Origin of the sequence: Microbacterium ginsengisoli, assembly GCF_000956535.1 — a bacterium.
GTDB classification, from domain to species: Bacteria; Actinomycetota; Actinomycetes; order Actinomycetales; family Microbacteriaceae; genus Microbacterium; species Microbacterium ginsengisoli.
Map to the genome: position 1 here is coordinate 114390 of NZ_JYIY01000077.1, position 55062 is coordinate 169451.

The following is a 55062-nucleotide window of genomic DNA, read 5'->3' on the forward strand; positions in this document are numbered from 1 at the left end:
AACGCGTTCGATCTCATGCCCACGGACTCGGTCGAGGACTGGACCGTGGTCGCCGAGCGGCTGCGCGCACTGCCCGCGGCCCTGAACGGCTACGTGTCGACGCTGCGCGAAGGCATCCGCACCGGCGTGGTGCCCGCCCGTCGCCAGGTCGACGAGGTCGTCGGTCAGATCGCCCGCTACACGGCGGAGGACGGCTTCTTCGCCGACTTCGTCGGCGGCGCGACCCTTTCCGACGGCGCCCTGCCGGCCTCGCTCGCGCGGGAGCTCACGGATGCCGCGGGTGCGGCCCGCGTCGCCTACGACGACCTGGCGCAGGTGCTGCGCACCGAGCTCACCCCCGTCGCGCTCGAGCACGACGGGGTGGGCCGCGAGCTCTACGCCCTGCACTCCCGGCGGTTCCTCGGGGCGACGATCGATCTCGATGAGACCTACGAGTGGGGCGTGGAGGAGCTCGCGCGCATGGTCGCCGAGCAGGAGTCGATCGCGAACGAGATCCTGCCCGGGGCATCCGTGGCCGAGGCGGTCGCGCATCTCGAAGCCGACGCCTCGCGCAAGCTCCACGGCACCGCCGAGCTGCAGCGCTGGATGCAGGAGACGAGCGATCGCGCGGTCGCCGAGCTCGGCCGCAGTCACTTCGACATCCCCGAGCCGGTGCGTCGCCTCGAGTGCATGATCGCCCCCACCCAGGAGGGCGGGATCTACTACACCGGCCCGACCGACGACTTCTCGCGTCCGGGACGCATGTGGTGGTCGGTGCCGGAAGGCGTCACCGAGTTCGACACGTGGCGCGAGCTGACGACGGTCTATCACGAGGGCGTTCCGGGGCATCACCTGCAGATCGCGCAGTCGGTCTACAACCGCGCCCAGTTGAACTCCTGGCGTCGCCTCATCGCGGGGTCGTCGGGTCACGCCGAGGGCTGGGCACTCTACGCCGAGCGCCTCATGGAGCAGCTCGGCTACCTCGAGGATCCGGCGGACCGCCTCGGGATGCTCGACGGGCAGCGGATGCGCGCGGTGCGCGTGGTGCTCGACATCGGGGTGCACCTGGGCAAGCCGCGCCTCGACGGCTCGGGCACGTGGGATGCCGACTATGCGCTGGAGATCATGCGTCAGAACGTCAACATGTCCGACGCCTTCATCCGGTTCGAGGTGAACCGCTACCTCGGGTGGCCGGGCCAGGCGCCGTCGTACAAGGTGGGTCAGCGCATCTGGGAGCAGATCCGCGACGCGTACCGTGCCGCCCAGGGCGACGCGTTCGACATCAAGGCGTTCCACAAGAAGGCGCTCGACATCGGCGGCGTCGGTCTCGACACGCTGCGCAGCGCCCTCGTTCCTTGAACGGGAATGCCGGGCCGCGGCATCCTGTTCCATTCCCCTGAATGAAAGGGTGACCCATGACGGATGACGCATCCCGAGCCGCTGCGGTGGAGTTCGGACTCGACACCTTCGGCGACGTGACGGCCGATGAGACGGGGGCGACGCTCACTGACGCCCAGACGATCCGCGACGTCGTCGAGCAGGCCGTCGTGGCGGATGAGACCGGGCTGGCGTTCTTCGGCGTGGGGGAGCACCACCGCCACGAGTTCGCCGTCTCGAGCCCCGAGATCGTGCTCGCCGCCGCCGCGGCGCGCACGTCGCAGATCCACCTCGGCACCGCGGTGACGGTGCTCTCTTCCGATGACCCGGTGCGGCTGTACGAGCGGTTCGCCACCCTGCAGGCGGTGTCGTCGGGCCGGGCCGAGATCATCCTCGGTCGCGGCTCGTTCACCGAGTCGTTCCCGCTCTTCGGCTACGACCTTCACGACTACGAGGAGCTCTTCGAGGAGAAGCTCGACCTGTTCCACCAGCTTCGCGCCGAGCAGCCCGTCGCGTGGTCGGGTCGCACCCGCGCCGCCCTCACCGACGCCGACGTCTTCCCCAAGACGGAGACCCCCATCCCGACGTGGATCGGCGTCGGGGGCAGTCCGGAGTCGGTGGTGCGCACGGCACGCTACGGATTCGGCCTGCTGCTCGCGATCATCGGCGGGTCGCCCGCCCGCTTCCGGCCCTACGTCGATTTGTTCCATCGCTCGACCGCGTCGTTCGGGCACGGCGCGCTGCCCGTCGGCGTGCACTCGCCGGGCCACATCGCCGACACGGACGAGGAGGCCTGGGAGCAGCTGTATCCGGCGATGGAGTACAACCGCAACGCGATCGGCCGCGAACGCGGGTGGCCCCCGTACAGCCGTGCGCAGTTCGCTCACGACGTCTCGCCAGAGGGTGCGATCTACGCGGGATCACCGGAGCGCGTTGCTCAGAAGATCGCCGACGCCGTACGCACGCTCGACCTCGACCGATTCGATCTCAAGTTCTCGAACGGCACGCTGTCCCACGCACGGATGCTGCGTTCGATCGAGCTCTACGGCACGGTCGTCGTGCCGCGGGTGCGGGAGTTGCTCGCGGGGGAGTGAGCGTCAGCGGCGCGGTGTGCGGGGCGACTCGAGACCGAGGTGCACGCGGGTGCGCCGCCGCTCGATCACGATGAAGGTGGCACCCAGGGCCCACAGGGGCACCTGTACGAGGAACGCGGCACGGAACGCGTTCAACGAGTAGGTGCCGGGAGTTCCCGCCCCCTGCAGGTCGAGCGCGAGACCGATGAGGAACACCGCCACCAGCGCGGCGAGGAATCCGCCGACATTCGTGATTCCGGTCGCCGTGCTGAGCCGGTGCTGGGGGTTGTGCGTGCGGGCGTGGTCGAACGCGATCATCGACGCGGGTCCGCCGGTCGCGAGCGCGATGGCGAGCACGACGAGAAGCCAGACCGGGGCCGTGCCCGGCCACAGGATGACCGCCATCCATGCCACGAACTGAAAGGCCACGCTCGGCAGCACGAGCAGGTGGGACCGGCGCATCGGCAGACGGGCCGAGAGTGTCCCCATGATCGGCCCGAGCGCCATGCCGATCACGACATATACCGTCGTGATGCCACTGGCTCCCGCTGTGCTGAGGCCCTCGCCTGAGGTCAGGAACGGGATTCCCCACAGCATGACGAACGCGGTTCCTGCGAACGGGGTCGTGAAGTGGGACCAGAACGCGAGACGTGTGCCGGGGTGCGACCACGCTGCCCGGACGCCGACACGGTTGTCGATCGTCGAGGTGATCGCCGCGATCGTGCCCGTTCGGGTGTCGACTGAGACGTCAGCGGTACGCCCCGGCGGTCGATTGCGGATGATCACCCAGGTGAGGATTGCGAAGAGCACGCAGAGGGAGGCGAGGCTCGAGAACGCGATCGTCCAGGAGGTCGCGTGCAGCAGCGCCGCGAGGGGGAGGATCGCCAGCAGCTGACCGGCCTGTCCGACGATGCCGGTGAGCTGCATCATCACGGGCGCTCGTTGTGCCGGGAACCATACGGCGACCACGCGCAGGATGCTCGGGAAGATGGCCGCGTCGCCGGCGCCGATGAGCATGCGGGCGGCGATTGCGATGCCGACGTTGGGGGAGAACGCCATCACCAGCTGCCCGGCGGCCATGAGGAGCATCCCGATCGCGATGATGGGGCGCGCGCCGAAGCGGTCGAGCAGCACGCCGATCGGCACCTGCATGCCGCCGTAGACGCCCAATTGCAGCACCGCGAACATCGCGAGGGTCGACGCGTCGGCGTGGAACCGCGCCGCCGTGTCGACGCCGACCGCGGCGAGCGAGGTGCGGTTGGTGACCGACAGCAGATAGGCTGCGACGCCGACTCCCCAGATGAGCCACGCCCGCCAGCTCGGGGCGACAGGGGCGAGGGGGTTCACTCGTCCCAGCGTAGTCCGCGCGCCTTCCGCGGCGGCGTAGGGTGAGCGCGTGGCATCCGTGCGATATGTGGCGATCGGGGACTCGTTCACCGAAGGCGTGGGCGATGAGCTCGACGACGGGTCGGTGCGGGGCTGGGCGGACCTCACGGCCGCCGGCTGGGCGCGTGCGGCGGGGGAGCCGATCGAATATGCCAACCTCGCCATACGCGGGAAGCTCGTCTGGCCGATCGTCGAGCAGCAGCTCGAGCCCGCGCTCGCTCTGCGCCCCACGCACCTGTCGTTCAACGGCGGCGGCAACGACATGCTGAGACCGCGCACCGGCATCCCCTCGATCGTCGACGCGTTCCGCCACGTCATCCGGCGGTGCGACGAGGAGGGCGTGCAGCTGATCCTGCTGTCGGGGGCGAACCCGTCGGCGAGGCTGCCGATGTCGAGTCTCATCCAACGGCGCGGCGACGAGCTGTCGCGCGCGGTCGAGGAGATCGTCGCGGACCGCCCGGACATCATCCGGGCCTACAACTGGCCGGACCGGGAACTCGCCGGGCCCGACTACTGGTCCGACGACCGCCTGCACATGAACGCGCGGGGTCATCACCGTGTCGCCGCGCGGGTCATCGAGAGCGTCGGGCTCGAGGCGCCGGGGGAGTGGTGGTCGCTTCCGGATGCCGCGGCCCCCTCCGGCCCCGGCGGCTGGGCGTACTACCGCGCCCACGTCGTGCCATGGGTGAAGCGCCGCCTCACCGGCACGTCGTCGGGCGACGGCCGCGTCGCGAAGGCCGGCACCTGGGTGCTGGTCTCACCGTCGTCGTGAGCGCGACCCTGGCTCGACGGCCACACGCGCCCTGCGCCAGACTCTCGTCATGAGGGCCCTCAGTCCCGACGATCTCATCGCCGCGATCCCCGTCGCGACACGCCGAGCCGATGCGCGCCTCCTCCTGGAGCGGTTCGCCCGCGCGACGGGGGAGTCCGCCACGGTCTGGGGGAGCAGCATCATCGCGTTCGGCAGTTACCACTACCGCTACGCGAGCGGACGCGAAGGGGATGCACCGGCCGCAGGCTTCGCCGCCCGCGCGTCGACGCTGGTCGTCTACGTGCCCGACCGTCTCGACGCGCACGCGGATGCGCTCGCGCGCCTCGGCGCGTACCGGGCCGGGAAGGGATGCCTCTACCTCAAGAGCCTTGCCGACATCGATCTCGACGTGCTCATCGACATCGTCACGACGGCGTCGGATCGGGTGAAGGCGGGGTCGGCGATCCACGGCGCCGGCGGGGCATCCGCCTGACGAGGCGCTTTCTCACGGCCCGCCCGGCGGCGGACGCGGGGGAGCGGGCGTAGCGTCGCCCCCACGCGGCGACGACGCCGACGCTGACCCTCCGGAGGACCGCCATGTCGCTGCTCGACGCCCCCGCCTCCGGCTCGGCACCGAGTTATCGGCTGGATGCGGGTGGGTGGCGTCAGGTCGCACTGATGGGCGCGGTCATCCTCACACTGTTCGCGGTGGGGATCGCGCTGGTCGCCGCCGCGACGGGAATGCACGTCGCCATCACGGGGGAGGGCGCGGGCGGGAGCGGCTCGGTCTTCGGCTGGGCCACCGGCATCCTCGCGTTGACCCTCGGCATGAGGCATGCGTTCGACGCCGACCACATCGCGGCGATCGACAACACCACGCGCAAGCTCGCCGCCGACGGCAAGCGACCACTCGCTGTCGGATTCTTCTTCTCGCTCGGGCACTCATCGGTCGTGTTCGCCCTCGCGGTGCTGCTCGCCGCGGGAATGGGCTGGGTCGCCGGGCAGGTCACCGACGACGCGTCACTGCTGCACACGATCACGGGGATCATCGGGCCCACCGTGTCCGGCTCGTTCCTCGTGATCATCGCCGTCATCAACATCCTCGTGACAGTCGGGATGGTGCGCGTGTTCCGCAGGATGCGCACGGGGGAGTTCGACGAAGCCGCGTTCGAGGAGGAGCTCGCGAAGCGCGGCCTCCTCAACCGTGTGTTCGGCCGCATGGCCGACCGCATCGACGCGTCGTGGAAGATCTACCCGCTCGGGGTGCTGTTCGGCCTCGGATTCGACACGGCGACCGAGGTGGCGCTGCTGGTGATCTCCGGCACCGCGGCGGCCGCAGGACTGCCGTGGTGGGCGATCCTGTCGCTGCCGATCCTGTTCGCCGCGGGGATGTGCCTGTTCGACACCGTCGACGGCGTGCTGATGAACTTCGCCTACGGCTGGGCGTTCCTCGGCGCGGCGCGCAAGGTGTATTACAACGTCGTCATCACCGCGATGAGCGTGTTCATCGCGCTCGTGATCGGCGGGTTCGAGCTCGCCTCGGTGCTGGCCACCAATCTCGGCTGGGACATCCCGGCGATCGACTGGTTCACCAACCTGGACGTCCTCGGGTTCGCGATCGTGGGAACGTTGCTCGCGACCTGGCTGATCGCGGTCATCGTGTGGCGGCTCGGCAAGTTCGAAGACCGCCTCGCGATCCCGACGAAGTGAGCGGATGCCGCGGCTTCATCGCATAGCCGGGGGCCGCAGCGCTCCTCAGGCATGGAGTGGGGACAGGGCTCAATCCTTCATCCTGACATAATGTGCATTATCGGATAACGCGCATGCAGAGACTCAGCCACCGAATTCAGCGGTGAGCTGCACGGGAGTCTGATTCGCTGCGCATGCGTCGCGCAGTCCGGTGGACGCCGGGAACAGGTGGTTGGTGAAGAACGCCTGGCGCAGAGCATCGGGGGTGCGCTGCGGTGCAGAGACGGCCGCGGCATAGCCGTTGAGCTCCGCGGCGTCGTTCGCGGGCGCGGTCGCTGCGAGCTGCGTGAACTGAGCGGCCGCGGCATCGAGACGGCTCTTCCACTGCTCGAGCCCGAAGGCATGGGCGGTGCTGTACCCCTCGATGGCGTTCATGACGGCGCTCTGCGCGGCGCCGAATCCCGCGCACACCGCCGACAGCGACGAGTCGCTCGTGAACACCGCGCTCGAATAGGTCGGCGTCGCCGTCCACGTGGCGCCGTCCGGAACGACCACGGACACGCTCGGCGATGACGTCGGACGAACCGTCCACGTCCACGTCGCCGTCGACCCGCAGGCGCCGACGAGCCCGGCCTGGCGATCGGGCGTCGCGTCGGGAATGTCGACGGTGTAGGTGCCGGTTCCGACGCACGAGAACGACAACGTGACGGTGTGTGCGCCCTCCGGCACCGCGAGACGTGCATCGTCGGTCGGCGTCGGCGGGTTCGTGCCGACACCGCTCAACGGCGCCCCGACAGAGGTGACCACCGGGGTATCCCTCGCCGACGGAGACGCCGTCGCCCCGGACGATCTGGATGCCCCGAGCGTGCCGCCGTTCGCCGCGCACCCGGTCAGTGCGCCGATGACCACTGCCGCGATGACTCCACCGACGGCCCGACCGTGCGACATCCCACGCATGTGCCGCTCCCCCATGACGTTCCCCCGTCGATCTCGGGCATCGCCGTCGTGTGCCCGCCTGCCCAGGCTACCCATCGCGCGTGCACGTGCCGCTGATCGAAATCCCGCCGGTGTAAAGTTCCCGACGGCGTCCTACCCCCGCCGCCTCGCACATGTCGCATCTCAGCATCCCCAGCCCGCCTCCCGCGTGGGCGCAGTTCTCGATCGGCCCCGTGACGATCCACACGTACGCGCTCTGCATCATCGCGGGCATCGTGGTGGCCGTCCTCCTCACCGAGTGGCGCCTGCGGCGCCGCGGCGTCGCACCGTGGACGGTGATCGACATCGCCCTGTGGGCCGTGCCGCTCGGGATCATCGCGGCGCGGTTCTATCACGTGTTCACGCACGTGGGTGACTACTTCTACCCGGGTGCGAACCTCTGGAACGTGTTCGCGATCTGGGACGGCGGCAACGCGATCTACGGCTCCCTGCTCGGCGGCGCGCTCGGTGTGTGGATCGGCTGCCGCCGCGCCGGTATCCGTTTCCTCTCGTTCGCCGATGCCATGGCTCCGGGGCTCCTCGCCGCGCAAGCGATCGGCCGTCTCGGCAACTGGTTCAACCATGAACTGTTCGGCCTTCCGACGACCCTCCCCTGGGGGCTTCAGATCGAGTCGACCAACCCGAAGTTCCCGGCGAACCTGCCACCCGGAACCCTCTTCCAGCCCCTCTTCCTGTACGAACTGGTGTGGAACCTCATCGGGGTTGCCGTGATCCTGCTGCTCGAGCGTCGCGTGCGCCTGCAATGGGGGCGCGTCCTCGCGATCTACCTCATGTGGTACGGGTTCGCGCGCACGTTCCTCGAGCTCATCCGCATCGATCCGACCAGCGACGGCCTGTTCGGCATCCCGGCGAACTCGTGGACCTCGATGCTCGCTGTCGTTGCAGGTCTCGTTCTGTTCGTCGTGCAGACCAGGCGGCATCCGGAACCGGAGCCCTCGATCTTCACCCGCGAGGATGCCCCGGCCTCCCGGCGAGGCGGAGTGTCTCCTCGTGAGCACGACGCGGTCGATACTCCATCGGGGTCGAGCACCGAGTCTCACAGCGCTCCCGAGGCCGGACGCGCCTCATGACGGATCACGCACAGCAGACCGTCGTCCTGCACGTCAGCGATTCGCCCGACGACGTCGCTCGCGCCGCGACGACTGCCGAAGCGATTCGAGCGTCATTCCCTTCGGTGCAGGTGCGCATCATCGTCAACGGCGAGGCGCTGAGCGCGCTCACGCAGGCGGATGCCCCACCCGGCGTCGAGGCATGCGAGATCGGGATGGCACGACGTGGCATCGAGACGGCGCACCTCGCGCCAGGCGTAGTAACGGTTGCGTCCGCCGCGGTCGAACTCGCCGGCGCGCAGTTCGCTGGGGCGGCGTACATCCGAATCTGACCCCGGTTCCTCGAGGCGGCTGTCACCTCACGCGCGTAGCGTGGGGGCATCCGGCCCCGACAAAGGAGGACGCATGTCCACGACCCTCACGCCCACCAAGAACAACCGACGCGCGGCGCGCGGCGTCGAGCTGACCGACGAGCAGAACGCGGAGTCCGGGTTCACCGCGTCCGCCCAGCTTGCCGACAACCTCCAGCGCGTGCTCGTCGACCTGATCGAGCTCTCGCTGCAGGGCAAGCAGGCGCACTGGAACGTCGTGGGAACGAACTTCCGCGATACGCACCTGCAGCTCGACGAGATCATTGACGCCGCCCGGGAGTTCTCCGACACCGTGGCGGAGCGGCTGCGCGCACTCCACGCCCTTCCCGACGGCCGCAGCGACACCGTCGCCGAGACCACGACTCTCCCCGAGTTCCCGCAGGGCGAGGTGTCCACCTCGGAGGTCGTCGACCTCATCACCGAGCGCATCGATGCGGTCACCGCCACAGTGCGCGGCGTGCACGACGACGTCGACGGTGAAGATCCGACGAGCGCCGACATCTTGCACGCGATCCTCGAGCGTCTCGAACAGCTCGCGTGGCTCGTCAGCTCGGAGAACCGCGTCCCGCGTCGCTGACCGTCGCACCGTGTAGGGCGGATGCCGCGGCGTCACGTCGCGACATCCGCTCTTCACGTTCTCCCCCGCGTTCGGTGCGAGCGATACAGTGAGCCCACGGGTCCCCAGGTTTCTCACAGAAAGCACGCATCATGACTACTGCTCCCGCTCCGGCCGACACCGCCGTCAACGGCATTCGCACCGCCCTCGGCATCGGCGGCGTCGTCGCCCTGATCGTCGGCATCCTGATCCTCGTCTGGCCGTTGAAGACCGCCTCGGTGGGCACCGTCATCATCGCGATCTACGCGATCGTCTCCGGTCTCGTCTACCTCGGACTCGGCATCTTCTCGAAGGTGCGCGGGCTCTGGTCGCGCATCGGCCACATCCTGCTCGGCATCGTGTTCATCGCCGCCGGCATCGTCGCGTTCTCGAACCTCACGAGCGCGACCATCTTCCTCGCGGTGTTCGTCGGCGTGTTCGTCGGCATCACCTGGATCGTCGAGGGCGTCGTCGCGCTCACCACGCTCGACGGCTCGTCGGGCCGCGGCTGGACGATCTTCTACGCGATCGTCAGCCTGCTGGCCGGCATCACGCTGCTCTTCTCCCCCGCGATCGGGGCGGCGTTCCTCTGGATCTTCGTCGGCGCGTCGCTGCTCGTGCTCGGCATCGTGCAGATCATCCGCGCCTTCACCTTCGGCAAGTCCGCGTGATCTGAGGCGCCGGGTGCGGCGACCGCTCAGTCGGTCGGCAGCACCCGGCGCCACCAGTCGAGCACCGCGTCGAAGCGCTCCACGCGATGACGCGGCTGACCCGCGCGCGTGAGCTCGTGGTTCTCTCCGGGGAAGATGAGCATCTCGGCGTCGACGCCGGCCGTGCGCAGCGACAGGTAGTAACGCGTCGCCTGCTCGAGCGGGCAGCGGAAGTCCAGCTCGGAGTGCAGCACGAGCGTCGGCGTACGCACCTGATGCGCCACGGCGGCAGGGCTCTGCGAGGCGACGAGCGCCGGATCCGTGCCAACGTACTCCTGCCCGAAGAACGATCCGATGTCGCTCGTGCCGACGAACGCCTCCGGGTCGAGGAAGCCGCGCTCGACGATCGCGCCGGCGAACCGGTGGTCGTGCGCGATGACCCACGCCGTGAGGTAGCCGCCGTACGAGCCGCCCTGCACGCCGAGGCGGGTGCCGTCGAGGCGTGCGTCGGCCGCCAGTGCCGCCTCGAGGAAGTCGATCACGTCGGTGAAGTCGACGGTGCCCATCGCCTGACGGATGCTGCGCCCGTGCGCCCGTCCGTAGCCGGCCGACCCGCGCGGGTTGCAGTAGACGACGGCGTAGCCCGCGTCCACCAGCACCTGGGTCTCGTCGAACACGTGCACGCCGTACTGGGCGAACGGTCCACCGTGGATCTGCAGGATCACCGGGAAGGGTCCGTCGCCCTCGGGAACCGCCACCCACCCGTGCACCGGGTAGCCGTCGCGGGCGGCGATCTGCGTCTCGACCGGGGTCACGACACCGCTCGCCCGCAGCTCGTCGCCGAGGTCGACGATGCGCCGGGAGTCGCCGTCGCCGTCGATCTCGACCAGAGCGCCGAAGGTGTCGGGTGCGGCGATCGCGGCGATCACGCGGGCGCCCGCGGCATCCGCCCCGACGCCCGTGACCTCGGCGTCCGCCAGCAGCACGCTCGTCACGCCCGCGCGGGTGACGCGCACCAGCTCGACGCGCCCGCGGGTGCGGTTCTGCACCAGCACGTCGTCGCCGGCGAGGGTGATCGCACTGCCCGGCTCTCCGAGGTCGAGCGCGTTGGGGTCGGTGAGCAGCCGCACCGATCCCTCGTCGACGAGTCCGAGCGCGACGCCCGGCGCGATGAAGTCGACGTGGGAGTCGCCGAGCGTGTGGCCGAGCACGAACAGCGCGCCGTCGGGTGACGCGACGACCTCGTCGATGGCGTAGCCGGCGTCGAGGCCGAGCACCTCGCGCTCCCCTCCCCCGTCGACCCGCACAGCGACGAGCCGCGAGCGCAGGTCGATGCGCTCGTCGACGATCGGCGACGGCGAGGTGATCACCTCGGTGCCGTCCGGGGTGAACGCGAGCAGGTCGTGCCACACCGCCCCCGAGGTCAGCGCCGTGGCCTCCGCGGGCACGACCCGCGGTGTCGGCGGCTCCTCCCCCTCCGCCGCGACGCGCGGAGCCGGGGCGTAGAACGGCTCGCCCGCGGCATCCGGCACCGGCACGACGAAGACGTGCGACGGGCGGTCGAGCGTGTACCCGAGTCCGTTGGCGTGCCAGCGCAGGCCGGTCACGCGCCGGGGCGACTCGGATGCCGCACCCAGCCCGTCGACCGTGCCGTACCGCCCCTTCTCGGGCACGAGCGCAAGGTAGGCGAACGTGCCGCCGTCGGGTGAGAAGACGAACGAGCTGACGCCGAGCGGTGCGTCGGTGACCTGCACGGGCTCGCCGCCGAGTGCGGGCACGACGTGGATCTGCGCCGAGCCCTTCACGTCCCCGCGCAGGAACGCGACCACGGTGCCGTCGGGCGACAGCCGCGGCGCACGGTCGGCGATGCCCCGGGTGAGACGTCGCGGCGCGCCACCGGGCAGGTCGATACGCCACAGCTGCCCGACGGCACGGTTGGCCGCGACGTCGGGTCGCGAGGTCGCGTAGACCGCGAACGAACCGTCGGGAGCGACGGCGGGCCGGGAGACGGAGACGAGCTTCTCGATGTCTGCGGCACGCATGGTCACTCCCCCAGGAACGAGCTCGTGTCTCCGACGAGTCGGGTGTTGTCGGCCGGAACCGGGTCGACGGCGGCGAGGGCGACCTCGGCGGCGAACTCGGCGACGTTGTAGAGCTTGCCGGCGTCGTCACGCCGTGCGGCGATCGCGCCGGGGTTCGCGCGCTCGAGCAGGGTCGCGGTGATCGTGCCCTCGATCATGTCGCCGGAGACGACGGTGAAGCCGATCCCCTTCTCGTCGAGTGTCGGGATGAGGGCGCGCAGCGCATCCTCGCCCGCGCGCTTCGAGAGCGCCACCGGCTCGTACTCGGCCATGGTGGGCGTCGTACGGATGAAGTGCGCCTGGTGGCTCGTGACGAACACGATCCGCGCCTCGGCGTTCAGGTGCGGGAGCGCCGTGGTGAGCACGCTGACCTGGGCGTCGCGGTTCAGCTGCAGCGCGTAGTCGGGCGCCATGCCCGACTCCATGCCGCCGGAGGCGTTGAGCACGAGGATGTCGAGCCCGCCGAACTCCGCCGCGGCTGCCTCGAACATGGCCGCGACGGACGCCGGGTCGGTGAGGTCGGCGCCGACGACGAGCGCGCCGACGCCCAGCTCGCGCAGCTCGGCGGCGAGCTTCTCGGCCCGCGGGGCCTTGTTGCGGAAGTTGATGACGACGTTGGCGCCCGCCTGGGCGAAGTAGCGCACGGTGTCGGCGCCGATCCCCCGCGACGACCCGGTGACGAGGGCGGTCTTTCCGGCGAGGCTGCCGGGGGCAAGGGGAACGAGGTGCTCGGTCACGGAGGACTCCTGGGATGACGTGTCGAATGCCGCGGATGAGGATGCCGCGGGCCGCCTTCGACCCTACCAACCACCCGTCATCCGGCCTGGTGATAACCGCTCGCGCACGCCCTCCCGCTGTTAGGCTCGAGACAGCGAGGAGGCCCGTATGGACATCGTCACCGCGATCACGCAGTTCGCCTGGATCGTCTGGATCGCGCTCGCCGCAGTCTTCCTCGTCGTCGAGATGCTCACCCTCGACTTCCTCTTCCTGATGTTCGGCATCGCCTCGCTCGCGGGCCTCGTCTCAGCCCTCACCGGCGCGCCGCTCTGGCTCCAGGTCGTGATCGTCGCGGTTGTCGCCGTGCTCCTGCTGCTGCTGATCCGGCCGCCGCTGCTGCGACGCCTGCGGCGCGGCGAGGACCCCACGCCGACCAACGTCGCCGCCCTCATCGGGATGTCCGGACGCGTCGTCGCCACGATCGACGCCACCGGCGGCCAGGTGCGTCTCGCGAACGGCGAGACCTGGAGCGCACGGGCCGACGCGGCATCCGTTCTCGAACCCGGCACCGAGGTCAGCGTCGACCGCGTCGCCGGGGCGCACGTCCATGTCATCCGCCGCACCGAAGGGCTCCCGGTATGAACCCCGACTCCATCATCCCCGTCGCGATCGGCTGGGGACTCGCGATCGCGATCGTCATCTTCGTGCTCGTGGTGCTCTCCCGCGCCGTGCGCATCATCCCGCAGGCGACCGCAGGCGTCGTCGAGAGGCTCGGGCGCTACCACAAGACCCTCGCCCCGGGTCTGAACCTGCTGGTGCCGTTCATCGACCGGCTGCGCCCCCTCATCGACATGCGCGAGCAGGTCGTGTCGTTCCCGCCGCAGCCGGTGATCACCGAGGACAACCTGGTCGTCTCGATCGACACCGTCGTGTACTTCCAGGTGACCGACGCCCGGGCCGCGACCTACGAGATCGCGAACTACCTCGGCGCCGTCGAGCAGCTCACGACTACCACCCTGCGCAACGTCGTCGGCGGGCTCAACCTCGAGGAGGCGCTCACCAGCCGAGACGAGATCAACGGCCAGCTGCGCGTCGTGCTCGACGAAGCCACGGGCAAGTGGGGCATCCGCGTCTCGCGCGTCGAGTTGAAGGCCATCGACCCGCCCGTGTCCATCCAGGACTCGATGGAGAAGCAGATGCGCGCGGAGCGCGACCGCCGCGCCGCGATCCTCACGGCGGAGGGGTCGAAGCAGTCGCAGATCCTCGAGGCCGAGGGGCGCCGGCAGGCCGAGATCCTCAAGGCCGAGGGTGACAAGCAGGCGCAGATCCTGCGCGCCGAGGGCGAAGCGCAGGCCATCCAGGCCGTGTTCGACGCGATCCACGCCGGCAACCCCGACGAGAAGCTGCTGGCCTACCAGTACCTGCAGACGCTCCCGAAGATCAGCGAGAGCCCGTCGAGCAAGCTCTGGATCATCCCGAGCGAGCTGACCGACGCCCTCTCCCAGATCGCGGGCGGGTTCTCGGGCGCCGCCGGGCGCGCCGCGGCATCCGCGCCGAAGCCCGGAGAGCCGACCGCGTGACGCACCCCTTCCTCGCGGGGCCGGTCCCCCGCGTGTTGGCCCACCGCGGCCTGGTGACGGCAGTGGCGGCCGCATCCGGCATCGCCGAGAACAGCCTCGCCGCGATTGCCGCGGCCCACGCTGTCGGTGCCGACATCGTCGAGTCCGATTGTCACCTCACCGCCGACGGCACCGTCGTGCTCTTCCACGACAGCGACCTCTCCCGGGTCACGGGCGACCCGCGGCGCCTCTCCGAGGTGACCACCGTCGAGCTCGAGGCGCTCATGCGGGAGCGCGGCGGTCTCGCGGTGCTCGCCGACACGCTCGACGCGTTCCCCACCGTGCGGTTCAACCTCGATGTGAAGGCGGATGCCGCGGCCGAGCCTGTGGGCCGCCTCGTCGCTCCGCACGCGGCGCGAGTGCTGGTGACCAGCTTCGACGATGCCCGTCGGCGACGGGCGCTCGCCGCGGCGGAGGCGGCGGGCGGAGAGCCCGCGACCTCCGCGGGGAGCTCGGTCGTCGCGCGTGCCGTCGGGGCGAGCGCCGTGCGGCTCCGCCGGGCGTTCGGGCGTGCGGTCGCGGGGGTCGACGCGCTGCAGGTTCCCGTGCGTCAGGGACCGGTCCCCGTCGTCACCCGTCGGCTGATCGACGATGCCCACGCGCACGGCGTCGAGGTGCACGTATGGACGATCAACGACCCGGGCGAGATGACGCGCCTCGTCACGCTCGGCGTCGACGGGATCGTGACCGATCGGGCCGACGCCGCACTGCACCTGCTGCGACGCGCCCGGTCGTGACCGGGCCTGGAGAACCACTGGGAGTTCAGGCCGCGCTGGGGCGCCGTGGATGATCCGTCCAGGTCATGGCGTTATACCAGTCAAGCGACAGCGACGAGAGGACCACACAATGGCAGATCGCAGCCTCCGCGGAATCCGACTCGGCGCCCAGAGCCTACAGAGCGAAGAGGGCGTCATTCTCCATGAGCGCATGCAGCGTACCTACGTCTGCAGCGTCTGCGGCAAGGACACCACCCTGACGTTCGCGGCCGATGCCGAAGCTCCCGAGACCTGGGAGTGCCGCTCATGCGGCGGTGAGGCCGTGCTTCGCGTGGGCGAGGGCACCGTGACGATCGATCACAGCGACGACAAGGCGCCCCGCACCCACTGGGACATGCTCCTGGAACGCCGCACCATCCCCGAGCTCGAGGAGATCCTCGAGGAGCGCCTCGCGTACCTGCGCGAGCGCCGCGGCTCGGAGAGCACCGCGAAGAAGAGCGCCTAACCGCGCTCCACGTCGACGCCGGTTCCCCCCGCGGGAGCCGGCGTCTTGGCGTACCTCCGTCGGCGCCACAGCAGCACGCCACCGGCCCCCGCGAGGGCGACGAGCGACCCGGCGACGAGCGCGACCTGTACGCCGTCGCCGATGACGACGGCGGGTGTCAGCCCCGTGCGCAGCGGGACATCCGTCACCGCCGCCCCGGGCTCGTCGGCCGCGAGGCCCGCGATCACCGAGCCGTCCGGGGCGATGACCTGGCTCGTGCCGACGGTCGACAGGTTGACGACGGCGCGCCCGGTCTCGATGGCGCGCATGCGGGCGAAGGCCAGCTGCTGCAGGTTTTCGTCGGTGCCGCGGAAGTCTGCGTTGTTCGTCTGCAGCAGGTAGACGGATGCCCCGTCCCGCGCCGCATCGTGGACGACGTCGTCGTAGATCACGTCGAAGCAGATCGCGAGCCCGACGGTGGTGCCCGCCACCGACATGACCGGCGCGGCGGTTCCCGGCGTGTAGCCGCGCTGGATGAGTCCGACGAGATCGGGTGCGAGCGCGTAGAAGAAGTCGCGATCGGGCACGTACTCGCCGAACGGCACGGGATGCCGCTTGTCGTACGTCTGTGTGGCCCCCGCCCCGTCCAGCCACATCATGGAGCTGTTGAAGACGTCGGCGCCCCGCTCGGTCGCTGCGTTCATGAGCAGCGGCGCCTGTACCTGGGCGGACACCGCATCGAGCACGGCGGCCGTGGCGGTGTGGTGGGTGGGGTCGGAGTCGACGCCGCCTTCGGGCCAGAGGAGGACATCCATGCGCTCGTTGGCGATAGGAGCCGTCGCCTTCAGCTGCGCGTCGAGAACGGCGTCGGCGGTGCGGGAGTCGAAGTACCCGGCGGGACCGTTGCCCTGCACCCAGCCCACCCGCAGCGTGCCGTTCGCCGTCGTCGGGAAGGCGGGCAGCGCGAACAGCACGACCGCGACGACGGCCGCCGGGATCGCTGCCCACACGGCGCGCCGTCGCAGCCGGATCACCTCGAGCGCGGCCGCGCACACGAACACCATCAGAAAGGTCAGCCCGCTGATCCCCGTCCACGAGGAGACGCGCGCCAGGGGGCTGTCGGCCTGGGTCATGCCGAGGCGGGCCCACGGGAACCCGCCGTAGGGGAAGGTGCCGACGAGCACCTCGCGAGCGGTCCAGAGACCGGCGACGACCAGGGCGAGCACGAGGGTACGGCCCCACGGGCCGGGAAGGAGCCGCGGCATCCACCGATACGCGAGCGAGATCGGGATCGACGCGATCGCGACGAGCGCCGCCTCCAGCACCGACAGGGCGATCCACGGGATCGGTCCGAGGTATCGACCCGTGAACGACACGTTCACGAGGAAGAACGAGAGCCCGAAGAGGAGCCCGCACAGCACGCTCCCCCACACGCCGCGACCGACGAGCGTCGCGAGAGCCAGCACGACGGCGGGAAATGCCATCGGCCACCACGCGAGCGACGGGAACGCCGTCGTAAGTGCGAGGCCGGCGACCACCGAGAGCAGCGTTGCGAGCCACAGCGGGAACAGGCGAGGCGGGGACGCGGGCACTCGATCACTGTAGGCGGCGATCCCCGCGCGCACGCTGAGCCCCATCGTCAGACCGAGGCGTAGGCGACGATTCCGCGACGCACCGCATCCAGCGCCGCGCGGGCGGTGCGAGCGAGCTCGCCGTCGGCGACGAGGGAGAGCTGGTCGAGCAGATCGATCGTCTGCTTGGCCCACCGCACGAAGTCGCCTGCCGCCATGTCGGCCTCGGTGAGCACGCGATCGAGCAGGGCGCCCCGGGCCCACGAGTGCATCGCCTGACTGAGGCCGAGGGCGGGCGGCTCCGAGCCCGGCAGATGGTGATCCTGCTCCAGATCGTCGAGACGCTGCCACAGCGTCTCCGTGGCACTGAGCGCCTCCCGGAAGCGTCCGCGGGGCAGGCCCGCCTCCCCCGCGCCGCGCTCGTCACGCCGCGGCTCGTACACCAAGGCGCACACGAGCGCCGCGAGGGCCGCGGCATCCAGACCTTCCCAGATGCGGGTGCGCAGCGCTTCCGCGACCAGGAGGTCGCGCTCACCGTAGATCCGCCTCATCGTGCGACCTGCGTCGGTCAGCGTCGCGGTGCCGTCCTCGCCCGCCCGCACGTAGTCGAGGGCCTCGAGCACATCGACGACCCGGTCGAACACCCGCGCGACGGTGCCCGTGCGCGACTCGATCTGGCGACGCTGGCGGTCCGTGTCGCGGCGCAGCTTCCAGTAGCGCTCCGCCCAGCGGGCGTGATCCTCGCGCTCGGGGCACGAATGGCACGGATGCCGCTGCATCGACGTGCGCAGCCGCTGGATCTGCTTCTGACGCTGATCGCGCAGGGAGCGGGGAGCCGTGGCATCCCGTCGGTTGATCTTCTCGAGGTCGCTGAGCTCCCGACGGATCGACGAGTACGCGACGTAGTCGCCGCGGTCGCAGGTCATCGCCTCGCGGTAGCCCTCCAGCGACGCCTCGGCCTCCTTGACCTGCCGGGCGACGCCGACGACGGATCGGTCGGCCTGGAACTGCGCGAACGACGACTCGAGGATCTCCCTCGCACGCGGACGACCGAACTGATCGATGAGATTGACCGCCATGTTGTACGTCGGGCGGAAGCTGGAGTTCAACGGGTAGGTGCGACGGGAGGCCAGGGCCGCGACGGCCTGCGGGTCCATCCCTTCCGTCCACTGCACGACGGCGTGCCCCTCGACGTCGATGCCCCGGCGTCCGGCGCGCCCGGTGAGCTGTGTGTACTCCCCCGACGTGATCGCCACCCGCGCCTCGCCGTTGAACTTCTCGAGCTTCTCGAGCACGACGGTGCGCGCCGGCATGTTGATGCCGAGCGCGAGGGTCTCGGTCGCGAACACCACCTTCACGAGCTTGCGCTGGAAGAGCTCCTCGACGACCTCTTTGAACGCCGGCAGGAGACCGGCGTGGTGCGCGGCGATGCCGCGTTCCAGGTTCTCGCGCCATTCCCACACTCCGAGCACGGCGAGATCCTCGTCGGCGAGCAGGCGGGTGCGCTCGTCGACGACCCGGCGGATCTCCGCACGCTCCTCGGCGGTCGTCAACCGCAGCCCCGAGCGACGCACCTGCTGCACGGCGGCGTCGCAGCCCACCCGGCTGAAGATGAAGAAGATCGCCGGCAGCAGCGTCGCCCTCTCGAGCAGGTCCACGACGTGCGGGCGATCGATGCGCTCGGCGCGGCGCGGGTTGCCGTGGTGCACGAAGCGCGCGCCCCGGCCGCCGTTCCCACCCTGTCGGTGCGCCTGCAGGCGGCGATTGTTCTCCTGCGCGACGCCAGAGCCCGACCGCATCCGCAGCAGTTCGCGATTCACCTGCGCGGCGGCGACGCCCGCACGATCGTCGAACAGCGGCAGCAGATCGCCGCGCACGAGCACGTGCTGCTCGAGCGGCACGGGCCGGTTCTCCGACACGATGATGTCCGTCTCACCGCGCACAGTGTCGAGCCAATCGCCGAACTCCTCCGCGTTGGAGACCGTCGCCGACAGTGACACGAGCCGCACTCGGCGCGGCAGGTGGATGATGACCTCCTCCCACACCGCGCCGCGGAAGCGGTCGGCGAGGAAGTGCACCTCGTCCATCACGACGTAGCGCAGGTCGCGCAGCGCCGGCGAGTCGGCGTAGAGCATGTTGCGCAGCACCTCGGTCGTCATCACCACGACGCGGGCGTTCCCGTTGATGTTCGTGTCACCGGTGAGCAGGCCGACGTTCTCGGGGCCGTAGACGTCCTGCAGCTCTCGGAACTTCTGGTTCGACAGCGCCTTCATCGGGGTCGTGTAGAACGCCTTGTCCGACGGCTCCCGCATCGCGAGGTGCACCGCGAACTCGCCGACGATCGTCTTGCCAGCACCGGTCGGCGCGGCGACCAGCACGCTGCGACCCTCTTCGAGGGCGCGGCATCCCTCGAGCTGGAACGGATCGAGCCGGAACCGCTGCATCGCCGCGAACTCGTCGGTGACCGGATGCCCCGACTCGCCGTCCCGGCGCGACGCGTGCCCCGCGTCGGGGGCGCTCACGCCTCCGGCCCGGCGAGATCGAGCCGGACGCGCCGGGCCTTGCGCCAGTCGAACAGCACCGACACCGACGCGGCGGCGATGTACAGCACGATGAGGATGCCCGCGAGCAGCAGCATCGAGGTGATGTCGGCGGCGGGGGTCGCGACCGCCGCGAACACGGCGGCCACGAGCACGGCGATGCGCCAGCCCTTGAAGATCGCGCGACCGCTGACGATGCCCGACAGGTTCAGCGCCACGAGGAACACCGGCAGCACGAACGCGATGCCCACGACCAGCAGCAGCTTGAACACGAAGTCGTAGTAGTAGTCGTACTGCAGGAACAGCGCCCCCTGCTCGGGCACGAGCCCCGACATCAGTTCGATGATGTGCGGCATGATCAGCCACCCGACCGCGCATCCGCCGAAGAAGAGCGGGATCGCCGCCAGCATGAAGCCGATCGTGTACTGCGTCTCCTTGCGGGTGAGGCCGGGCATGATGAACGCCCATACCTGCCAGATCCAGACCGGCGCCGACAGGATGATGCCGACGGCGAAGGCGATGCGCAGTCGCAGATCGAAGCCCGCCGTGATCGAGTTGAAGTTGAGTGCCGCGAGGTCATTGCCGCGGGACTCGGCCACGACGGCGATCGGGTGGGTCAGCAGCGCGATGATCGGATCGGTGAGGAACGCCGCGATCACCATGCCGGCCACGAGCCCGATCAGCGCGAAGACGATGCGCTTGCGCAGCTCGCGCAAGTGCTGACCCAGCGACATGCGCTTGTCGCGCTTCGGGCCGCCGGGCTCGCCGATGCGCGGCAGGTCGGCCGCGGTCACCGGTTCAGGAGGTCGTCGAGGACGAGTTCGTGCTCGACGGCGAGGCCGGGGTCGAACCGGGCGCCTCGGTGGACTCCGAGGTCGCGGATGCCGCGGCATCCTTCTTCTCGTCGTCCTTGAGTGCCTTCATCTCGCCGCGGAAGACGCGGGCCGACTGGCCGAGGCTCTTCGCGAGAGCGGGAAGCTTGGCGGCGCCGAACAGCAGGACGATGATCAGCACCAGGATCAGCAGGTGGGGCCACCCGAATGCGTTACCGAAGATGCCCATGATTCTCCTCACCGCAGGCGTGTTTCCCCGAGTCTAGCCTCGCGTGCACCCGGCGACGCCGTGACGCCCCGGATTCGTCTCTGCGAATCCTGTGAACGATCGACTCAGGCGGGATCGTATTGCGCGAGCGCTGCCGCCGCCCAGTCGCGGGCCGCGCGACGCGCGCTCTCGGGCGCAAGGATCTCGACGTCGCCGCCGCGGCGGGTGACCAGGCGACGCAGGCTGCGCGGATCGCCGATGCGCATCGTCGCGGTGCAGACACCGTCGACGCACACGACGTCGGCGTACGAGAGGTATTCGCCGAGCAGCGGCGTGAGTCGCTCCGCGAAGCGGATCGTCGCGGTCGCATCATCGCCGCCGGGCTCGAACAGCGGGGGGACCGGCTCGCCCGAGTGGGTGATCGGGATGTCGGTGAGCGCGACATCGCTCACCCGGTCGAGATTGAACGTGCGCATCGCCCGGCGCAGGTGACACCAGCCCTGCAGATACCACTCGCCCCCCGTGATGTGCACCTTGACGGGGTCGACCGTGCGCACCGTCGGTGCACCCTCGGGGGTCTTGTACGTGAAGGATGCCGCGACTCCCCGCGTCAGCGCGTCATCGATCGAGCGCCGCACCGCGTCGACGGGTGCCGGGGTGAGCACGAGCTCGGCGGGGGCGGTCGCCGCCCCGCGCGCGAGCTTGGCGAGCAGTCCCCGCATGAGGTCGCCCTCCCCCACTCCCGGGACGGCGGCGACGACCTGGAGCCCGGCAAGGAGCGCCGCCGCTTCCCGCGCGGTCAGCTTCGGGGCGCGTTCGAGTCCCACGGTGTGGGTGATCGCGATGCGGTCCTGCTCGTCGAGCAGATCCCAGTCGATGTCGAACAGATCGTGGGGCAGCTGCCAGTAGCCGCCGTCACCCGGGCGGCCGATGACGGTGAGCTTCTCCACGATCTGACGCATCTGCGTCTCGGACACGTCGAAGTCGGCGGCGGCCTCGGCGACGCTCACCTCGCCGTGCTCGATCAAGTAGGGCACGAGCTGCAGAATGAGCGCGGCGCGGTCGGTGGCGACGAGCGGCGGACGGGCGTCGGTCATGCGGAACCTCCGCTGCGGGCGAGCGCCGCGCGAAGTCGCGAGACCACGAGGCGGCGCAGTTCGGCGGGCTCGACGACGCGCACCTCGGGACCGTAGGAGGCGAGTTCGTCCGCGAGCACGTGCGCATCGACGAACGGGATGCGCAGCCCTTGGGCCGCCGGCGAGGCGCGCCGGGCGAGCCGCAACGCGGCCTCGGTGCCCGGGTGCACCTCGACGAGGGCGCTCTGCGACGCGGCGAGCTCGTCCAGCAGAGTGCGCGCCCGCTCCCCCGCACCGGCGCGCAGACCGGGATCGAACGAGACCCGCGTCACCGCGACCTCGCCGACGATGCGCGAGAGCAGAAAGGTGCGAGGCGCATCCGCGTCGAGGTCATGGGCGTGGAGATGCCAGCGCGCCTCGTACTCCAGCAGCACCAGGGGGCGCGCGCGACGGGCCCGGGGGGCATGCTCACCGGGCTTGAGGTAGTCGAAGGCCACGACGCGCGCGGTCTCGATCGCGCGCTGCAACGGCGCGAACGCGGCATCCCGAACGCTGATCCGGGGGGCGTAGGCCCCCAACGGCTCCGTCGTGGGGATGCCGAGGGCGCGGATCTTGCGCAAGCCTGCGCGGGCGTCGACCGAGAGGGATGTCTCGTGCCACACCGTGCCCGCGAGGTCGAGGAGGGCCGCCTCCGCCGCCGTCAGCGATACCTCGTCGGGCAGCGCGTAGTCGTCGGTGGCGATGCGGTACCGGGCCTCGCGGAGATCATCGGGATCGGCGTAGTCGCCGAGCGTCTCGATCGGCACGCCGAGCGAGCGCAGGCTCTCTTTGTCACGCTCGAACATCTTCTCGAGCGCATCCTTCGACGCTCCCGCCTCGGACTGCTCGCGATACCCCGAGACCGAGCCCAGGATCGTGTCCTTCGTGAGTCCCTGGTCGGTCGCGAGCAGCGCCACCACCAGGTTCACGAGCCGCTCCTCGGGCGCGACTTTCGATCCTGTGTTCGGCACGAGGACATCCTATGGTCGCAGGATGTCCCCGTGGCCGCGGCTCACTGCGTGGCGTCGATCCCGAGGATGTCGACCACGAACACGAGCGTCGAGTTCGCCGGGATCTGGCCCGTCGCGGTCGACCCGTACCCGTCGGACGGCGGAATCACCGCGAGGATCTGCGAGCCGACGGTCGCACCCTTCAGCGCCGTCGCCAGGCCCGGGACGATTCCGGTCATGGAGAGCGAGGCCGGGGTCGATCCCCACGAGGAGTCGAAGACCTTTCCGTCGGCCCAGGTGAGTCCGGTGTAGGCGACCCGCACCGTGTCCTTGTCGCCGACGGTCGCTCCGGTGCCCTTCTGGAGCGTCTGCACGACCAGCGAGGTCGGCGGGTCGGTCTTGGGGATCGTCACGCCGGGCTGCCCGGAGGGGGCGAGCACGACGACGGGGAGGTTGTGGCCGTCGTTGAAGACGGGCGTGCCGTCGGCACGCGAGAGATACACCTTCTGCACGTCGATGACCGCGATCGCCGACTCGTCGGCGGCGAGGCCGAGCGAGGCCGTCGACGAACCGAGCTCGGTCGGGGTCAGACCCACGATCATGCGCGTTCCCTCGCCTGCGCACTTCAGCGCCGCCTCGAACCCGGGAACGGTCTGGACCCATGTGGACACCGGGGTGATCGTGGGACCTGTCGACCCGTAGCCCGCGGTCACGATCTCTTTGCCGGTCTTCGCGCTGAACAGGTCGACGGCGAGACCGACGAGCTGGTCGTCGCTCACGATCTCGGTTCCCGTGCCCGTCGTGAGGTCGACGAACTGGCCGTCCCCGGGGCTGAGCGGCGACGAGATGTCGACGGTCGGCTTCTTCGCGAAGTCACCGGAGACCTGCACCAGGGACGCGAGGTTGCCCGGGTTCGTCGTGCGGGCGCACATCGGCGCGGACGCGGTCGCACATCCGGTCAGGGCGAGGGCGGCGAGGCCGAAAGCGGCGGCCGCGGCGAGGGTTCTGCGCACCGGATCAGTCTATGCGGGCGACTGGTCGCTCTCCGACCCGCCCGCCTCGCGCAGCTTGGCGTCGGCGGCGCGCTGCGCCTCCCGCACGCGCTTGCGCAGATTCTTGTCCGTGATCTCCCGGTCGCCGACCGCACCCGGGGTCCAGACCTCGACGTCCTCGTCCGCATAGGAGGGCTTCTTGAGGGCGCGCCGCCGCACGTCCGGCGGCACGGCACCCGGAGCGAGGCGCCGCGCGGAGATCAGGAATCCGGTGTGCGCCACCATCCGGTGGTCGGGGCGTACCGCGAGACCCTCGACGTGCCAGCCGCGCACCATCGTCTCGCTCGACTCCGGGTCGGTGAACGCACCCGTCGCGCGCAGGTACTCCGCCACACGGCTGAGCTGCGTCGCCGTGGCGACGTAGCAGACGAGCACGCCCCCGGGAACGAGCGCGTCGGCCGCGACGTCGATGCACTCCCACGGAGCGAGCATGTCGAGCACGACACGGTCGACAGATGCCTGCTCCACCGCGCGCGGGAGCTCCTCGGCGAGGTCGCCTTCGACGATCTGCCATGAAGCCGGCGACTCCCCGAGGAAGGTCTCGACGTTCGCCCGTGCGACGTCGGCGAACTCCCCACGCCTCTCGAAAGAGACGAGACGCCCGGTCGGACCGATCGCCCGCAGCAGCCACAGCGAGAGCGCGCCGGAGCCGACGCCCGCCTCGACCACGACGCATCCGGGGAACACGTCGGCCTGAGCGAGGATCTGCGCGGCGTCCTTCGGGTAGACGATCGCGGCACCGCGCGGCATCGACATCACGAAGTCCCGCAGCAAGGGTCGCAGCGCCAGGTATTCGGAGCCGTGGCTGTTGACGAGCACCGAACCGTCGGGCTGGCCGACGATGTCGGCGTGGCGCAGCACGCCGTGATGGGAATGGAGTTCGCCCCCCTCGCGGAGGGTCACCGTCGACAGGCGCCCCTTCGGGCCGGTGAGCTGCACGCGATCTCCGTACGCGAACGGACCGCGACCGAGGCTCACGCGCGCACCTCGCGGGCGCGGCGTGCGGCGTGGACCTCGGCCAGGTCGGCGAGGCCCCGCCCCTCGAGGGAGGGCCAGAGGACGTGAGCGCCGACGCCCGCGAGCGAGACCATCAGCGGGACGCCGACCGACGTCGTGCGGGCGGCGATCGCGGAACGCAGCCCGTTCGGCGAGTCCTCGATCGCCACCACGTCCTCGGGGGCGACATCGAGCAGCTCGCACGCCTGCAGATAGGGGTCGGGATGCGGCTTCGGGCGGGTCGCATCGTCGCCGGCGACGATGACGTCGAATGCGTCGAAGTCGATCAACTCGACGACGTGAGTCGCCATCCGCCGCAGCGACATCGTCACGAGGCCCGTCTTCACCCCGGCCGCGCGCAGCTCCGACAGGAGCTCACGGGCACCGGGACGGAACGGCACACCGGTCGTGCGCAGGTCGCCCATCACGGTTTCGGTCAGGTGGTCGATGATCGCGCCCTCGTTCATGCGCACCCCGGCGTCCTGGAGGATCCGAGCCGACTGGTCGAGCCCGAGGCCGACCAGCTGCAGCGCCTGCTCGTGCGACCAGCTGCCGCCGTAGCTCTCGACCAGCGGGGTCTCGGCGGCCATCCAGTACGGCTCGGTGTCGACGAGGGTGCCGTCCATGTCCCAGAGCACGGCGGCGGGTGCGGGGTGATTCACCCGGCCATGCTACCGGCGCGGCGCGCGCGGCCACGGCCCGTCACGGGCCCGAGACGCCTATCCTGGTGTGACCGCGAGCGCCGTCCCGGCGCCGTGGAGGCAACGAGAGGAGCCCGGTGGACGGACTCGGTCGACGCGTGCTGGTCGTCGCCTTCGACGGATGGAACGACGCCGGCGAGGCGGCATCGGCGGCCGTCAGCCGTCTGCGCGAGACCGGCGGCTACGAACCGGTCTACTCGGTCGACCCGGAGCTGTACTTCGACTACCAGTACACCCGGCCGAGCATCGCCGCCGACGAAGACGGTGTGCGCCGCATCTCCTGGCCCGAGACGACGCTGCTGCGCCCCGCGCAGACCACGCGCGGCACGCAGCTCTGGCTGCTCACGGGCGTCGAGCCGGCGCGGGCCTGGCAGGCGTTCGCCGGTGAGCTGATCGACGTCGCGCTGCGTGAGGACATCACCGGCATGGTCGCGCTCGGCTCGATGATGGCGGATGTCCCCCACTCCCGTCCGATCTCGATCTTCGCGGGCAGCGAGAACGAGCAGCTGCGTCATACTCTCGATCTCGACCGCACGACCTATGAGGGGCCGGTCGGCATTATCAGCGTCCTCGGTCAGGCCGCCGACACCGCCGGCATCCCGACAGCCTCGCTCTGGGCGAGCGTGCCCCACTACGTCGCCGGTCACTCGCCGTCGCCCAAGGCGACCCTCGCACTTCTCGACCGCCTCGAGGACCTCACCGGGGCGAAGATCGACCGCGGTGACCTGGCGACGCAGTCCGCCGCGTGGGAGGCGTCCATCGACGCGGCCGCGGCCGACGACGAGGAGATGACGGAGTACATCCGCGGCCTCGAGCGCACCCGCGACGCGTGGGACTCCCCGGAGGCGTCCGGCGATGCGATCGCCCGTGAGTTCGAGCAGTACCTGCGCAAGCGCGGCGACGACCGGCCCGGCCGCGGCGGGCCGCAGCGCTGAGAGCGCCCGATCCCGCTCAGGCGGTGATGACGCCCGTCGCGAGCATGACCATCACGAAGGCGCCGAGCGCCACGCGGTAGATGACGAAGGGCAGGAAGCTGCGCTTCGAGATGAACGCCATGAAGTACTTGATGACCACGAGGGCGACGACGAACGCGATCACCGTCGCGAGGCCCGTCTCGAGCAGGGTGAACGGCGGGTTCACCTCCGGCTCCTTTACGACCTTGTACAGCTGATAGAAGCCCGAGCCGAACACGGCCGGGATCGCGAGAAGGAAGGCGTAGCGAGCCGCCGCGGCGCGCTCGTAGCCCATCAGCAGACCGGCCGTGATCGTCCCGCCCGAGCGGGAGACACCGGGGATGAGGGCGAGAGCCTGGGCCAGGCCGTAGATCACGCCGTGGCCGACGGTGAGCTGATCCAGACGTCGCCGGCGTGCGCCGATCGCGTCCGCGATGCCGAGGAGCACGCCGAACAGGATGAGCATGCCGGCGACCAGCCAGAGGGAGCGGAACACGGTCTCGATCTGGTTCTGGAACAGGATGCCCAGCACGACGATCGGAATCGACCCCAGAATGATGAGCCAGCCCATGCGCGCATCCGGATCGTTGCGCGGCGCGCGCCCGATGATGGAGAGCGCCCACCGGCTGACGATCCTCACGATGTCGCGCCAGAAGAACAGCACGACGGCCGCCTCGGTGCCGATCTGCGTGATGGCGGTGAAGGCGGCGCCCGGGTCCTCGGTGCCGGGGAGGAACGCTCCCAGGATGCGCAGGTGCGCACTGGAGGAAACCGGCAGGAACTCGGTGAGCCCCTGGACGAGGCCGAGGATGATCGCTTCGAACAAGTGGCTCATGGTCGTCTTCCGTTGGGGGCGGGGCGGGAGGCGGCGCGATGGATCAGTAGGTGCGCAGCAGGCGGGTCAGCACATCCTGACCGAACGTCAGCGCATCAAGCGGCACGCGTTCGTCGACACCATGGAACATACCGGTGAAATCGAACCCGCTCGGCAACCTCAGCGGCGCGAAGCCGTAGCCGGCGATCCCGAGACGGGAGAGCGCCTTGTTGTCGGTGCCCGCGCCGAGCAGGTAGGGGACGACGGGAACACCCGGATCGGCATCCTGAAGGCTCGCGACCATCGCGTCGACGAGCGAGCCGGAGAAGGGGGTCTCCAGACCGATGTCGCGCACGACGATCTCGATGGCGATGTCGTCCCCGACGATCCGCTGCACCTCGGCGAGCACCTCGTCCTCGGTTCCGGGCAGCACCCGGATGTCGACGGTCGCCTCCGCACGATCGGGGATCACATTGTGCTTGTAACCGCCGGCGAGTCCCGTCGGGTTCGCCGTTGTGCGCAGGCTCGGCCGGATGAACGCTGCGGCCGGACCGAACAGGTCGGCCGCAGCATCCGGGTCGTCGACGTCTGCTCCGGTGAGGTCGGCGACCGCCGCGAGAAGCGCCGCGGTCGTCTCGGTGAGGCGCACCTCCCACGGGACGCGCCCCAGCGCCGCGACGGCCTCGGCGAGCCGGGTGACGGCGTTGTCCGGATGCCACCGGCTGCCGTGTCCGGCGGCGCCGCGCGCCACCAGCCGCACCCACAGCAGCGCCTTCTCCCCCACCTGCAGCAGGTACGCCCGGCGTCCGGCGACATCGATGGAGAAACCGCCGACCTCGCTGATCGCCTCGGTCGCACCGCTGAACCACTCGGGGCGGTCTCGCACGACGAGCGCCGAGCCCTCGACGCCACCGTTCTCCTCGTCGGCGAAGAACGTCACGATCAGGTCGCGCTCGGGCTGTTCTCCGGCGCGCAGGATGTCGGCGACGGACGTGAGGATCATGGCGTCCATGTTCTTCATGTCGACGGCACCGCGACCCCAGAGGTATCCGTCGCGAATCTCACCGGCGAACGGGTCGACGCTCCAGTCGTCGGCCATCGCCGGGACGACATCGAGGTGCCCGTGCACGACGAGGGCAGGCTTCGACCGATCACGACCCGGCACTCGCGCCGACACGTTCGTGCGGCGCGCGATCGGCTCGAAGTAGCGGGTCTCGAGTCCGAGTTCCTCGAGGTACGCGCCGACGAACTCGGCCGCCTCGCGCTCGCCTTCGCTGCGTCCGCCACCCCAGTTGGTGGTGTCGATGCGGATCAGATCGCGGGCGAGCCGGATGACCTCCGGCAGCTCCCCCGGCTCGGCTGCAGTCATGCGCCCCAGGCTACCCGCTCGGCGAGGGCCCGCCCGGTTCGTGACGCCGCGTGGAGCATGCTAGGCTCGACCCTCGGTTGCAAGACCACACATCACCCAATGCGCGGGTGGCGGAATAGGTAGACGCGCTAGCTTGAGGTGCTAGTGCCCGTATAGGGCGTGGGGGTTCAAGTCCCCCCTCGCGCACGCAGGATGCCTCGGCATCATCACGACGAAGGCCCCCGGAGACGGGGGCCTTCGTCGTTGGCGCATCCGTTGCTGCGGATCTCGCCAGGGGTCGCGCCCACGACCGCGGAGAGGCAGGATGAGCCCCATCGGGCCTGCTGCGACGGGGCCGCGACGGAGGGACGGGCGATGACGTTCGATGTGCCGGCCGAGGCTTATCAGCGGTTCATGGGACGCTATTCGGAGCCGCTCGCGCAGCGCACGCTGGACGTCGTGGGCGAGCTCGATGGTGTGCGAGCGCTCGATGTCGGTGCGGGTCCCGGGGCGATCGCTGCGGCACTCACCGCGACTCCGGGGGTCACGCCGGTGGCCGCGGTCGACCCCTCCCCGTCCTTCGTCGAGGCGCTGCGCGAACGGCTTCCCGGCTGCGATGCACGTGTCGCAGACGCCGAATCGCTCCCGTTCGACGATGACGCCTTCGATCTCGTCATCGCGCAGCTGGTGGTCAACTTCCTGCGCGACCCGCACGCCGCCATTCGGGAGATGGCACGGATCACCCGTCCGGGCGGCGTGATCGCGGCATCGGTCTGGGACTTCGACGGCGGGCGCGCGCCCCTGTCGCTGTTCTGGCACGCGGCGCGCGAGATGGACCCGACCGTCGACGACGAGACGGGCGGCGTCGGCACAGGTCGGGGCCAGATCGCCGACCTCTTCCGGTCGAACGGACTCGTCGAGGTGGTCGAGCACGAGCTCGAGGTGCACGTTCCGTACACCGGCGTCGACGACTGGTGGGGACCCTACGAACTCGGCGTCGGGCCTGCGGGCGCTTTCGTCGCGACCCTCGACGCGGCCGCCCGAGCAGAGCTGCGCGTCCGCTGCGGAGCGCTCCTGCCGGGTCCGAGCGGCGTCATCGACGCGGTGGCGTGGTGCGCTGTCGGGCGCACTCCCCGCATCGCCCGGTAGCGCGGCGCACGGGTCAGTCGGTCGTGGTGGCGGGGGCGGTCCGGCCGCGCAGGCCGTCGTTGATCGCGAACAGCAGCAGCACGAGACCGGCTCCGAGCGTGATGTGCCCGAGGCCCGCGATTCCGGCGATCGCCGCGCTCGCCGGGACGCCGAGCACCTGCATCGTGCCGTGCACGGTCATGATCGCGACAGTCAGCACGAGCCCCGCGTTGTAGACCCAGAAGAACCACGCGAAGAAGCGGCTGTGGCCGAGGCGGTACACCTTGTCGAGCACGAGCACGATGAGCATGGCGAGGAAGCCGAGGGTCAGCAGATGCGTGTGGAGCACGGCGAGCTGGGTGCCCTCCCCCGATTCGAACGGCGTTCCCTTGGTCATCTCACGGAAGTACACACCGCCTGCGAGTCCGAGCACCAGATAGACGCTCGCCGCGATGAAGACGGCGCGCTGAGACATCCGAGACATCTCTCCCCTTTCGTTACCTTCAGCATATCTGAAAGTAACGAAGGTTCAGATTCCCGCCACCCCGAACAGGAGCCCGAGGACGTACGTGACCGCGGCGGCCCCGAAGCCGATGCCCAGCTGTCGGAGACCGCGGCGCAGCGGCGGCGCTCCCGAGAGGAGACCCACCGCGGCGCCGGTGCCGAGCAGCGCCACCCCGACGAGCGCGAGCGCGACGAGCACGGCCGCGAGACCCTGCAGCCCGAACAGCCACGGCAGCACCGGGATGATCGCCCCCGACGCGAAGAACAGGAAGCTCGAGAGCGCCGCGCTGAACGCGCTGCCCACGACCTCGTGCGTGTCCGCGCCCTCGGGCGGCCGTCGGTAGGGTACCGCACGGTCCGCCGTGCGCGCCGTCTCGATCACCAGACGTGCCCGCGCGGTCGCCTCGGCGTCACCGAGTCCCCGCGCGCGGTAGATCAGGGCGAGCTCGTTCTGGTCGAGGTCGAGATCGGGCAGCACGTCGTCGCCGAAGTTGTTGGGCTCGGTGGCCTCGAGCAGCTCGCGCTGCGAGCGCACCGAGACGAACTCCCCCGCGCCCATCGACAGGGCTCCGGCGAGCAGGCCCGCGATGCCGCTGAACAGCACGATGCGCGCGTCGACGCCGGTCGCCCCGATGCCCATGACGAGCGCGAGGTTCGACACGAGACCGTCGTTCGCCCCGAACACCGCGGCACGGAAGGTTCCCGACAGCCTGCGACGTCCCGCCGCGGCGAGCCCCCGCACGACCTCGCTGTGGATCTTCTCGTCGGCGCGCATCGCCGGGGTCGCGTGGGGGTCGTCGTCGTAGGGCGAGCGCGTCTCGGCCTGCTGAGCAAGGGCGAGCACGAAGATCGACCCGAACCGTCGCGCCATCCAGCCGAGCAGCCGCGTCGATGCCGATGCGCGCGGCAGTCGCTCCGGCTCGCCGCCGAGCAGCGCCAGCCAGTGCGCCTCATGGCGTCCCTCGGCGTCGGCGAGTGCGAGCAGGATGTCCCGCTCCTCCCCCTCGCGGCGTGCGGCGAGGTGACGGTAGACGGCCGCCTCGGCCCGTTCGTTGGCAAGGTAGTGCGCCCAGCGGGCGCGGTCGCGGGCAGTCGCCGGAGCGGAATCGGATGCCACGGGCAGCTCCTCGATCAGGGGGGCGGGGCCACCAGGCTAGCCGCGCACGGCGCGCCGCATCATTCGGCGCCCCGAAGCCATGACCGCGGTGTGCGCGAGCACGAACACGGGGCGCAGGAGCCAGGCCGTGCGGTTCATCCACGCCCGTTCGGTGCGCACCACCCAGCGCACGCGCACCAGGGTGTCGGATGCCGCGGCGAACAGCGCCACCTCGCCTTCGCCCGACAGATCGCCGTCGCTGCGCGCGGCGAGCACGACTCCCGGTTCGACGCGGGTGAGCACGGCGTCGAGCACGAGGCGGTAACCGAACGGGCTGCGCACCGTCAGGCCGACGTGCGCGCCCGGTTCGAGCGCTACGGGAGGGCCTGTCACCTCGACCGCCGGCCAGGGCGACGGGGCACCGGCGGCGGGGCGCAGCATCCCCTCGATCGCGCGCCAGCAGCGGGCGGGGTCGGCGGGGATGCGCCAGACCGAGACGAAGTCGTAGCGACTGCTCACGCGTGCACCCGGCGGCGCAGCAGGTCGATGCGCGCCTGCAGCTGCGCGACGGTCGCGTGGGAGACCGCCGGCCCCCCGCACAGGCGCCGCAGTTCGGCGTGCACCATCGCGTGAGGCTCCCCGGACTGCCGCGCGTAGAGACCGACGAGACTGTTGAGCAGCTGCCGCTGCTCCTTGAGGGTGCGGTGCAGCGCCCCGGGGAGGAGCGGGTCGATCGCGGCGTCCGCGTCGGCGCTCGCCTCGCGGGCCTCCCGCGCCTTGCGGTGGCGGGTCTGCCGCGCCTGACGCTGCTGCAGCAGCTCGTGCACATGCTCGGGCTCGAGGATGCCCGGCAGCCCCAGGAACTCCTCCTCCTCGGGGGTTCCCGGCACGGCCAACTGACCGAACTCCTTGCCGTCGAAGAGCACCCGGTCGAAGTGCGCCTGGGCATCGAGGGGCAGGAACGCGAACTCCTCGGTGAGGGCGTCGGATGCCGCGTCCGGCCGCTCCGCGGCATCCATCAGCGCTTCCTCGGCGTCCCATTCGTCGCCTGTCGCCTCGCGGTCGAGCGCATGGTCGCGCTGCGCCTCGAGCTCCTGCGCGAGCGCGAGCAGCTGCGGCACGTTCGGCAGGAACACGCTCGCCGTCTCGCCGCGGCGTCGCGCCCGCACGAAGCGTCCGATCGCCTGCGCGAAGAAGAGCGGCGTCGATGCGCTCGTCGCGTAGACGCCGACGCTGAGGCGCGGCACGTCGACGCCCTCGGAGACCATGCGCACCGCGACGAGCCAGCGGGACGTGGACTGGGCGAACTGCTCGATGCGCGCGGATGCCTCGGCCTCGTCCGACAGCACGACGGTCGGCGCCTCGCCGCTGACCGCCTCGAGGATCGCCGCATACGCGCGGGCCGCGGTCTGGTCGGTCGCGATGACGAGCCCGCCCGCATCGGGCACCTGTTCGCGCACCTCGCTCAGACGGCGATCGGCGGAACGCAGCACGGCCGGGATCCACTCGCCCTCGGGGTTCAGGGCGGTGCGCCAGGCCTGCGCGGTGACATCCTTCGTGTTGTCCTGCCCGAGGTAGGCCTCCATCTCCTCGCCCGCCTTGGTGCGCCAGCGCATGTGACCGGCGTAGACGAGGAAGAGCACGGGCCGCACGACGCCGTCCTCGAGCGCGCGGCGGTAGCCGTAGGCGAAGTCGGTGCGGGAGACGCGGATGCCCTTCGCATCGGGGTGGTACTCCACGAACGGGATGGGCGCCGTGTCGCTGCGAAACGGCGTCCCCGACAGCAGGAGACGCCGCGTCGCGCGGCCGTAGGCGGTGCGCAGCGCGTCGCCCCAGCTGAGCGCGTCGCCGCCGTGGTGCACCTCGTCGAGGATGACGAGGGTGGGCGCGTCGAGGATGAGGGTCTCGTGGACGCTCGCCTTCACGGCCACCTGGGCGTACGTCACTGCGACGCCCTGGTAGTGCCGGGCGGGCCGGGCGTGTCGGTTGCTGAAGGCGGGGTCGAGGCGGATGCCGACGCGCGCGGCGGCATCCGCCCACTGGGTCTTCAGATGCTCCGTCGGTGCCACGACGACGATGCGGCGCACGACTCCGCGACGCAGGAGCTCGCTCGCGAGGCGCAGCGCGAACGTCGTCTTGCCGGCGCCGGGCGTCGCGGCGGCGAGATAGTCGCGCGGTCCCTTACCGACGCCGTCCGGCCCGTCGAGGGCGAAGTAGGCGTCGAGGGCCTCTGCCTGCCAAGCGCGCAGCCGCTGCGCGGTGCCCCAGGGGGCGCGCTGGGGGAACGAGGGCGACAGGTGCTCGGCGGCGAAGCTGCCGAACTGGTGCGCCGGAGCCTCGGGAGCGAGTCCCTCGTCCTCCGTCATCCCAGCTCCCTCCGCCGCGGGCGGGCGGCGAGGTTCCACGATAGACGACGCCACGGACGCCAGGCCCCGTCACGCCGCGGGTAGGCTTCGGCGGAGGAGGCCACCGCGATGTCATCCCCCACCCGCTCCCCCTTCGTGTCCAACGAGCAGACGCACCCGTGGCGTCGGTTCGTCGCCATCGGCGACTCGTTCACCGAGGGGATCGGCGACCCCGACCCGGCGAGCCCCGGCGGCAACCGCGGCTGGGCCGATCGCATGGCCGAGGTGCTCGCGGCATCCGTCGACGACTTCGCCTACGCCAACCTGGCCGTGCGTGGCCGGCTCATCCAGCAGATCGTCGACGAGCAGATCGAGCCCGCGCTCGCCCTCTCCCCCGACCTCATCACCTTCTGCGCCGGGGGCAACGACGTCATCCGCCCGGGCAGCGATCCCGATGAGGTCGCCACGATCTTCGAGGACGCGATCATCCGGCTGTCGTCCCAGGGCGCCACGATCGTCGTCTTCACCGGCATCGACACCAACTTCACCCCGGTGTTCCGGCCGATCCGCGGCAAGGTCGCCATCTACAACGAGAACCTGCGCGCGATCGCCGAGAAATACGACTGCATCGTCGCCGACCAGTGGGCGCTGAAGGAGATCCAGGATGCGCGCTTCTTCGACGGCGACCGGCTGCACATGAACGCGCTCGGCCACCACGAGGTGGCCCGCATGGTGCTGCGCGCGCTCAACGTGCCGAACGACCTCGAGCCGATGCAGCCCTCGCCGATCCCCTTCCGCACGTGGCGGGAGGCGCGCTCCGGCGATCTGGTGTGGGCTCGGGAGTTCCTCGTGCCGTGGGTGCTGCGGCGCCTGCGCCACCAGTCGTCGGGCGACGACGTCACCGCCAAGCGCCCGGAGCCGAGCCGCGTGCACCGCATCGAGTCGGATGCCGCGGCATCCGAGCACTGATCCCTAGCGCGGCGGATGCCGCAGGGCCCACAGGGCGACGGCCGCGGCCGACGCGACATTCAGCGAGTCGACTCCACCCGCCATCGGGATGGTGACCACCGTGTCCGCGGCGGCCAGGGCCCGACGCGAGAGGCCGTCGCCCTCCGCACCCATGACGAGAGCGACCCGCTCCGCGCGCGTTGCGGCGAACACGTCGAGGCCGACGGCGTCGTCGGCGAGAGCGAGCGCGGCGATCGTGACGCCTGCAGCGTGGAGGGAGTCCCGCGCCTCCGGCCAGGCCGGCAGGCGGGTCCACGGCACCTGGAACACCGTGCCCATGCTCACCCGCACGCTGCGCCGGTAGAGCGGGTCGGCGCACCGCTCGCTCACGAGCACCGCGTCGGCGCCGAGCCCCGCGGCGGCACGGAACGCCGCACCCACGTTCGTGTGGTCGACGAGATCCTCGAGCACGAGCACGGTGCGGGCATCGGCGAGCACGTCGGCGAGGGGGCGGTCGGGCGGGCGGTGCATCGCCGCCAGTGCACCGCGGTGCACGGCGTACCCGGTCAGCGTCTCGGCGACGTCGGGGGCGACGACGTACACGGGCACGGATGCCGCGGCCCCCGCGGCATCCAGCAGTGCCGTGATCTCGGCGACCCACTGCTGCTGCACGAGCACCGAACGCGGCTGATGCCCCGCCGCCAGAGCGCGCCCGATCACTTTGGCCGACTCGGCCATGTAGAGGCCGCCGGCCGGCTCGAGCAGCCGCCGCAGCGCCACATCGGTGAGGTCGCGATAGTCGGCGAGTCGGTCGTCGGAGGGGTCTGTCAGCTCGATCACGGGCACCGCTCCAGAATGCCGCACGTGTCACACGGAGGAAATCGGCGGGGCGTAGGCTCGACGGTGGGAGGGTGCCGTGGCGACAGCGACCGAGTCGGATCCGCAGCTGGAGGCGCGGGTGGCCGAAGCGATCGATCTGCTCGCGGGGCGCCGCGTCGCGGTGCTCACCGGCGCCGGTGTGTCGACCGACTCCGGCATCCCCGACTACCGCGGGCAGGGTGCGCCCGTGCGCCGTCCGATGACCTTCGACCAGTTCCTCGCCGACGACAGTTCGCGTCGCCGCTACTGGGTGGGGTCCCACCTCGGCTGGAAGCGCTTCGCCGCCGCCGAGCCCAACGCCGGCCATGAAGCCCTCGCGCGACTCGAGCACTCGGGCGCCGTGACCGGCGTCGTCACCCAGAACGTCGACGGGCTCCATCTGCGCGCCGGCAGCAGCCGCGTCGTCGAGCTGCACGGGACGATGCGCCGGGTGATCTGCCTGCACTGCGGTCAGGTGTTCGACCGGCGCGACCTCGCCGAGCGCATCGAGACCGACAACCCCTGGATCGTGGCCGACTCCGACCTTCCGCTCGGCCCCGACGGCGACGTGGCTCCGGCGACCGCCGACGGGTTCCGGATCCCCACCTGCAGCGTGTGCGAGGGAGCTCTCAAGCCCGACGTCGTGTTCTTCGGCGAGTACATCCCGGCGGAGCGCTTCCGCGAGGCCGAGCAGATCGTGCGCGGCAGCGACGCACTCGTCATCGCCGGCTCGTCGCTCGTCGTCAACTCCGGCATCCGCTTCCTCGACCGGGCTCGACGCCGCCGTCTGCCCATCGTGATCGTCAACCGCGGGGACACCCGCGGTGACGCCCGCGCCACCGTGAAGATCGACGCCGGCACCACCGAAGTGCTCCGCGCGTTCGCCGACGCCCTGGGAGGGCCCGAATGAGCTCCACCGCCGACCACCCGACACGCATCATCCTGGTGCGCCACGGCGAGACGGATTGGAACCGCGCGGGACGCATCCAGGGGTCGACCGACATCCCCCTGAACGACACCGGACGCGCGCAGGCGCGGGACGCCGCCGAGCGGCTCGTCGCCGAGGTGACGGATGCCGCGACCGTCGCCGTCGTCTCGAGCGATCTGTCGCGGGCGCGGGAGACCGCGACACTCATCGCCGATCGACTCGCCCTCCCGCTCGGCCCCTCCGACATCGGACTCCGTGAGCGCGGATACGGCATCGCGGAGGGACTCGACGTCACCGAGTTCCGTGCGCGCTTCGGCGACACCCACAGCGGTGAGGTTCCGGGCGCCGAGACCGTCGACGAGGTCGCCGACCGCGCGAACGACGCGCTGAGACGGCTCATCGCCGCGAGCGACTCCCCCGACGTGCTCATCGCGGTGGCGCACGGCGCGCTCATCCGCGCGGTGCTTCGCGCGGCCGCATCCGGCGTGGCGCCGACCGATGACGCGCGCGTCGGAAACGGTGAATGGCGAGAGCTCGCCCTCACGGCGGACGGACGGCTCGTCGCCGCCTCCACTCAGCACTGACGGAGGAGCATTTTTCACGCCTGAAACAATTCGAGTGCGCATATTGCCTCTGAGCGGTGCTAATGTCCCCCATTATGGCGATACTCGACGCGAGTGATCTCGCTCTTCTCCAGGCATTGTCTGCCGACCCCCGTCGGGCGGTGACGTCGCTCGCCGACGACCTCGGCATGTCCCGCAACACCGTGCAGGCGCGGATGTCGCGGCTCGAGCGCGCCGGTGCGCTCTTGAGCTACGAGCGCGCGATCTCCACCACGGCGCTCGGCTATCCGATCGATGCGTTCGTCTCGGTGCGCCTGCGACAGCCCGAGATCCCCCGCATCCGCGACGAGATCGCCCTCATCCCCGAGGTGGTGCAGGCCAACGGCCTCGCCGGCTCGATGGACCTCCTCGTGCGCGTGGCCTGTCGCGACACCCCGCATCTGTTCACCACCGACCGTCGCATCCTCGCCATCGACGGCGTCGAGCGCACCGAGACGTCGCTCGTGATGGACGAGCTCATCCCCTACCGGGTCGCGCCCCTCATCGACCTCGCGCGCTCGGAGCGCTGACCTGAGCGGGCCGCGCGTCGAGCCGAACCAGCACGACGCCGGTGAGCAGCACCGCCGCCCCCACGTACTGCACCGGGCCCGGCAGCTCGCCGAGGAGCAGCGCTGCGAACAGCAGCGCGAACAGCACCTCCGACAGCCCCACGAACGACGCGACCCGCGAGCCGATGCGCGGCACCGCGGCGATGCCGAGGCCATAGCCGAGGGATGTCGCGACGAGCCCCACCCAGGCGAGTGGTACGAACCACGGCACCGCGACGCCGGCGAAGGTGACGTCGACGAACGCGGCGTGCAGGGGCAGGAGGCCGGTCACGCCCACGAGCGCCATGACCGCGGCGCCGACGAGCAGCCCGCCGGATGCGAGTGCGAGGGCGGGCAGACGGTCCCCCGCGCGCTCCGCGATGACGAAGTAGGCGGCGACGCACACCGCGGCACCGAGCGCGAAGACGGTGCCGAGCACGTCGAATCGCGCGCCGGTCACGTCGACGACGAGCACCAGCCCCGCGATCGCGAGCACGGACCCGGTGAGGACGAGCCTCGACGGACTGCGTCGGGTGCGCACCCAGGCCACGGCGACGAGCAGCACGGGCGCGAGGTACTGGATCAGCAGGGCCATCGCGACCGGCATTCGCTGCATCGCCGAGAAATAGAGGATCTGGCAGCCGGCGACCCCGGTGGCCCCGAACGCGAGGATCGTCATCGCGTGGCGGCGCAGGAACCCGGGTTCGAGGCGGATCGCGCGCACGAGCGCCGGCGAGAGCACGAGCCCCGCGAGCGTCATGCGCACCAGCAGCACGGCGCTCACCGACCAGCCGGCCTCGAGCAGCGGCTTCATGAGCGGGCCGCTCGACGAGAACGCGAACGCCGAGCCGACCGCGAACACGAGCCCGGACGGCGCGAAGCGCGGCGTGTCGCGCAGCGGCATCGTCGCGAGGGTCGGGACGATCAGCGGGACGGGTGCGGTGGGAGCGGACATGCGGCGCCGATCTGTCAGGACCGTTCAGTGATTACACTCATGACCGTAAGGGATCGGGGCGTCAGGAGTCAACATGCTTTTCATTCATGACACGGCGGAGTCCCTGCGCATGGCCGCCGACCTGGTCAACACCCTGCCGATCACCGCCGCCTCCGACGTCGATCGCCTCCTCACAGACGACGACATGGAGGAGTTCCTCGCCGCGCATCCGTACAGCGGAGCGATCGCCCGGGACGACCGCGAGCGGGCGGCGGTGCGCGGCATCCGGGACCGCCTGCACGCCCTCTGGCACAGCGACCGCGCTGACGCGGTTCCCCTCGTCAACGCGATGCTCGCCGACGGCAGCGCCCTCCCCCGGCTCGTCATCCACGAGCCGTACGACTGGCACATCCACGCGACGGACGACGACGCGCCGCTGGCCGTGCGCATGATGGTCGAGTCGGCGATGGCGTTCGTCGACGTGATCCGCCAGGACGCCTACGACCGCGTGCGCGTATGCTCGGCCGACGACTGCCAGGGCGTCTACGTCGACTTCAGCCGCAACGGGTCGAAGCGCTACTGCGACTCGGGCAACTGCGGGAACCGTATGAACGTCAACGCGTATCGGCGCCGGCTCGCAGAAAACGACTGATGGCGGATGCCGCGGGCTCCGGCGTCTCGTAGTGGATGAGGTGCCCCACCCCGGGGATCTCGACCAACTCGACGTCGTCGAACAGCGTCGCGAGCGTGCGCTCGGCCTCGATCGGGGTGATGTCGTCGAGCTGCGCGGCCACCAGCAGCGTCGGCACGGCGATACGCGGCGCGAACGCCCGCACGTCGTGCGAGACGGAGGTCAGGAACGCGTCGCTGAGCACGTCGCGATCGGCGAACCGGGAGAAGTACGCGTCGTGCTGGGCGTGCACGAAGCGCCGCAGCTCGGGATCGCGGGTCTTCACCATCGCGATGCTCATGGCGCGCACGATCGCTCGGTTGCGCAGCAGGCCCTCGCCGAGCGGGGCGGGCAGGGCCGCCCCGGCGCGGTAGTAGAAGACCGCGAGCCGGGTGAGGATGCCGCGGGGTCCCTCGAGCGCCGGTGCACCGATCGGGTTCACGAGCACGAGGCGCGGGGTCTCGAGCCCGCGCGCCACGGCCGCCGCCGAGACGATCGAGCCGAACGAGTGGCCGAGCACGACGGCGCCGGGCGCGACGGCGGCGACGAACTCGGTCAGCCACTGCGCGTAGGCGTCGAGGTCGTGGGTGCGACCGGGGAGCGGCGGCGTCTCGCCGAAGCCCGGGAGATCCGGAGAGATGACACGCACACCGTCGAGATGCGCGACGACGGGGTCGAGCCCGTGGTGCTCGCCGCGGAAGCCGTGCACGGCGACGACAGTCGCCCACGGCTCGACGCCCGCCGGAGGATCGTAGGTCCAGTAGCGGGTCATGCCGCCGAGGACCTCGACCTCGTGGCCCTCGACCCGCCGGTCGGCGAGCCGTGCGGCATAGGGCCCGGCGTCGACGATCATCCCCCGAGTCTACGGCGCCGCTCCGTGCCGCCCGGGCGCGCCTGCATCGGGATGTCGCACCTCCCCTCTAGCGTCGAGTCATGGCCGCGCACGACATGCTCCCGGGCTTCGACACCATCGACTGGGCGGCGCGCGTCGGCGTGTTCGACCTCGAGACGACCGGGGTCGACGTCACGACCGACCGCATCGTGACCGCCTATGTGGGCGTGCTCGACGCCGACGGAACGGTCCTCTCCTCAGCCTCCTGGCTCGCCGATCCGGGCATCGAGATCCCCGCGGGGGCGACAGCTGTGCACGGTGTCACGACCGAGCGCGCCCGCCGCGACGGGCGACCCGCCGCGGCAGTCGTGACCGAGATCGTCGCCGAACTGCGCGCGCTGTTCGACGCGGGAGTGCCGGTGGTCGCCTACAACGCCGCCTACGACTTCTCGCTCCTCGCGCACGAGGCGGCGCGGCACGGTGTCCCGCCGATCGCTGACCCCACGCCGGTGATCGACCCGCTCGTGCTCGACAAGAACGTCGATCGGTACCGCAAGGGAAAGCGCACCCTCGACGTGGTGGCCGCGCACTATGGCGTCGCGCTCACGGGCGCCCACGAGGCATCCGCCGACGCCGTCGCCGCCGGCCGCGTAGCCCTCGCCCTGCTCGACCGCTACGCGGATGAACTGCCGTCGACCCCGGCGGCCCTGCACACCGCGCAGGTGGCGTGGGCACGGTCGCAGGCGGAGAGCCTCACCGAGTATTTCGTGCGCATCGGCCGCCTCGACCCCGATGACGCCCTCGACGGCGCGTGGCCGGTGCGCTGAGCGGCACGCCTCGGCAGACGTCGCCCTCGACGTGCGGTCGCCACGATCATCGACCGCCGACAACGACGAAGGCCCCGACCTGCCGAAGCAGGCGGGGCCTTCGCGGTGCGGCGACTCAGCGAGCGCCGAAGTTCTTGAAGCGCTGGTTGAACTTCTCGACGCGACCGGCCGAGTCGAGGATGCGCTGCTTGCCCGTGTAGAACGGGTGCGACGCCGACGAGATCTCGACGTCGATGACCGGGTACTCGACGCCGTCGAGCTCGATGGTCTTGTCGCTCGACGCGGTCGAGCGGGTGAGGAAGGTCTCGCCCGAGCCGAGGTCGCGGAAGACGACGAGGTCGTAGGCGGGGTGGATGTCAGTCTTCATCGGATTCCTTGCGAGAGACGGAGGAAAGTCTGCGGTGCCGAACGCACCAAGGGGAGAGTCTATCAGGTCGGGCGGCTCAGCGGGAACGCACGGCGCGGGCGGCGAAGCGCCCCTCGTGCTCGTCGAGTTCGACGTCGACGCCGAAGGTCGCGCTCAGGTTCGCCGCGGTGAGCGTGTCGGCGAGCGGACCCGCCGCCACCGCCTGCGCCTCGCGCATGAGCAGCACGTGGGTGAATCCGATCGGGATCTCCTCGACGTGGTGGGTCACCATGATCATCGCGGGCGTGCTCGGCGCCTGGGCGTAGCCGCCGAGGAGCGAGACGAGCTCCTCGCGGGAGCCGAGATCGAGGCTCGCGGTCGGCTCGTCGAGCATGAGCAGCTCCGGGTCGGTCATCACGGCTCGCGCGATCTGCACCCGCTTCTGTTCGCCGTCGGACAGTGTGCCGAACGAGCGGTCGGCAAGGTGGTCGAGCTTCCACTCGGCGAGCACACGCAGCGCACGGCGCTCGTCGATCGCCTCGTACTGCTCCCGCCAGCGTCCGAGCACCGAGTAGGCGGCGGTGAGCACGACGTCGAGCACGCTCTCGTCCGGCGGGATGCGGCGGCTCAGCGCGGTCGACGCGAAGCCGATGCGCGGACGGAGGTCGAAGACATCCGTGCGTCCCAGCCGCTCCCCCAGGATCGAGACCGTTCCCGAGGTCGGGTAGAGCAGCGCCGCCGCCAGCTGCAGCACCGTGGTCTTGCCGGCGCCGTTCGGACCCAGCACGACCCAGCGCTCGTCGCCGGCCACAGACCAGGTCAGGTGTTCGACGATGTCCTTCGCGTTGCGACGAACGACGACATCGGCGAATTCGAGCACCTGCGGCATGACTCCAGCCTATCCGGCGCGGCCGATGACCTCCGTGTAGAGCGCGGCGGTTTGCTCGGCGATGCGCGTCCAGCTGAAGGCCTCGACGGCGCGTTCGCGGCCGGCGCGGCCGTAGGCGGCCGCTGCGGCCGGGTCGCTCACGACCTCGATGAGGGTGCGCGCCAGGTCGTGCACGTACCGGTCGGGGTCGACGGGAGTGCCGGTGCCGTCCTGCACCTGCTCGATCGGCACGAGCCGCCCGGTCACGCCGTCGACGACGACCTCGGGGATGCCGCCGGTCGCCGTACCGACGACGGCGGCACCGCACGCCATCGCCTCGAGGTTGACGATGCCCAGCGGCTCGTAGATCGACGGGCACACGAACGTCGTCGCCGCGCTCAGGATGGCCGACAGCTCGGGCCGGGGAAGCAGCTGGTCGATCCACACGACGCCGTCACGGGTGGCCTGCAGCTCCTGCACGAGCCCTTCGACCTCGGCAAGGATCTGCGGGGTGTCAGGCGCTCCCGCACAGAGCACCAGCTGCACCTCGGGCGGCAGCTGCCGCGCGGCCCGCAGCAGATACGGCAGACCCTTCTGGCGGGTGATGCGTCCGACGAAGACCACCGAGGGCCGCGCGGGATCGATGCCGAATCGGGCGAGCACCTCCGGGTTGTCGGTCGGATGCCACGCCTCGGCGTCGATGCCGTTGTAGATGACCCGCACCTTGCCGGGGTGGAGGGCGGGGTATGAGCGGAGGATGTCGCGCCGCATCCCGTCGCTCACGGCGACGATGGCGGCCGCCTGCTCGTAGGCGGTCTTCTCGATGTAGCTGGAGAGGGCGTACCCACCCCCGAGCTGCTCGGCCTTCCACGGTCGCAGCGGCTCCAGGCTGTGGGCGGTGACGACATGCGGGATGCCGTGCAGCAGCGACGCGAGGAAGCCCGCGTAGTTCGCATACCAGGTGTGCGAGTGCACGACGTCGGCGCCCGCGACATCCGAGACGATCTCGAGGTCGACCCCGAGGGTCTGCAGCGCCCCGTTCGCTCCGGCCAGGCCCGGCGGCGTCGCGTACGAGGTCGTCCCGACCTCGTCGCGCGCCGCGCCGAACGCGTGCACCTGCACGTCGACGTCTCGCTCACCGGCGAGGGCGCGCAGCGCCCGCACGATCTCGGCGACGTGCACTCCGGCTCCCCCGTAGATCTCCGGCGGATACTCCTTCGTGACGATGTCGACGCGCATGTCAAGGACGCTAGTACACGGGTGGAAGCCCGCCTAGTGTGGAGCCATGGCAGGGACGCACAAGAAGGTCTTCGGCATCATCCTCGCGGGCGGGGAGGGCAAGCGGCTCATGCCGCTCACGGTCGACAGAGCGAAGCCGGCCGTCCCGTTCGGCGGACAGTACCGCCTGATCGACTTCGCCATCTCGAACCTCATCAACTCGGGCCTGCGCCAGCTCGTCGTGCTGACCCAGTACAAGTCACACAGCCTCGACCGTCACATCTCGCAGACGTGGCGGATGTCGGCGCTGCTGGACTCCTACGTCACGTCGGTGCCCGCGCAGCAGCGGCTCGGCAAGCGGTGGTTCTCGGGGTCGGCCGACGCGATCCTGCAGAGCCTGAACCTCATCCACGACGAAGCCCCTGACATCGTCGTCGTCGTCGGCGCAGACCACGTCTACCGCATGGACTTCCGCCAGATGCTCGAGGCCCACATCGCCTCCGGCGCGCGGGCGACGGTCGCGGGCATCCGGCAGCCGATCGGGCTCGCCGACCAGTTCGGGGTCATCGACGTCGAACCGACCGACCCGACGCGCATCCGCGAGTTCCTCGAGAAGCCGCAGAATCCCACGGGGCTCGCCGACGCACCCCACGAGGTGCTCGCGTCGATGGGCAACTACATCTTCGACACCGATGCGCTCATCGAGGCGGTCACGTCCGACGGCGAGCTGCCGACGTCGAACCACGACATGGGCGGCGACATCATCCCCTATTTCGTCTCACGCGGCGAGGCGGGCGTGTACGACTTCAAGGACAACGAGGTGCCGGGCTCCACCGCCCGCGACCGTGCCTACTGGCGCGACGTCGGCACGATCGATTCGTTCTTCGACGCGCACCGCGACCTGATCTCGACCCTGCCGGTGTTCAACCTCTACAACACCGACTGGCCGATCCACTCGCAGATGCTCAACTCGCCGCCGGCGAAGTTCGTGCGCGACGCCGTCGGGCGCATCGGCAACACGATCGACTCGATCGTCTCTCTCGGCTCGGTGCTCTCGGGCACCCATCTCGAGCGCAGCGTCGTCGGCCCGTGGACGCTCTCGGGAGGCGGTGCGACGATCACCGACGCCGTGCTGTTCGACCGCGTGCGCATCGGCGCGGGCGCCCGCATCCACCGGGCGATCCTCGACAAGAACGTCGTGCTCGCCGACGGCGCGACAGTCGGCGTCGACCGCGAACTCGACCTGTCACGCGGCTTCACCGTCACGGACTCGGGCATCACCGTGGTCGGCAAGGGCGTACGCATCGACAGCTGAGCCGCGGCATCCGCTCGGTCAGGACTGCGGATGCCGCGACCGGGTCAGACGCCGACGCGGGCGAACGCGTCGAGGCTGATGCCCTGAGCGAGGATGTCGCGGGCCCACGCGCGAGCGCCGTGGAGGCTGTGGTCGCGATAGTTGCCGCAGCTGAACGCGTCGACGCCGGGCACGTCCTCCCACTGCACGTCCTCGGCGATCGCCCGCAGGCTCTCGCGGATCGCGGGGACGACGTCGGCGACGGCGGGCTCGCCCCACACGATCAGGTGGAATCCGGTGCGGCAGCCGAACGGTGAGATGTCGATGACGCCGTCGAGGTGGTCGCGCAGCAGGCTCGCGATCGTGTGCTCGATCGTGTGCAGCGCGGCCGTCGGGATCTCACCCTCGTTGGGCTGCACGAAGCGCACGTCGAAGTTGGAGATCGCGTCGCCACGCGGTCCGCGCTCGACGGAGATGAGGCGCACGTACGGTGCGATGACGGCGGTGTGGTCGAGCGTGAAGCTCTCGACGTCGGCCATGGGGTCCTCCCGGTGGGTCAGGTCAGGGCGGCGCCCATTCGGGCGACCGCCTTTTCGAGTATGTCAATCGGATGCACGAGGCTGAGCCGGATGCGGCCCGCCCCACGGGGCCCGAACCCCGCCCCCGGGGCGACCGCCACGCCGTGCTCCGCGAGAAGCCGCGCGGCGAACGCGGCGTCGTCGGTGCCGTCGGGCAGATCGATCCAGACGAAGAAGGATCCGCCCGGGCGATGCACGGCGTAGCCGGCGTCCCGGAGTCCCGCGACGGCCGCATCGCGGCGTGCCCGGTAGGTGCCGACGATCTCCTCGGCGGCGGACTGATCGCCCGCGAGCGCGACCGCCGCCGCCTCCTGCGTGGCGCCGAAGATCGTGCTGAAGGCGTGGGACTGGTAGGCCCGCATCGCCGCGATCGCCGACGCGTTGCCGACGGCGAAACCGAAGCGCCAGCCGGCCATGTTGTAGGTCTTCGAGAGCGTGGCGAGCTCGACGGTGCGCTCGGCCCCGGGATCGGAGGCGAGCGCCGAAAGCGGGGCGCCGCCATCGAAGCCGAGGGACGCATAGGCGAAGTCGTGGACGAACAGGGCGTCCAGTCGCCGCGCCACCGACACGGCCCGCTCGAATGTCGCGCCGGTCGCGACCGCGCCCGTCGGGTTGTTCGGGTAGTTCAGCACCAGGACGCGGGCGGACTCGAGACCGTCGATCGCCTCCCACTCGGGCTGACCGTCGGTCTCCGAGAGGGGCAGCGACACCTCCCGTGCGCCGGCGAAGAGCGCCGCCGAGTGGTACATCGGATATGCCGGATCGGGCAGGACGACTGTCTCCCCCGGGTCGGCGAATGCCAGGATGCCGGCCATGAGCGCCTCGTGGGAGCCGTGGAACACCGCGATCTGCGTCGTGGTGTCGAGCTCGACGCCGTGGTCGATGCGGTAGCGCTCGGCGATGGCCGCGAGCACCGAGGGACGCGGGCGGAACGACGGATACGCGTGGTTCTCGGGCCGCGCGACCTCACGCTGCATCGCCTCGACGATCGCGGGAGGCGTCGGCAGATCGGGATTGCCCTTCGACAGGTCGATGACGTCGACGCCGCTCGCGCGGGCGTGCGCGATCTGCGCGTCGAGCCCTGCGAAGAAGCTCTGGGGCAGACGGCCGACCCGGCCGGCTCGTCGGAAGTCGGCCATCGTCACTCCCGTCGGGCGCGTCGGGCAAGCCGTGTGCCGATGAGCTGGATGACCTGGACGATCACGATCAGCGTCACCACCGTCACCAGCATGGCGATGCCGTCGAAGCGCTGATAGCCGTACGAGATCGCGAGGTCGCCGATACCGCCCGCACCCACCGTGCCGGCCATGGCGGAGGCATCCAGGAGTCCGATCGAGGCGGTCGTCAGCGCGAGGATCAGGGATCCGCGCGCCTCGGGCAGCAGGAACCGCACGAAGATCTGCCACGGGGTCGCCCCCATCGCCCGCGCCGCTTCGACGATTCCGGGCGGAACGTCGAGCAACGAGTTCTCGACGAGCCGGGCGATGTAGGGCGCCACCATGATCGTCAACGGCACGATCGCGGCGTTCGCGCCGATCGTCGTGCCGACGAGCAGCCGGGTGAACGGGATGATCGCGACGAGCAGGATGATGAACGGCAGCGATCGCACGATGTTCACGATTGTGGAGAGCACGACGAACACCGCGCGCTGAGGCAGGATGCCGCGGGGCCGGGTCGCGACCAGAAGCACGCCGATCGCGAGTCCGAGGATCGCACCGAAGAAGAGCGAGACACCCACCATGTAGAAGGTGGCGCCGAGCTCCTGGAGGAACTGCTCCGGCGTGATGAGGGTCAGAGCGTCCGGTCTCATGCGGCGACCTCCTCGATCGCGGTGACCTGGTCGCCGAGCGCGGCGCGGGCGGCGGCGACGGCCGCAGCGTCCCCGTCGATCTGCACCACCATCTGCCCGACAGTGTGACCCTGGATGTCGGTCATGTCTGCGTGCAGGATGTTCACCTGCACACCGAATCGGTGGATCAGCCCCGATACGAGCGGCGAGGTGACCTGCTCGTCGATGAGCAGCAGGTGCAGCAGGGCGGCGCCGCCGAGGCGCTCGCGCACGCGCGACGGGATCTCGTGCGGGATCACCGTGCCGACGAACGTGCGGGCGGTCTCCGTGCGCGGGCGCACGAACACGTCGAGCACCGAGCCCTGCTCGATGATGCGGCCGGACTCCATCACGGCGACCTCATGGCACAGGTCCTTGATCACGTCCATCTCGTGCGTGACGACGAGCACGGTCGTGCCGTACTCCTCGTTGATGCGCGCGATGAGCTGCAGCACCTGCGCGGTCGTCGTGGGATCGAGCGCACTCGTCGCCTCATCGCACAGCAGAACCCGGGGGTTGCGGACGATCGCCCGGGCGATGCCGACACGCTGGCGCTGCCCGCCGGACAGCTCGCGCGGGCGACGGTCGGCCATGGACCCGAGTCCCACGAATTCGAGCGCGTCGGCCGCGCGGCGGCGCGCCTCGGCGGCACGCACACCGTCGAGGCGCAGCGGCATCGCCACGTTGTCGCGCACGGAGACGGTTTCGAGCAGATTGAACTGCTGGAACACCATCCCGGTGCGCTTCTGAGCGGCGCGCAGCTCATCGCCGGAGAGCCAATGGAGGTCGACGCCGTCGACTTCCACCGTTCCGGTCGTCGGCCGATCCAGCGCGTTCACCATTCGGATGAGCGTGCTCTTGCCGGCACCGCTGTGACCGATGACGCCGAAGATCGATCCGTGCGGGACGGCGAGATCCACCCCGTCGAGCGCAACCGTGCCACCCCGGTGCACGCGGCGGACGCCGGTGAACCGGACCGCCGCCCCGCCGTCGCCGGAGCCGGTCACTTCTGCTGCAGCGCGGCGGGCAGGTGGTAGCCGTCGTACTCGGAGTGGGAAGAGATGTAGCTGGCGAACTCCGGCGACGCGTACGCGGCGGCGATCGCCTTCGCCCAGGGGGTGTCGAGGTTCTTCTCATCGACAGCGACGACCACGGAGAACTTGTCGGCCAGGTTCTCGAGCGCGAGCGCGGCGGTCAGGCTGAGCCCGCCCGAGACGACGAAGTTGCCCTGGATGACCGAGTACGCGACATCCTGCAGCGACGGCACCTGCTGCGCGTTCTCGAGTGCCACGATCTGGATCCCGTGGGGGTTCGTGGCGATGTCGGCCGGAGAGGTGGTCGCGGGCTGGGTGTCAGGCTTGAGGGTGATCCAGCCGACCTGCTCGAGCACCTTGAAGGCTCGGTACATGTTGGACGGCGCGTTCGGGACAGCCACGGTGTCGCCGTCCGCGACGGCGTCGAGGGAGCTCTTCTTGCCGCCGAACAGTGCCATCGGGGGCGTCGGCACCTGCACGAGCGCGGCGTTGTGGATGTTCTCCTGCTGATTGATCGCGTCCATGTAGACCGGGTGCTGCATGATGTTCGCGTCGATCTCGCCGTTGGCGACCGCCACGTTCACGACGATGCCGTCGGTGAAGGAGACGGACTCGGCCTGGAAGCCCTCCTTCGCCAGGATCGGGGCGATGCCGCCTTCGAACATGTCCTGGTAGGGGCCGGGGTTGAATCCGATCTTGATCGATGTCTTCGCGCTCGCGTCGGCGCTCGGCGCGCCCTGGGCGAGGCCGCACGCGCTCAGGGTGGCGGCGAGGATGACGGACAGTGCGGCCGTGACGACGGCGCGACGGGACGATCTCATGCGAGAGGCTCCTCGATGGGCTTTCAGCGGGGGTACAGGCGAGCCATGGAACACACTCAGCAACCACGACCGTATGCGGGCGTGTGACGAGGTGAGACATCGTGTTACGCCATGAGTCGCATCGCCTCCCGCTACGGTGGAGCGCGTGCCCGCTCGCTTCCTCATCGTGCTCGACGCCGACTCCACGCTGATCCGCAACGAGGTGATCGAGCTCATCGCGGACGAGGCGGGGCGCGGTGCGGAGGTCGCGGCGGCGACCGAGGCGGCCATGCGGGGCGAGGTCGACTTCGCGACGAGTCTGCGCTCACGGGTCTCGGCGCTGACGGGCGTCTCGCTCGACGCGTTCGCGCGCGTGCGGGCGCGCATCGAGCCCACCCCGGGCGTCCACGAGCTCGCCGCAGCAGTTCACGCGCGGGACGGTGTCTTCGGTGTCGTCTCCGGTGGGTTCCACGAGGTGCTCGACCACATCGCGCCCCAGCTCGGCGTCGATGTGTGGCGCGCCAACCGCCTCGCGCATGACGGCAGCGCTCTCACCGGCGTCGTCGACGGCGACGTCGTCGACGCCCAGGCGAAGGCCGACACCCTCCTCGAGTGGGCGGCGGAGCGCGGCATCCCCTCGCATCGCAGTCTCGCGGTCGGCGACGGCGCGAACGACCTGACGATGATGGCCACCGCCGGCCTCGGCGTCGCGTTCAACGCGAAGCCCGCCGTGCGCGCCCGTGCGAATCTGGTCGCCGCCCGGGTCGACCTCGCTCAGCTCATCCCGCTGCTGCCCTGAGGGTCAGTGCCCCATCCCGAGGCCGCCGTCGACGGGAATGACCGCGCCGGAGATGTACGCCGCGTCATCGGAGGCGAGCCACGTGACCACGCCCGCGACCTCGTCGGCTGAGGCGAACCTGCCCGCGGGGATGTTCTTCTTGTACTCCGCCTGCGTCGCCTCGGGGAGCTCAGCGGTCATGTCGGTCTCGATGAAGCCGGGCGCCACGACGTTCGCGGTGATGCCGCGTCCGCCGAGCTCGCGGGTGAGCGACCGCGCGAATCCGACGAGGGCGGCCTTCGAGCTCGAGTAGTTGATCTGCCCCGCCGAGCCGTAGAGGCCCACGACGCTCGAGATGAGGATGACCCGTCCCCAGCGCGCCTTCAGCAGACCCTTCGCCGCGCGCTTGACGACGCGGAAGGTGCCGCCGAGGTTCGTCGCGACGACATCGTCGAAGTCCTGCTCGCTCATGCGCAGCAGAAGTGTGTCGCGGGTGATGCCCGCGTTCGCGACGACGATCTCGACGGCGCCGAGGGTCGCCTCGATCTCGGTGAAGGCAGCGTCGAGGGATGCCGCGTCGGTGACGTCGGCGGGCACCGTCAGGGTTCCGGCGGGTCCCTCCCCGGACCGGGCCGTGACCGCGACCTTCGTGTATCCGGTGGACACGAAGCGCTCGGCGATGGCGCGGCCGATGCCGCGGTTTCCGCCGGTGACGAGGACGACCTTGTCGAGGGACATGCGGGGAACTCCAGACTCGTGGGACAGCTCCGGCCAGCCTATCGAGCGGAAGTTTGACAGCCGTTGTCGGCACTGGGACTCTGGTGCCACAGACGAGAAAGGCACCGCCGTGAGCACTCCGAACGACGAGAACCCGACCCCTGCACCCGCGACGCCCCCGACGGCCGCCGAGCCGACGGCGCCGCCCGCCGCCCCGGCACCGCCCGCGTACGAGGCCGCCCCTCCGGCAGCGCCGACCTACGCCCCTCCCGCAGCGCCCGGGTACCCGCCCGCCTATCAGGCGACCCCGACGTACGCGTACGCACCCGCGCGCAAGACCAACATCTTCGCGATCCTGTCTCTGGTGTTCGCCTTCGTGTTCTCGGTGCTCGGCATCGTGTTCGGTCACGTCGCACTCAGCCAGATCAAGCGCACCGGTGAAGACGGACACGGTCTCGCCGTCGCCGGTCTCATCGTGAGCTACGTGTTCGTGGGTCTGAGTGTGATCTTCATCGTGATCTACGTCATCTTCATCTTCGCCGTCATCGGTTCGGCCGCGACCTACCGCGGCTACTGATCGGGTCGCGTCACGATCGGACCGGCGTACGCTGGTCTCACCGTGAAGCGCCTCACCCCTCAGACCGCCACCTCGCTCCCGCGCGCCCCGCGCGAGGACGAGCGATCGCGCCAGGTCAAGTACCTGGTGTCGATGTCGGTGCGCGTCGTCTGCTTCCTGCTGATGGTGCTCGTCACGCCCTACGGCTGGTACACCTGGGTCTTCGGCGCCGCAGCAGCGCTCCTCCCCTACATCGCCGTCGTCATCGCCAACGTCGGTCAGGACCTGATCTCGAGCACCGCGAGCGCCCCGACAGATCAGACGGCCGAGGAACCTGCGACACGGGCGGTCGACGCCCACCCCGAGACACCGACGGTCATCACGATCTCCGAGTCGACCCGCGTCGATCGGGACGGCACCGCGTGAGTGCTGCGACACCCTGTTCACGAGCAGGATGCCGCGCCGACGCGTCCTGGCGGATCGACTGGCGCAACCCGCGCATCCACGCCGAGGACCGACGCAAGACCTGGACCGCGTGCGATGCGCACGTCGAGTTCCTGACCGGCTTCCTCACCTCCCGCGACTTCCCCGTGTGGACCTCGACCCTGACGGCCGCCTCGTGAGCGCGCCCGTGGAAGACCCGCGTCGCTGGCTGCGCTGGACCGGGTACGTCGCCGTCGCGATCCTCTTCGCGATCGCGTGCGCGTTCCTCTCGAACTGGCAGTTCGGCCGCAATACGTGGCGCTCCGACCAGCTGTCGCTCATCTCGAACAACTACGACGCGACGCCGGTCTCCCTCGACTCCGTGCTCGCCGCCGACGGCTCGCTCGACCCCTCGAAGCAGTGGCAGCCGATCAGCGTGCGCGGGACGTACGACGTCGCCGAACAGGTCGTCGCGCGCAACCGCATCAACAACGGCACGACCGGGTTCGAGGTGCTCACCCCCCTCACGCTCGACGACGGGAGGGTGCTGATCATCGACCGCGGCTGGGTGCCGCCGGCCGCCACCGGCGACGGCCCGAGCACGATCCCCGCTCCCCCGAGCGGCGAAGTCACCGTGATCGCGCGAGCCCAGCCGTCTGAGGCGCTGCCGTCGGGGCGCGGCACGATCACCGGGCAGGTGCCGAGCATCAACCTCCCCCTCGTCGCTGCGACGACGGGGGCCGAGACCTACACCGGCCTCTACGGCCTGATGGTGTCTGAGGACCCCGCCGCGGCATCCGTACCCACCCCGCTCGCTGCCCCCGACAACGACCCGGGCCCGTACCTGTCGTACGCGATCCAGTGGATCATGTTCGCCGTCATGGGGTTCGGGTTCATCGGCTACGTCATCCGCACCGAGATCCGCAAACGCCGGGGGCTCGACCGCACACCGAACGACGATGAGGAAGACGACGACGGCATCGAGTACGCACCTCGCAAGCGGCGTCGCAGCGACGCCGAGATCGAGGACGAGCTGCTCGATCACGCGGGGGCGTGAGGCATCCGCCCGCTCAGGCCAGTGTGATCAGGTCGGCGTAGTCGCGGCCCCAGATGTCCTCGACTCCGTCGGGGAGGATCAGCACGCGCTCGGGATTCAGCGCCTCGACAGCACCCTCGTCGTGGGAGACGAGGATGACGGCCCCCTCGTAGTGGGCGAGCGCGCCGAGGATCTCGTCGCGCGATGCCGGATCGAGGTTGTTCGTCGGCTCGTCGAGCAGCAGCACGTTCGCCGCCGACACCACGAGCGTCGCCAACGACAGGCGCGTCTTCTCACCGCCGGAGAGCACACCGGCTGGCTTGAGCACGTCGTCGCCCGTGAACAGGAACGAGCCCAGCACCTTACGGGCCTCGGTCGCGTTCAGGTCGGGCGCAGCCGACATCATGTTGTCGAGCACCGAGCGTGACGTGTCGATGTTCTCGTGCTCCTGGGCGTAGTAGCCGATCTTCAGCCCGTGGCCCGGCTCCACCTGACCGGTGTCGGCGAGGTCCACGCCCGCGAGGATGCGCAGCAGCGTCGTCTTGCCCGCGCCGTTGAGCCCCAGCACCACGACCTTGGAGCCCCGGTCGATCGCAAGGTCGACGTCGGTGAAGATCTCGAGCGACCCGTACGACTTCGACAGGCCCGAGGCGCGCAGCGGCGTCTTGCCGCACGCGGCCGGCTTCGGGAAGCGCAGCTTCGCGACGCGATCCTCCTGACGCACGTCGTCGAGCCCCGACAGCAGCTTCTCGGCGCGCGCGACCATCTGGTGCGCGGCCGCCGCCTTCGACGCCTTCGCCCCGAACCGCGCCGCCTGCTGCTGCAGCGCGGTCGCCTTCTTCTCCGCGTTGGCGCGCTCCTTCTTGCGGCGCTCCTCGTCGGCGACCCGCTGACGCAGGTAGTTCTTCCAGTTCATGTTGTAGATGTCGATGACCTGACGGTTCGCGTCGAGGTAGAACACCCGGTTGACGGTCTCGCCGACCAGCTCGATGTCGTGGCTGATGACGATCAGCCCGCCCTTGTAGCCCTTGAGGAACTCCCGCAGCCACACGACGCTGTCGGCGTCGAGGTGGTTGGTCGGCTCGTCGAGGATCATCGTCTGCGCGTCCGAGAAGAGGATGCGCGCGAGCTCGATGCGACGACGCTGGCCGCCCGAGAGGGTACGCAGCGGCTGGTCGAGGATGCGGTCGGGCAGCGAGAGGTTGTGGGCGATGGATGCCGCCTCCGCCTCGGCGGCGTACCCACCCAGGGCCTCGAAGCGCTCGGTGAGCGATCCGTAGCGCCGCATGGCCTTCGCCGCGGCATCCGGGTCGTCGGAGGCCATCTCGAGGGATGCCTCGTGCATGCCGATCGCGAGCTGGCCGAGACCGCGCGCATCGAGGATGCGGGTGCGGGCGAGGTCGTCGGGGTTGCCGGAGCGGGGGTCCTGCGGCAGGTACCCGAGCTCGCCGGCGCGATCCACACCACCGTTGCTCGGCAGCAGGTCACCCGCGAGCACCTTCGTGAGGGTGGTCTTCCCGGCGCCGTTGCGGCCGACGAGCCCCACCTTGTCGCCCGGGCCGACGCGGAACGAGACATCCGACATCAGCACGCGTGCGCCGACGCGGATCTCGAGATCGTGGACGGCGAGCACGGTCAGATCCGATCCGTTGAGGGGTGGGGAGAGCGACCCGACGGGGTCAGCCTCCCAGTATAAATCGCGCGGGGCACCCGACTGCGCGCCGGATGCCCCGCGGACGACGGGTCGCTCAGCCCTTGGCGGTCTTCACCGCCGCCGAGAGCTTCTCGGCGAGCGTGGGCAGCAGCCACGGCAGCGACAGCGCCGTGGGCGAGACCGCGGCGACGTTCTCCTCGCCGACCACCTCCGCGACCGCACCCGTGGCGACGGCCGGGATCAGCTGGCCGCGGGAGGACTGCAGGAAGGTGTCGAGGTCCGCCTGCTGCTCGCCCTGGATGAGGATGACCTGCGCGTCGACCTTGTCGAGCTGCTCGTAGCTGACGGTCGTGTAGAAGGTGCCGTCCTTCGGGTCGAGTGCGTCGAGGCTCGGTGTGGAGGTGAAGCCGAGGTCGCGCAGGATCTCGACGCGCGGATCCGCGTCGACGTACATGTAGAACGTGTTCACGTCGTCGTCCACGTAGGCGATCGAGGTGCCCTGGAACTCGGGGTGGGCCGCAGCGGTGTCCGCGACCAGCTTGTCGAGGTTCGCGAGCAGGGTGTTGGCGGCGGCGGCCTTGCCCAGCGCCTTCCCGACGATCGAGATGACGTCGCGCCACGGGGTCGACCAGGCGTGGTCGGGGTAGGCCACGACCGTCACGCCGGCCTTCACGAGGGCGTCCCGCTCGTCCTGCGTGATGCCCGAGTACGGGGCGAGGAACAGGTCGGGGTTCGTGGCGAGGACGGCCTCGATCGGCACCGTCTGCGCCGACGAGTCGAGCACGGTCGGGGTCGCGGCACCGAGGTCCGTGAGCGCCTTCTCGACCCACGGGGTGAGCTTGTCGTCACCCCCGCCGTAGTCCATCGACGCGACCGCGACGGGCACGGTGCCGAGCGCGAGCGCGGCCTCGGTCGCACCCCAGCCCCACGTCACGACGCGCTCGGGGGCGCTGGCGATCGTGGCGCCGCCGAGCGCATCGGAGATCGTGACCGGGAAGCCGTCGGAGGAGGCCGTGGTCGAGGATGCGGCGCCGGATCCGGCGCAGCCGGCAAGGGCGAGGGTCACCGCGACGACCGCCGCGAGGGCGGCGAGTCGGG

General features: G+C 70.5%; 60 protein-coding genes and 1 tRNA gene (2 of these 61 running past the window's edge). 28 read left to right on the plus strand and 33 right to left on the minus strand.

From position 1 onward, the window contains the following. Positions 1-1338, plus strand: the 3' portion of a protein-coding gene (locus tag RR49_RS10960) for a DUF885 domain-containing protein (protein ID WP_045248116.1). 336 nt of this gene lie to the left of the window's left edge; 1338 of the gene's 1674 nt are visible here — the last part of the coding sequence; its start codon lies beyond the left edge, outside the window; its stop codon occupies positions 1336-1338. 56 nt (positions 1339-1394) lie between these two features. After that, positions 1395-2450 (plus strand): LLM class flavin-dependent oxidoreductase, encoded by a 1056-nt coding sequence (locus RR49_RS10965; protein ID WP_045248117.1) that lies wholly within the window; start codon positions 1395-1397, stop codon positions 2448-2450. A 3-nt stretch (positions 2451-2453) separates the two neighbouring features. Here the strand turns inward: RR49_RS10965 and RR49_RS10970 are convergent, their stop codons facing one another. After that, positions 2454-3785 (minus strand): MFS transporter, encoded by a 1332-nt coding sequence (locus RR49_RS10970; protein WP_045248188.1) that lies wholly within the window; start codon positions 3783-3785, stop codon positions 2454-2456. A 40-nt stretch (positions 3786-3825) separates the two neighbouring features. Between RR49_RS10970 and RR49_RS10975 the strand changes: the two genes are divergently transcribed. The 3 genes from RR49_RS10975 (at position 3826) to nicT (ending at position 6276) form a co-directional block, all read left to right on the plus strand. Next, positions 3826-4587: an SGNH/GDSL hydrolase family protein gene (locus RR49_RS10975; protein WP_048808942.1), complete on the plus strand. Its 762-nt coding sequence runs from the start codon at positions 3826-3828 to the stop codon at positions 4585-4587. A 49-nt stretch (positions 4588-4636) separates the two neighbouring features. Further along, on the plus strand, positions 4637-5059 hold the full coding sequence (locus RR49_RS10980; protein ID WP_045248118.1) for a DUF1801 domain-containing protein: 423 nt from the start codon (positions 4637-4639) through the stop codon (positions 5057-5059). A gap of 104 nt (positions 5060-5163) precedes the next feature. Next, a complete protein-coding gene (gene nicT, locus RR49_RS10985) occupies positions 5164-6276 on the plus strand; it encodes a Nickel transporter NicT (RefSeq protein WP_045248119.1) in 1113 nt (370 codons plus the stop codon). A 123-nt stretch (positions 6277-6399) separates the two neighbouring features. On the opposite strand, the gene RR49_RS10990 is transcribed toward nicT, so the two are convergent. After that, positions 6400-7062 (minus strand): hypothetical protein, encoded by a 663-nt coding sequence (locus RR49_RS10990; RefSeq protein ID WP_157013188.1) that lies wholly within the window; start codon positions 7060-7062, stop codon positions 6400-6402. 302 nt (positions 7063-7364) lie between these two features. Here RR49_RS10990 and lgt point away from each other — a divergent pair, with 302 nt between their 5' ends. From lgt to RR49_RS11010, 4 genes are all read left to right on the plus strand, one after another. Continuing rightward, on the plus strand, positions 7365-8321 hold the full coding sequence (gene lgt, locus RR49_RS10995) for a prolipoprotein diacylglyceryl transferase (protein ID WP_045248121.1): 957 nt from the start codon (positions 7365-7367) through the stop codon (positions 8319-8321). Continuing rightward, a complete protein-coding gene (locus tag RR49_RS11000) occupies positions 8318-8632 on the plus strand; it encodes a DsrE family protein (protein WP_045248122.1) in 315 nt (104 codons plus the stop codon). The genes lgt and RR49_RS11000 overlap by 4 nt, the downstream gene beginning before the upstream one ends. Positions 8633-8705: 73 nt before the next feature. Continuing rightward, the gene (locus tag RR49_RS11005; RefSeq protein WP_045248123.1) at positions 8706-9248 is read left to right on the plus strand and encodes a Dps family protein; all 543 of its coding nucleotides are present in this window, start codon (positions 8706-8708) and stop codon (positions 9246-9248) included. A gap of 131 nt (positions 9249-9379) precedes the next feature. Beyond that, a complete protein-coding gene (locus RR49_RS11010) occupies positions 9380-9937 on the plus strand; it encodes an HdeD family acid-resistance protein (RefSeq protein ID WP_045248124.1) in 558 nt (185 codons plus the stop codon). A 26-nt stretch (positions 9938-9963) separates the two neighbouring features. On the opposite strand, the gene RR49_RS11015 is transcribed toward RR49_RS11010, so the two are convergent. Next, a complete protein-coding gene (locus tag RR49_RS11015; RefSeq protein ID WP_045248125.1) occupies positions 9964-11958 on the minus strand; it encodes a S9 family peptidase in 1995 nt (664 codons plus the stop codon). A gap of 2 nt (positions 11959-11960) precedes the next feature. Then, entirely contained in the window at positions 11961-12734 is a 774-nt protein-coding gene (locus RR49_RS11020; protein ID WP_045248126.1) for an SDR family oxidoreductase, read from the minus strand. Between the two features lie 148 nt (positions 12735-12882). Between RR49_RS11020 and RR49_RS11025 the strand changes: the two genes are divergently transcribed. From RR49_RS11025 to RR49_RS11040, 4 genes are all read left to right on the plus strand, one after another. Then, complete coding sequence (locus RR49_RS11025; protein WP_045248127.1) at positions 12883-13356, plus strand: NfeD family protein; 474 nt, start codon at positions 12883-12885, stop codon at positions 13354-13356. Continuing rightward, positions 13353-14294, plus strand: coding sequence for an SPFH domain-containing protein (locus RR49_RS11030; RefSeq protein WP_045248128.1), 942 nt, complete (start codon positions 13353-13355; stop codon positions 14292-14294). The genes RR49_RS11025 and RR49_RS11030 overlap by 4 nt, the downstream gene beginning before the upstream one ends. Continuing rightward, positions 14291-15070, plus strand: coding sequence for a glycerophosphodiester phosphodiesterase family protein (locus RR49_RS11035; RefSeq protein WP_045248129.1), 780 nt, complete (start codon positions 14291-14293; stop codon positions 15068-15070). The genes RR49_RS11030 and RR49_RS11035 overlap by 4 nt, the downstream gene beginning before the upstream one ends. A gap of 109 nt (positions 15071-15179) precedes the next feature. Next, a complete protein-coding gene (locus RR49_RS11040; protein ID WP_045248130.1) occupies positions 15180-15554 on the plus strand; it encodes an RNA polymerase-binding protein RbpA in 375 nt (124 codons plus the stop codon). Here RR49_RS11040 and lnt read toward each other — a convergent pair. From lnt to RR49_RS11085, 9 genes are all read right to left on the minus strand, one after another. Further along, positions 15551-17170, minus strand: coding sequence for an apolipoprotein N-acyltransferase (gene lnt, locus RR49_RS11045; RefSeq protein ID WP_048808944.1), 1620 nt, complete (start codon positions 17168-17170; stop codon positions 15551-15553). The two genes, RR49_RS11040 and lnt, sit on opposite strands and share 4 nt — an antisense overlap. Before the next feature lie 2 nt (positions 17171-17172). Beyond that, complete coding sequence (locus RR49_RS11050) at positions 17173-19548, minus strand: DEAD/DEAH box helicase (protein ID WP_082483197.1); 2376 nt, start codon at positions 19546-19548, stop codon at positions 17173-17175. Positions 19549-19622: 74 nt separating this feature from the next. Then, on the minus strand, positions 19623-20378 hold the full coding sequence (gene tatC, locus RR49_RS11055) for a twin-arginine translocase subunit TatC (RefSeq protein ID WP_045248191.1): 756 nt from the start codon (positions 20376-20378) through the stop codon (positions 19623-19625). A gap of 64 nt (positions 20379-20442) precedes the next feature. Beyond that, complete coding sequence (gene tatA / locus RR49_RS11060) at positions 20443-20706, minus strand: twin-arginine translocase TatA/TatE family subunit (protein WP_045248132.1); 264 nt, start codon at positions 20704-20706, stop codon at positions 20443-20445. A 104-nt stretch (positions 20707-20810) separates the two neighbouring features. Next, entirely contained in the window at positions 20811-21782 is a 972-nt protein-coding gene (locus RR49_RS11065) for a helix-turn-helix transcriptional regulator (RefSeq protein WP_045248133.1), read from the minus strand. Beyond that, complete coding sequence (locus tag RR49_RS11070) at positions 21779-22771, minus strand: helix-turn-helix transcriptional regulator (protein ID WP_045248134.1); 993 nt, start codon at positions 22769-22771, stop codon at positions 21779-21781. The genes RR49_RS11065 and RR49_RS11070 overlap by 4 nt, the downstream gene beginning before the upstream one ends. 41 nt (positions 22772-22812) lie before the next feature. Then, complete coding sequence (locus tag RR49_RS11075) at positions 22813-23763, minus strand: FKBP-type peptidyl-prolyl cis-trans isomerase (RefSeq protein WP_045248135.1); 951 nt, start codon at positions 23761-23763, stop codon at positions 22813-22815. A 9-nt stretch (positions 23764-23772) separates the two neighbouring features. Further along, the gene (locus RR49_RS11080; protein WP_045248136.1) at positions 23773-24780 is read right to left on the minus strand and encodes a tRNA (adenine-N1)-methyltransferase; all 1008 of its coding nucleotides are present in this window, start codon (positions 24778-24780) and stop codon (positions 23773-23775) included. After that, positions 24777-25460: an HAD family hydrolase gene (locus RR49_RS11085; RefSeq protein WP_048808946.1), complete on the minus strand. Its 684-nt coding sequence runs from the start codon at positions 25458-25460 to the stop codon at positions 24777-24779. Before RR49_RS11085 ends, RR49_RS11080 begins: the two co-directional genes overlap by 4 nt. 116 nt (positions 25461-25576) lie before the next feature. Here RR49_RS11085 and RR49_RS11090 point away from each other — a divergent pair, with 116 nt between their 5' ends. Further along, entirely contained in the window at positions 25577-26434 is an 858-nt protein-coding gene (locus RR49_RS11090) for a PAC2 family protein (protein WP_045248138.1), read from the plus strand. Between the two features lie 16 nt (positions 26435-26450). Here RR49_RS11090 and RR49_RS11095 read toward each other — a convergent pair whose 3' ends face one another. Together RR49_RS11095 and RR49_RS11100 are read right to left on the minus strand one after the other, a co-directional pair. Next, positions 26451-27287, minus strand: a complete 837-nt coding sequence (locus tag RR49_RS11095) for an undecaprenyl-diphosphate phosphatase (protein ID WP_045248139.1) — start codon at positions 27285-27287, stop codon at positions 26451-26453. A gap of 43 nt (positions 27288-27330) precedes the next feature. Next, a complete protein-coding gene (locus RR49_RS11100) occupies positions 27331-28635 on the minus strand; it encodes a M20/M25/M40 family metallo-hydrolase (protein ID WP_045248140.1) in 1305 nt (434 codons plus the stop codon). A 101-nt stretch (positions 28636-28736) separates the two neighbouring features. Between RR49_RS11100 and RR49_RS11105 the strand changes: the two genes are divergently transcribed. Next, a tRNA-Leu gene (locus tag RR49_RS11105) sits at positions 28737-28821 on the plus strand. Between the two features lie 168 nt (positions 28822-28989). Beyond that, a complete protein-coding gene (locus RR49_RS11110) occupies positions 28990-29763 on the plus strand; it encodes a class I SAM-dependent methyltransferase (RefSeq protein ID WP_045248141.1) in 774 nt (257 codons plus the stop codon). A gap of 13 nt (positions 29764-29776) precedes the next feature. Here RR49_RS11110 and RR49_RS11115 read toward each other — a convergent pair whose 3' ends face one another. From RR49_RS11115 to RR49_RS11130, 4 genes are read right to left on the minus strand one after another with little or no spacing between them, the layout of a single operon-like run. Beyond that, positions 29777-30217 carry a DUF2871 domain-containing protein gene (locus RR49_RS11115; RefSeq protein ID WP_045248142.1) on the minus strand — a complete coding sequence of 147 codons (441 nt, stop codon included), beginning with the start codon at positions 30215-30217 and terminating at the stop codon, positions 29777-29779. Between the two features lie 54 nt (positions 30218-30271). Then, positions 30272-31363: a VIT1/CCC1 transporter family protein gene (locus tag RR49_RS11120; protein ID WP_045248143.1), complete on the minus strand. Its 1092-nt coding sequence runs from the start codon at positions 31361-31363 to the stop codon at positions 30272-30274. 36 nt (positions 31364-31399) lie between these two features. Continuing rightward, positions 31400-31861 (minus strand): SRPBCC family protein, encoded by a 462-nt coding sequence (locus RR49_RS11125; protein ID WP_045248144.1) that lies wholly within the window; start codon positions 31859-31861, stop codon positions 31400-31402. Beyond that, positions 31858-33708 carry a DEAD/DEAH box helicase gene (locus RR49_RS11130; RefSeq protein ID WP_045248145.1) on the minus strand — a complete coding sequence of 617 codons (1851 nt, stop codon included), beginning with the start codon at positions 33706-33708 and terminating at the stop codon, positions 31858-31860. Before RR49_RS11130 ends, RR49_RS11125 begins: the two co-directional genes overlap by 4 nt. A gap of 108 nt (positions 33709-33816) precedes the next feature. Between RR49_RS11130 and RR49_RS11135 the strand changes: the two genes are divergently transcribed. Then, a complete protein-coding gene (locus RR49_RS11135) occupies positions 33817-34656 on the plus strand; it encodes an SGNH/GDSL hydrolase family protein (RefSeq protein WP_045248146.1) in 840 nt (279 codons plus the stop codon). A gap of 3 nt (positions 34657-34659) precedes the next feature. Here the strand turns inward: RR49_RS11135 and RR49_RS11140 are convergent, their stop codons facing one another. Continuing rightward, positions 34660-35481, minus strand: a complete 822-nt coding sequence (locus tag RR49_RS11140) for a TrmH family RNA methyltransferase (protein ID WP_045248147.1) — start codon at positions 35479-35481, stop codon at positions 34660-34662. Positions 35482-35551: 70 nt separating this feature from the next. On the opposite strand from RR49_RS11140, the gene RR49_RS11145 reads away from it, so the two are divergent. From RR49_RS11145 to RR49_RS11155, 3 genes are all read left to right on the plus strand, one after another. Beyond that, on the plus strand, positions 35552-36403 hold the full coding sequence (locus tag RR49_RS11145) for a Sir2 family NAD-dependent protein deacetylase (protein WP_045248148.1): 852 nt from the start codon (positions 35552-35554) through the stop codon (positions 36401-36403). Beyond that, the gene (locus tag RR49_RS11150; RefSeq protein ID WP_045248149.1) at positions 36400-37005 is read left to right on the plus strand and encodes a histidine phosphatase family protein; all 606 of its coding nucleotides are present in this window, start codon (positions 36400-36402) and stop codon (positions 37003-37005) included. Before RR49_RS11145 ends, RR49_RS11150 begins: the two co-directional genes overlap by 4 nt. Before the next feature lie 74 nt (positions 37006-37079). After that, positions 37080-37553 (plus strand): Lrp/AsnC family transcriptional regulator, encoded by a 474-nt coding sequence (locus tag RR49_RS11155; protein WP_045248150.1) that lies wholly within the window; start codon positions 37080-37082, stop codon positions 37551-37553. Here the strand turns inward: RR49_RS11155 and RR49_RS11160 are convergent. Further along, positions 37525-38526 (minus strand): EamA family transporter, encoded by a 1002-nt coding sequence (locus tag RR49_RS11160; protein WP_048808949.1) that lies wholly within the window; start codon positions 38524-38526, stop codon positions 37525-37527. The two genes, RR49_RS11155 and RR49_RS11160, sit on opposite strands and share 29 nt — an antisense overlap. A gap of 73 nt (positions 38527-38599) precedes the next feature. Between RR49_RS11160 and RR49_RS11165 the strand changes: the two genes are divergently transcribed. Then, complete coding sequence (locus RR49_RS11165; RefSeq protein WP_045248151.1) at positions 38600-39157, plus strand: CGNR zinc finger domain-containing protein; 558 nt, start codon at positions 38600-38602, stop codon at positions 39155-39157. Here the strand turns inward: RR49_RS11165 and RR49_RS11170 are convergent. After that, on the minus strand, positions 39120-40028 hold the full coding sequence (locus RR49_RS11170; protein WP_045248152.1) for an alpha/beta fold hydrolase: 909 nt from the start codon (positions 40026-40028) through the stop codon (positions 39120-39122). The genes RR49_RS11165 and RR49_RS11170 overlap by 38 nt on opposite strands. An 80-nt stretch (positions 40029-40108) precedes the next feature. On the opposite strand from RR49_RS11170, the gene RR49_RS11175 reads away from it, so the two are divergent. Beyond that, positions 40109-40834 (plus strand): 3'-5' exonuclease, encoded by a 726-nt coding sequence (locus tag RR49_RS11175; RefSeq protein WP_048808950.1) that lies wholly within the window; start codon positions 40109-40111, stop codon positions 40832-40834. Positions 40835-40949: 115 nt separating this feature from the next. Here RR49_RS11175 and RR49_RS11180 read toward each other — a convergent pair whose 3' ends face one another. The 3 genes from RR49_RS11180 to glgA all read right to left on the minus strand — a co-directional run bounded on the left by RR49_RS11180 (position 40950) and on the right by glgA (position 43287). Then, the gene (locus RR49_RS11180; RefSeq protein ID WP_045248153.1) at positions 40950-41201 is read right to left on the minus strand and encodes a type B 50S ribosomal protein L31; all 252 of its coding nucleotides are present in this window, start codon (positions 41199-41201) and stop codon (positions 40950-40952) included. A 76-nt stretch (positions 41202-41277) separates the two neighbouring features. Then, complete coding sequence (locus RR49_RS11185; RefSeq protein ID WP_045248154.1) at positions 41278-42069, minus strand: ABC transporter ATP-binding protein; 792 nt, start codon at positions 42067-42069, stop codon at positions 41278-41280. Between the two features lie 9 nt (positions 42070-42078). Then, the gene (gene glgA, locus RR49_RS11190) at positions 42079-43287 is read right to left on the minus strand and encodes a glycogen synthase (RefSeq protein ID WP_045248155.1); all 1209 of its coding nucleotides are present in this window, start codon (positions 43285-43287) and stop codon (positions 42079-42081) included. A 46-nt stretch (positions 43288-43333) separates the two neighbouring features. Here glgA and RR49_RS11195 point away from each other — a divergent pair, with 46 nt between their 5' ends. Next, the gene (locus tag RR49_RS11195; protein ID WP_045248156.1) at positions 43334-44581 is read left to right on the plus strand and encodes a glucose-1-phosphate adenylyltransferase; all 1248 of its coding nucleotides are present in this window, start codon (positions 43334-43336) and stop codon (positions 44579-44581) included. A 44-nt stretch (positions 44582-44625) separates the two neighbouring features. Here RR49_RS11195 and RR49_RS11200 read toward each other — a convergent pair whose 3' ends face one another. From RR49_RS11200 to RR49_RS11220, 5 genes are read right to left on the minus strand one after another with little or no spacing between them, the layout of a single operon-like run. Next, a complete protein-coding gene (locus RR49_RS11200) occupies positions 44626-45099 on the minus strand; it encodes an S-ribosylhomocysteine lyase (RefSeq protein WP_045248157.1) in 474 nt (157 codons plus the stop codon). Between the two features lie 17 nt (positions 45100-45116). Beyond that, a complete protein-coding gene (locus RR49_RS11205) occupies positions 45117-46277 on the minus strand; it encodes an aminotransferase class I/II-fold pyridoxal phosphate-dependent enzyme (protein WP_045248158.1) in 1161 nt (386 codons plus the stop codon). 2 nt (positions 46278-46279) lie between these two features. Continuing rightward, positions 46280-46948, minus strand: coding sequence for a methionine ABC transporter permease (locus RR49_RS11210; RefSeq protein ID WP_045248159.1), 669 nt, complete (start codon positions 46946-46948; stop codon positions 46280-46282). Beyond that, entirely contained in the window at positions 46945-47973 is a 1029-nt protein-coding gene (locus RR49_RS11215; protein ID WP_048808951.1) for a methionine ABC transporter ATP-binding protein, read from the minus strand. Before RR49_RS11215 ends, RR49_RS11210 begins: the two co-directional genes overlap by 4 nt. After that, positions 47970-48821, minus strand: coding sequence for a MetQ/NlpA family ABC transporter substrate-binding protein (locus RR49_RS11220; protein WP_048808952.1), 852 nt, complete (start codon positions 48819-48821; stop codon positions 47970-47972). The genes RR49_RS11215 and RR49_RS11220 overlap by 4 nt, the downstream gene beginning before the upstream one ends. Positions 48822-48957: 136 nt before the next feature. Here RR49_RS11220 and serB point away from each other — a divergent pair, with 136 nt between their 5' ends. Continuing rightward, on the plus strand, positions 48958-49599 hold the full coding sequence (gene serB, locus RR49_RS11225; RefSeq protein ID WP_425411866.1) for a phosphoserine phosphatase SerB: 642 nt from the start codon (positions 48958-48960) through the stop codon (positions 49597-49599). A gap of 3 nt (positions 49600-49602) precedes the next feature. On the opposite strand, the gene fabG is transcribed toward serB, so the two are convergent. Then, positions 49603-50316, minus strand: coding sequence for a 3-oxoacyl-ACP reductase FabG (gene fabG / locus RR49_RS11230; protein WP_045248161.1), 714 nt, complete (start codon positions 50314-50316; stop codon positions 49603-49605). A gap of 109 nt (positions 50317-50425) precedes the next feature. Between fabG and RR49_RS11235 the strand changes: the two genes are divergently transcribed. Genes RR49_RS11235 through RR49_RS11250 form a run of 4 tightly spaced genes read left to right on the plus strand, consistent with a single transcriptional unit; the run spans position 50426 to position 52331 of the window. Further along, on the plus strand, positions 50426-50872 hold the full coding sequence (locus RR49_RS11235; RefSeq protein ID WP_045248162.1) for a DUF4190 domain-containing protein: 447 nt from the start codon (positions 50426-50428) through the stop codon (positions 50870-50872). Between the two features lie 42 nt (positions 50873-50914). Beyond that, positions 50915-51277: a DUF3099 domain-containing protein gene (locus RR49_RS11240; RefSeq protein ID WP_045248163.1), complete on the plus strand. Its 363-nt coding sequence runs from the start codon at positions 50915-50917 to the stop codon at positions 51275-51277. Continuing rightward, on the plus strand, positions 51274-51474 hold the full coding sequence (locus tag RR49_RS11245) for a hypothetical protein (RefSeq protein ID WP_045248164.1): 201 nt from the start codon (positions 51274-51276) through the stop codon (positions 51472-51474). Before RR49_RS11240 ends, RR49_RS11245 begins: the two co-directional genes overlap by 4 nt. Further along, the gene (locus RR49_RS11250) at positions 51471-52331 is read left to right on the plus strand and encodes an SURF1 family cytochrome oxidase biogenesis protein (protein ID WP_245610981.1); all 861 of its coding nucleotides are present in this window, start codon (positions 51471-51473) and stop codon (positions 52329-52331) included. The genes RR49_RS11245 and RR49_RS11250 overlap by 4 nt, the downstream gene beginning before the upstream one ends. Before the next feature lie 13 nt (positions 52332-52344). Here RR49_RS11250 and RR49_RS11255 read toward each other — a convergent pair whose 3' ends face one another. Together RR49_RS11255 and RR49_RS11260 are read right to left on the minus strand one after the other, a co-directional pair. Then, entirely contained in the window at positions 52345-53943 is a 1599-nt protein-coding gene (locus RR49_RS11255) for an ABC-F family ATP-binding cassette domain-containing protein (protein ID WP_045248165.1), read from the minus strand. 115 nt (positions 53944-54058) lie between these two features. Beyond that, on the minus strand, positions 54059-55062 hold the 3' portion of the coding sequence (locus RR49_RS11260; RefSeq protein ID WP_045248166.1) for an ABC transporter substrate-binding protein. Its footprint extends 16 nt past the window's final position; only the last 1004 of its 1020 coding nucleotides appear in the window; the start codon falls outside the window, past its right edge — the gene reads right to left on this strand; its stop codon occupies positions 54059-54061.

Excerpts from the sequence above, each read along its gene's own strand:
- RR49_RS10965 (WP_045248117.1), top strand. The coding sequence starts at position 1,395 with ATGACGGATGACGCATCCCGAGCCGCTGCGGTGGAGTTCGGACTCGAC.
- RR49_RS10980 (WP_045248118.1), top strand. The coding sequence starts at position 4,637 with ATGAGGGCCCTCAGTCCCGACGATCTCATCGCCGCGATCCCCGTCGCG.
- nicT (WP_045248119.1), top strand. The coding sequence starts at position 5,164 with ATGTCGCTGCTCGACGCCCCCGCCTCCGGCTCGGCACCGAGTTATCGG.
- lgt (WP_045248121.1), top strand. The coding sequence starts at position 7,365 with ATGTCGCATCTCAGCATCCCCAGCCCGCCTCCCGCGTGGGCGCAGTTC.
- RR49_RS11000 (WP_045248122.1), top strand. The coding sequence starts at position 8,318 with ATGACGGATCACGCACAGCAGACCGTCGTCCTGCACGTCAGCGATTCG.
- RR49_RS11005 (WP_045248123.1), top strand. The coding sequence starts at position 8,706 with ATGTCCACGACCCTCACGCCCACCAAGAACAACCGACGCGCGGCGCGC.
- RR49_RS11010 (WP_045248124.1), top strand. The coding sequence starts at position 9,380 with ATGACTACTGCTCCCGCTCCGGCCGACACCGCCGTCAACGGCATTCGC.
- RR49_RS11015 (WP_045248125.1), bottom strand. The coding sequence starts at position 11,958 with ATGCGTGCCGCAGACATCGAGAAGCTCGTCTCCGTCTCCCGGCCCGCC.
- RR49_RS11025 (WP_045248127.1), top strand. The coding sequence starts at position 12,883 with ATGGACATCGTCACCGCGATCACGCAGTTCGCCTGGATCGTCTGGATC.
- RR49_RS11030 (WP_045248128.1), top strand. The coding sequence starts at position 13,353 with ATGAACCCCGACTCCATCATCCCCGTCGCGATCGGCTGGGGACTCGCG.
- RR49_RS11040 (WP_045248130.1), top strand. The coding sequence starts at position 15,180 with ATGGCAGATCGCAGCCTCCGCGGAATCCGACTCGGCGCCCAGAGCCTA.
- lnt (WP_048808944.1), bottom strand. The coding sequence starts at position 17,170 with ATGGGGCTCAGCGTGCGCGCGGGGATCGCCGCCTACAGTGATCGAGTG.
- RR49_RS11050 (WP_082483197.1), bottom strand. The coding sequence starts at position 19,548 with ATGCAGCGGTTCCGGCTCGATCCGTTCCAGCTCGAGGGATGCCGCGCC.
- tatC (WP_045248191.1), bottom strand. The coding sequence starts at position 20,378 with ATGTCGCTGGGTCAGCACTTGCGCGAGCTGCGCAAGCGCATCGTCTTC.
- tatA (WP_045248132.1), bottom strand. The coding sequence starts at position 20,706 with ATGGGCATCTTCGGTAACGCATTCGGGTGGCCCCACCTGCTGATCCTG.
- RR49_RS11065 (WP_045248133.1), bottom strand. The coding sequence starts at position 21,782 with ATGACCGACGCCCGTCCGCCGCTCGTCGCCACCGACCGCGCCGCGCTC.
- RR49_RS11095 (WP_045248139.1), bottom strand. The coding sequence starts at position 27,287 with ATGAGCCACTTGTTCGAAGCGATCATCCTCGGCCTCGTCCAGGGGCTC.
- RR49_RS11100 (WP_045248140.1), bottom strand. The coding sequence starts at position 28,635 with ATGACTGCAGCCGAGCCGGGGGAGCTGCCGGAGGTCATCCGGCTCGCC.
- RR49_RS11110 (WP_045248141.1), top strand. The coding sequence starts at position 28,990 with ATGACGTTCGATGTGCCGGCCGAGGCTTATCAGCGGTTCATGGGACGC.
- RR49_RS11115 (WP_045248142.1), bottom strand. The coding sequence starts at position 30,217 with ATGTCTCAGCGCGCCGTCTTCATCGCGGCGAGCGTCTATCTGGTGCTC.
- RR49_RS11130 (WP_045248145.1), bottom strand. The coding sequence starts at position 33,708 with ATGACGGAGGACGAGGGACTCGCTCCCGAGGCTCCGGCGCACCAGTTC.
- RR49_RS11135 (WP_045248146.1), top strand. The coding sequence starts at position 33,817 with ATGTCATCCCCCACCCGCTCCCCCTTCGTGTCCAACGAGCAGACGCAC.
- RR49_RS11150 (WP_045248149.1), top strand. The coding sequence starts at position 36,400 with ATGAGCTCCACCGCCGACCACCCGACACGCATCATCCTGGTGCGCCAC.
- RR49_RS11155 (WP_045248150.1), top strand. The coding sequence starts at position 37,080 with ATGGCGATACTCGACGCGAGTGATCTCGCTCTTCTCCAGGCATTGTCT.
- RR49_RS11160 (WP_048808949.1), bottom strand. The coding sequence starts at position 38,526 with ATGTCCGCTCCCACCGCACCCGTCCCGCTGATCGTCCCGACCCTCGCG.
- RR49_RS11165 (WP_045248151.1), top strand. The coding sequence starts at position 38,600 with ATGCTTTTCATTCATGACACGGCGGAGTCCCTGCGCATGGCCGCCGAC.
- RR49_RS11170 (WP_045248152.1), bottom strand. The coding sequence starts at position 40,028 with ATGATCGTCGACGCCGGGCCCTATGCCGCACGGCTCGCCGACCGGCGG.
- RR49_RS11175 (WP_048808950.1), top strand. The coding sequence starts at position 40,109 with ATGGCCGCGCACGACATGCTCCCGGGCTTCGACACCATCGACTGGGCG.
- RR49_RS11180 (WP_045248153.1), bottom strand. The coding sequence starts at position 41,201 with ATGAAGACTGACATCCACCCCGCCTACGACCTCGTCGTCTTCCGCGAC.
- RR49_RS11185 (WP_045248154.1), bottom strand. The coding sequence starts at position 42,069 with ATGCCGCAGGTGCTCGAATTCGCCGATGTCGTCGTTCGTCGCAACGCG.
- glgA (WP_045248155.1), bottom strand. The coding sequence starts at position 43,287 with ATGCGCGTCGACATCGTCACGAAGGAGTATCCGCCGGAGATCTACGGG.
- RR49_RS11195 (WP_045248156.1), top strand. The coding sequence starts at position 43,334 with ATGGCAGGGACGCACAAGAAGGTCTTCGGCATCATCCTCGCGGGCGGG.
- RR49_RS11200 (WP_045248157.1), bottom strand. The coding sequence starts at position 45,099 with ATGGCCGACGTCGAGAGCTTCACGCTCGACCACACCGCCGTCATCGCA.
- RR49_RS11205 (WP_045248158.1), bottom strand. The coding sequence starts at position 46,277 with ATGGCCGACTTCCGACGAGCCGGCCGGGTCGGCCGTCTGCCCCAGAGC.
- RR49_RS11210 (WP_045248159.1), bottom strand. The coding sequence starts at position 46,948 with ATGAGACCGGACGCTCTGACCCTCATCACGCCGGAGCAGTTCCTCCAG.
- RR49_RS11220 (WP_048808952.1), bottom strand. The coding sequence starts at position 48,821 with ATGAGATCGTCCCGTCGCGCCGTCGTCACGGCCGCACTGTCCGTCATC.
- fabG (WP_045248161.1), bottom strand. The coding sequence starts at position 50,316 with ATGTCCCTCGACAAGGTCGTCCTCGTCACCGGCGGAAACCGCGGCATC.